This is a genomic window from Brevibacillus sp. FSL K6-0770 (assembly GCF_038000275.1).
Taxonomy (GTDB): Bacteria; Bacillota; Bacilli; order Brevibacillales; family Brevibacillaceae; genus Brevibacillus; species Brevibacillus parabrevis.
Window position 1 is genome coordinate 4269866 of the sequence record NZ_JBBOBQ010000001.1, and the last position, 57539, is coordinate 4327404.

55 protein-coding genes (2 of these 55 running past the window's edge) are annotated in these 57539 nt (G+C 53.2%); 20 read left to right on the top strand and 35 right to left on the bottom strand.

Features of this window, described 5'->3' with window-relative positions; genetic code table 11:
* The 7 genes from NST23_RS20320 to NST23_RS20350 all read right to left on the bottom strand — a co-directional run.
* Window positions 1–83: the 5' end (the start) of a glycosyl hydrolase family 18 protein gene (locus NST23_RS20320; RefSeq protein WP_173599137.1), read on the bottom strand. Its footprint begins 985 nt before the window's first position; 83 of the gene's 1068 nt are visible here — the first part of the coding sequence; its start codon is at window positions 81–83; its stop codon lies beyond the left edge, outside the window.
* A gap of 34 nt (window positions 84–117) precedes the next feature.
* Window positions 118–1881 carry a polysaccharide deacetylase gene (locus tag NST23_RS20325; RefSeq protein ID WP_340964459.1) on the bottom strand — a complete coding sequence of 588 codons (1764 nt, stop codon included), beginning with the start codon at window positions 1879–1881 and terminating at the stop codon, window positions 118–120.
* Window positions 1882–1926: 45 nt separating this feature from the next.
* Window positions 1927–3789: a glycosyltransferase gene (locus NST23_RS20330; protein WP_122963923.1), complete on the bottom strand. Its 1863-nt coding sequence runs from the start codon at window positions 3787–3789 to the stop codon at window positions 1927–1929.
* Between the two features lie 20 nt (window positions 3790–3809).
* Window positions 3810–5123: a nucleotide sugar dehydrogenase gene (locus NST23_RS20335; RefSeq protein ID WP_280648732.1), complete on the bottom strand. Its 1314-nt coding sequence runs from the start codon at window positions 5121–5123 to the stop codon at window positions 3810–3812.
* Window positions 5124–5149: 26 nt separating this feature from the next.
* Window positions 5150–6607, bottom strand: a complete 1458-nt coding sequence (locus tag NST23_RS20340; protein WP_122963921.1) for a polysaccharide deacetylase family protein — start codon at window positions 6605–6607, stop codon at window positions 5150–5152.
* 115 nt (window positions 6608–6722) lie between these two features.
* On the bottom strand, window positions 6723–8168 hold the full coding sequence (locus tag NST23_RS20345; RefSeq protein WP_370641107.1) for a polysaccharide deacetylase family protein: 1446 nt from the start codon (window positions 8166–8168) through the stop codon (window positions 6723–6725).
* 396 nt (window positions 8169–8564) lie between these two features.
* Complete coding sequence (locus NST23_RS20350; protein WP_122963919.1) at window positions 8565–9065, bottom strand: C40 family peptidase; 501 nt, start codon at window positions 9063–9065, stop codon at window positions 8565–8567.
* 453 nt (window positions 9066–9518) lie between these two features.
* Between NST23_RS20350 and trmB the strand changes: the two genes are divergently transcribed.
* Both trmB and NST23_RS20360 read left to right on the top strand, forming a co-directional pair.
* Entirely contained in the window at window positions 9519–10163 is a 645-nt protein-coding gene (gene trmB / locus NST23_RS20355) for a tRNA (guanosine(46)-N7)-methyltransferase TrmB (protein WP_122963918.1), read from the top strand.
* A 115-nt stretch (window positions 10164–10278) separates the two neighbouring features.
* Window positions 10279–11760, top strand: coding sequence for a sensor domain-containing diguanylate cyclase (locus tag NST23_RS20360; RefSeq protein ID WP_340964463.1), 1482 nt, complete (start codon window positions 10279–10281; stop codon window positions 11758–11760).
* A gap of 21 nt (window positions 11761–11781) precedes the next feature.
* Here NST23_RS20360 and NST23_RS20365 read toward each other — a convergent pair whose 3' ends face one another.
* From NST23_RS20365 to NST23_RS20375, 3 genes are all read right to left on the bottom strand, one after another.
* Entirely contained in the window at window positions 11782–12501 is a 720-nt protein-coding gene (locus tag NST23_RS20365) for a response regulator (RefSeq protein WP_280648773.1), read from the bottom strand.
* Window positions 12502–12539: 38 nt separating this feature from the next.
* Window positions 12540–14126, bottom strand: coding sequence for an ATP-binding protein (locus NST23_RS20370; RefSeq protein WP_281868143.1), 1587 nt, complete (start codon window positions 14124–14126; stop codon window positions 12540–12542).
* A gap of 100 nt (window positions 14127–14226) precedes the next feature.
* Window positions 14227–15537 (bottom strand): CitMHS family transporter, encoded by a 1311-nt coding sequence (locus NST23_RS20375; protein WP_340964466.1) that lies wholly within the window; start codon window positions 15535–15537, stop codon window positions 14227–14229.
* Between the two features lie 228 nt (window positions 15538–15765).
* Here NST23_RS20375 and NST23_RS20380 point away from each other — a divergent pair, with 228 nt between their 5' ends.
* Window positions 15766–15978, top strand: a complete 213-nt coding sequence (locus NST23_RS20380) for a hypothetical protein (RefSeq protein WP_340964469.1) — start codon at window positions 15766–15768, stop codon at window positions 15976–15978.
* Window positions 15979–16102: 124 nt separating this feature from the next.
* Here NST23_RS20380 and NST23_RS20385 read toward each other — a convergent pair whose 3' ends face one another.
* The 5 genes from NST23_RS20385 to NST23_RS20405 all read right to left on the bottom strand — a co-directional run bounded on the left by NST23_RS20385 (window position 16103) and on the right by NST23_RS20405 (window position 20552).
* A complete protein-coding gene (locus NST23_RS20385) occupies window positions 16103–16969 on the bottom strand; it encodes an ABC transporter permease (protein WP_063228018.1) in 867 nt (288 codons plus the stop codon).
* Window positions 16941–17903, bottom strand: coding sequence for an ABC transporter ATP-binding protein (locus NST23_RS20390; RefSeq protein WP_242774879.1), 963 nt, complete (start codon window positions 17901–17903; stop codon window positions 16941–16943). The genes NST23_RS20385 and NST23_RS20390 overlap by 29 nt, the downstream gene beginning before the upstream one ends.
* A 115-nt stretch (window positions 17904–18018) precedes the next feature.
* Window positions 18019–19197, bottom strand: coding sequence for an anti-sigma factor family protein (locus NST23_RS20395; protein ID WP_173596843.1), 1179 nt, complete (start codon window positions 19195–19197; stop codon window positions 18019–18021).
* Window positions 19194–19742 (bottom strand): RNA polymerase sigma factor SigX, encoded by a 549-nt coding sequence (locus tag NST23_RS20400; RefSeq protein WP_122963911.1) that lies wholly within the window; start codon window positions 19740–19742, stop codon window positions 19194–19196. Before NST23_RS20400 ends, NST23_RS20395 begins: the two co-directional genes overlap by 4 nt.
* A gap of 108 nt (window positions 19743–19850) precedes the next feature.
* Window positions 19851–20552, bottom strand: coding sequence for an AAA family ATPase (locus NST23_RS20405; protein ID WP_122963910.1), 702 nt, complete (start codon window positions 20550–20552; stop codon window positions 19851–19853).
* A gap of 67 nt (window positions 20553–20619) precedes the next feature.
* Between NST23_RS20405 and NST23_RS20410 the strand changes: the two genes are divergently transcribed.
* Window positions 20620–22044: a L,D-transpeptidase family protein gene (locus NST23_RS20410; protein ID WP_217022347.1), complete on the top strand. Its 1425-nt coding sequence runs from the start codon at window positions 20620–20622 to the stop codon at window positions 22042–22044.
* A 142-nt stretch (window positions 22045–22186) separates the two neighbouring features.
* Here NST23_RS20410 and NST23_RS20415 read toward each other — a convergent pair whose 3' ends face one another.
* From NST23_RS20415 to tkt, 3 genes are all read right to left on the bottom strand, one after another.
* Window positions 22187–22537 carry a hypothetical protein gene (locus NST23_RS20415; protein WP_122963908.1) on the bottom strand — a complete coding sequence of 117 codons (351 nt, stop codon included), beginning with the start codon at window positions 22535–22537 and terminating at the stop codon, window positions 22187–22189.
* A gap of 96 nt (window positions 22538–22633) precedes the next feature.
* Window positions 22634–25225, bottom strand: a complete 2592-nt coding sequence (locus NST23_RS20420; RefSeq protein WP_340964472.1) for a transglycosylase domain-containing protein — start codon at window positions 25223–25225, stop codon at window positions 22634–22636.
* A gap of 169 nt (window positions 25226–25394) precedes the next feature.
* Window positions 25395–27401, bottom strand: coding sequence for a transketolase (gene tkt / locus NST23_RS20425; RefSeq protein WP_122963906.1), 2007 nt, complete (start codon window positions 27399–27401; stop codon window positions 25395–25397).
* Between the two features lie 129 nt (window positions 27402–27530).
* Between tkt and NST23_RS20430 the strand changes: the two genes are divergently transcribed.
* Together NST23_RS20430 and NST23_RS20435 are read left to right on the top strand one after the other, a co-directional pair.
* Window positions 27531–27686, top strand: a complete 156-nt coding sequence (locus NST23_RS20430; protein WP_167470275.1) for a hypothetical protein — start codon at window positions 27531–27533, stop codon at window positions 27684–27686.
* Window positions 27687–27701: 15 nt separating this feature from the next.
* Complete coding sequence (locus NST23_RS20435; protein ID WP_173596840.1) at window positions 27702–28160, top strand: NUDIX hydrolase; 459 nt, start codon at window positions 27702–27704, stop codon at window positions 28158–28160.
* 33 nt (window positions 28161–28193) lie between these two features.
* Here the strand turns inward: NST23_RS20435 and NST23_RS20440 are convergent, their stop codons facing one another.
* The 3 genes from NST23_RS20440 to NST23_RS20450 all read right to left on the bottom strand — a co-directional run bounded on the left by NST23_RS20440 (window position 28194) and on the right by NST23_RS20450 (window position 29629).
* On the bottom strand, window positions 28194–28826 hold the full coding sequence (locus tag NST23_RS20440) for a DedA family protein (RefSeq protein WP_229049723.1): 633 nt from the start codon (window positions 28824–28826) through the stop codon (window positions 28194–28196).
* Between the two features lie 201 nt (window positions 28827–29027).
* Window positions 29028–29234 carry a YqgQ family protein gene (locus NST23_RS20445; protein WP_063228008.1) on the bottom strand — a complete coding sequence of 69 codons (207 nt, stop codon included), beginning with the start codon at window positions 29232–29234 and terminating at the stop codon, window positions 29028–29030.
* Window positions 29231–29629, bottom strand: a complete 399-nt coding sequence (locus NST23_RS20450; RefSeq protein ID WP_063228007.1) for a hypothetical protein — start codon at window positions 29627–29629, stop codon at window positions 29231–29233. The genes NST23_RS20445 and NST23_RS20450 overlap by 4 nt, the downstream gene beginning before the upstream one ends.
* Before the next feature lie 186 nt (window positions 29630–29815).
* On the opposite strand from NST23_RS20450, the gene NST23_RS20455 reads away from it, so the two are divergent.
* Window positions 29816–30991, top strand: a complete 1176-nt coding sequence (locus tag NST23_RS20455; RefSeq protein WP_122963903.1) for an MFS transporter — start codon at window positions 29816–29818, stop codon at window positions 30989–30991.
* Window positions 30992–31195: 204 nt separating this feature from the next.
* On the opposite strand, the gene abc-f is transcribed toward NST23_RS20455, so the two are convergent.
* The 4 genes from abc-f to NST23_RS20475 form a co-directional block, all read right to left on the bottom strand.
* On the bottom strand, window positions 31196–33166 hold the full coding sequence (gene abc-f / locus NST23_RS20460; protein ID WP_340964474.1) for a ribosomal protection-like ABC-F family protein: 1971 nt from the start codon (window positions 33164–33166) through the stop codon (window positions 31196–31198).
* A 457-nt stretch (window positions 33167–33623) separates the two neighbouring features.
* Window positions 33624–34415 (bottom strand): stalk domain-containing protein, encoded by a 792-nt coding sequence (locus NST23_RS20465; RefSeq protein ID WP_340964477.1) that lies wholly within the window; start codon window positions 34413–34415, stop codon window positions 33624–33626.
* A 149-nt stretch (window positions 34416–34564) separates the two neighbouring features.
* A complete protein-coding gene (locus NST23_RS20470) occupies window positions 34565–35503 on the bottom strand; it encodes an AEC family transporter (protein ID WP_122963900.1) in 939 nt (312 codons plus the stop codon).
* 15 nt (window positions 35504–35518) lie between these two features.
* Window positions 35519–35920: a hypothetical protein gene (locus NST23_RS20475; RefSeq protein ID WP_340964479.1), complete on the bottom strand. Its 402-nt coding sequence runs from the start codon at window positions 35918–35920 to the stop codon at window positions 35519–35521.
* Between the two features lie 322 nt (window positions 35921–36242).
* On the opposite strand from NST23_RS20475, the gene NST23_RS20480 reads away from it, so the two are divergent.
* The 5 genes from NST23_RS20480 to NST23_RS20500 all read left to right on the top strand — a co-directional run bounded on the left by NST23_RS20480 (window position 36243) and on the right by NST23_RS20500 (window position 40361).
* Entirely contained in the window at window positions 36243–37061 is an 819-nt protein-coding gene (locus NST23_RS20480) for an amino acid ABC transporter substrate-binding protein (RefSeq protein WP_122963898.1), read from the top strand.
* A gap of 78 nt (window positions 37062–37139) precedes the next feature.
* Window positions 37140–37976, top strand: coding sequence for an amino acid ABC transporter substrate-binding protein (locus NST23_RS20485; protein WP_173596836.1), 837 nt, complete (start codon window positions 37140–37142; stop codon window positions 37974–37976).
* Window positions 37963–38658 (top strand): amino acid ABC transporter permease, encoded by a 696-nt coding sequence (locus tag NST23_RS20490; protein WP_173596835.1) that lies wholly within the window; start codon window positions 37963–37965, stop codon window positions 38656–38658. The genes NST23_RS20485 and NST23_RS20490 overlap by 14 nt, the downstream gene beginning before the upstream one ends.
* A gap of 17 nt (window positions 38659–38675) precedes the next feature.
* The gene (locus NST23_RS20495; protein WP_122963895.1) at window positions 38676–39413 is read left to right on the top strand and encodes an amino acid ABC transporter ATP-binding protein; all 738 of its coding nucleotides are present in this window, start codon (window positions 38676–38678) and stop codon (window positions 39411–39413) included.
* Window positions 39414–39989: 576 nt separating this feature from the next.
* Window positions 39990–40361: a YybH family protein gene (locus NST23_RS20500; protein WP_122963894.1), complete on the top strand. Its 372-nt coding sequence runs from the start codon at window positions 39990–39992 to the stop codon at window positions 40359–40361.
* Window positions 40362–40397: 36 nt separating this feature from the next.
* Here NST23_RS20500 and NST23_RS20505 read toward each other — a convergent pair whose 3' ends face one another.
* Window positions 40398–41864, bottom strand: a complete 1467-nt coding sequence (locus NST23_RS20505) for an aminotransferase-like domain-containing protein (protein ID WP_173596834.1) — start codon at window positions 41862–41864, stop codon at window positions 40398–40400.
* A gap of 91 nt (window positions 41865–41955) precedes the next feature.
* Between NST23_RS20505 and NST23_RS20510 the strand changes: the two genes are divergently transcribed.
* Window positions 41956–43383: a pyridoxal phosphate-dependent decarboxylase family protein gene (locus tag NST23_RS20510; protein WP_340964482.1), complete on the top strand. Its 1428-nt coding sequence runs from the start codon at window positions 41956–41958 to the stop codon at window positions 43381–43383.
* Between the two features lie 83 nt (window positions 43384–43466).
* On the opposite strand, the gene NST23_RS20515 is transcribed toward NST23_RS20510, so the two are convergent.
* Both NST23_RS20515 and NST23_RS20520 read right to left on the bottom strand, forming a co-directional pair.
* Window positions 43467–44009: a nitroreductase family protein gene (locus NST23_RS20515; protein WP_122963892.1), complete on the bottom strand. Its 543-nt coding sequence runs from the start codon at window positions 44007–44009 to the stop codon at window positions 43467–43469.
* Window positions 44010–44171: 162 nt separating this feature from the next.
* Window positions 44172–44963: a SagB/ThcOx family dehydrogenase gene (locus NST23_RS20520; RefSeq protein ID WP_242774859.1), complete on the bottom strand. Its 792-nt coding sequence runs from the start codon at window positions 44961–44963 to the stop codon at window positions 44172–44174.
* Window positions 44964–45097: 134 nt separating this feature from the next.
* Here NST23_RS20520 and NST23_RS20525 point away from each other — a divergent pair, with 134 nt between their 5' ends.
* Entirely contained in the window at window positions 45098–46000 is a 903-nt protein-coding gene (locus NST23_RS20525; RefSeq protein WP_229049725.1) for a LysR family transcriptional regulator, read from the top strand.
* A gap of 538 nt (window positions 46001–46538) precedes the next feature.
* Here the strand turns inward: NST23_RS20525 and NST23_RS20530 are convergent.
* Complete coding sequence (locus tag NST23_RS20530; protein ID WP_340964483.1) at window positions 46539–47987, bottom strand: aminotransferase-like domain-containing protein; 1449 nt, start codon at window positions 47985–47987, stop codon at window positions 46539–46541.
* Between the two features lie 153 nt (window positions 47988–48140).
* Between NST23_RS20530 and NST23_RS20535 the strand changes: the two genes are divergently transcribed.
* The 3 genes from NST23_RS20535 to NST23_RS20545 all read left to right on the top strand — a co-directional run bounded on the left by NST23_RS20535 (window position 48141) and on the right by NST23_RS20545 (window position 50250).
* Window positions 48141–49049, top strand: coding sequence for a DMT family transporter (locus NST23_RS20535; RefSeq protein WP_340964485.1), 909 nt, complete (start codon window positions 48141–48143; stop codon window positions 49047–49049).
* Window positions 49050–49134: 85 nt separating this feature from the next.
* Window positions 49135–49311 (top strand): S-layer homology domain-containing protein, encoded by a 177-nt coding sequence (locus tag NST23_RS20540; RefSeq protein WP_340964488.1) that lies wholly within the window; start codon window positions 49135–49137, stop codon window positions 49309–49311.
* A gap of 30 nt (window positions 49312–49341) precedes the next feature.
* On the top strand, window positions 49342–50250 hold the full coding sequence (locus NST23_RS20545) for a hypothetical protein (protein WP_340964491.1): 909 nt from the start codon (window positions 49342–49344) through the stop codon (window positions 50248–50250).
* Window positions 50251–50300: 50 nt separating this feature from the next.
* Here NST23_RS20545 and NST23_RS20550 read toward each other — a convergent pair whose 3' ends face one another.
* The 4 genes from NST23_RS20550 to NST23_RS20565 form a co-directional block, all read right to left on the bottom strand.
* The gene (locus NST23_RS20550) at window positions 50301–51401 is read right to left on the bottom strand and encodes a glycoside hydrolase family 15 protein (protein WP_340964492.1); all 1101 of its coding nucleotides are present in this window, start codon (window positions 51399–51401) and stop codon (window positions 50301–50303) included.
* A 188-nt stretch (window positions 51402–51589) separates the two neighbouring features.
* On the bottom strand, window positions 51590–52408 hold the full coding sequence (locus NST23_RS20555; RefSeq protein ID WP_340964495.1) for an inositol monophosphatase family protein: 819 nt from the start codon (window positions 52406–52408) through the stop codon (window positions 51590–51592).
* Window positions 52409–52583: 175 nt separating this feature from the next.
* Window positions 52584–52796 (bottom strand): CstA-like transporter-associated (seleno)protein, encoded by a 213-nt coding sequence (locus NST23_RS20560; RefSeq protein WP_063227988.1) that lies wholly within the window; start codon window positions 52794–52796, stop codon window positions 52584–52586.
* Window positions 52793–54883: a carbon starvation CstA family protein gene (locus NST23_RS20565; RefSeq protein ID WP_122963884.1), complete on the bottom strand. Its 2091-nt coding sequence runs from the start codon at window positions 54881–54883 to the stop codon at window positions 52793–52795. The genes NST23_RS20560 and NST23_RS20565 overlap by 4 nt, the downstream gene beginning before the upstream one ends.
* 231 nt (window positions 54884–55114) lie before the next feature.
* Here NST23_RS20565 and NST23_RS20570 point away from each other — a divergent pair, with 231 nt between their 5' ends.
* From NST23_RS20570 to NST23_RS20580, 3 genes are all read left to right on the top strand, one after another.
* The gene (locus tag NST23_RS20570) at window positions 55115–55483 is read left to right on the top strand and encodes a hypothetical protein (RefSeq protein ID WP_141254201.1); all 369 of its coding nucleotides are present in this window, start codon (window positions 55115–55117) and stop codon (window positions 55481–55483) included.
* Window positions 55484–55511: 28 nt separating this feature from the next.
* Window positions 55512–55634 (top strand): hypothetical protein, encoded by a 123-nt coding sequence (locus tag NST23_RS20575; protein WP_255679119.1) that lies wholly within the window; start codon window positions 55512–55514, stop codon window positions 55632–55634.
* 153 nt (window positions 55635–55787) lie between these two features.
* On the top strand, window positions 55788–56273 hold the full coding sequence (locus NST23_RS20580) for an LPXTG cell wall anchor domain-containing protein (protein WP_122963882.1): 486 nt from the start codon (window positions 55788–55790) through the stop codon (window positions 56271–56273).
* A gap of 273 nt (window positions 56274–56546) precedes the next feature.
* Here the strand turns inward: NST23_RS20580 and NST23_RS20585 are convergent, their stop codons facing one another.
* Entirely contained in the window at window positions 56547–57329 is a 783-nt protein-coding gene (locus NST23_RS20585; RefSeq protein ID WP_122963881.1) for a LytR/AlgR family response regulator transcription factor, read from the bottom strand.
* Window positions 57304–57539: the end of a sensor histidine kinase gene (locus NST23_RS20590; protein ID WP_122963880.1), read on the bottom strand. The gene runs 1492 nt beyond the window's last position; the window shows 236 of its 1728 coding nt (coding positions 1493–1728); its start codon lies beyond the right edge, outside the window — the gene reads right to left on this strand; it ends in the stop codon at window positions 57304–57306. The genes NST23_RS20585 and NST23_RS20590 overlap by 26 nt, the downstream gene beginning before the upstream one ends.

The following is a 57539-nucleotide window of genomic DNA, read 5'->3' on the forward strand; positions in this document are numbered from 1 at the left end:
ATATCGCAGCCTCCGAGTAACGTCCCAATAGCACTGAGGCATACTGCGAGAACAATCGTCTGTTTTTTGAACCGCTTCTTCATCGTCACCTGACCTGGTTCCCCTTTTCCTTCTATGTTAGAACGTTTCGATGACCCAGTCGATGGCAGCATGGAACGCTTTCTCCGATACGTGCACCACTTCATCCCAGCCCGAATACGAATTTTTGAACAGGATAGCATCGCTCGCCTCGCCATTGGTCGGAACAAACACGCTCATGTCCGTAAAAATCGCATCGTAAATGTCATCTTTTTTGTTTTGCTTGCTGTACTGGGCTTCCAGTGCCAAGCCGCCTTTCTCCATGGTAGCATCTATTTGCTGTTTGTCTATCAGCAGCTGTTTGTCCACAGCCACAGATAACTGATTGTCCCGGAGAGTGATGTCAAGCAGCCTAGATTGTTGAATATTGATCGGGTATCCCTCGTCTTCCTTGGGAGCACCCGCTTCCGTCTGGGCCTTGCTGTAGACGGTCGCCTTGTCGTACGCCAAATCTTCCGGCTTCCATTGTACCTCGCCGAGCTTGGTCTTGGACAGCTCTTTTACAGCGCCGCCAGGCTTTTTCTCTTCGAGCTTGAGTTCATTGTTTTCCAAAGTCAGGCGAATGAACGCGTTTTTCTTGCGGTCATAGCGCAAATAAATCGCTTGCTTGCCGACGACGTTGCCTTCGAGCTTTGCTGTAAAGCCCACATCTTTGTAGTTTTCGCTGTCGCGCAAATAAATCTGGCCGTTCTCGCTCGGCGGGGAAGTCAAAATCAGTCGGTTGTCCTTAAATTCCTCCGCCCCGCTCATGCGCTCCCATTGTTTCGCCTGGTTCTCGTCTCCCAGCACGAATTTCATCTTTTGCTGCGTATCCTTCTGAATTTTCATCAGCAAATGATTGGTCGACCAATAAGGGGCAGGCTGCACGCGAGTCAAGTTGTACAAGCTCTCGTCACGCGAATTGTACACGTTGCCTTCCCGGTTGAAATGCATCGCGAACAGCTTGCGGATGTTCGCATCATTGACATCGGAAACGAGCCGATTCATCCCTTGATAGAGCGTATTGGCGTGCATGATCATGTACACGCGCGGGACAGACCCGAGCTGCTCGGTGTAAATATCTTTCATCAACTGATAGTCGTGGGTAATCCGTTCTTCCATCTGCGTCCGATTCTCCACCGGAATCATGTCCTGATCGCGGATGAAGTCCATCAAAAAATGGTTGTAATACTCCACGTGGTTTTTCGTAGGCAACTGGTTTTCGTCTCTCACGCCGATAAACGTGCCGTCCCGGTCAAAAATATTGATGTAGGTCAGCCGATAACCGTTTGTGCCCATTTCCCAGAAGCCTTTTTCCTGCATGCGCAGCAAATCTTTGGGCTGGAGAAACTTGTTGTCGCTGTTGCCCATCTTGTTGGCGTACGTCAGCGCAGTTGCCTTGTAGTTGTACTTTTCCAGAAGCGGCTGAGCAAACAAATGAGAGTCGTTTCGCCCATCTTCAAAAGCGAGAAACAAAGCTTTGTCTGGCAGCGGCTTGTTTTTTTGGTAAAAATCCAGAACATCTTGTTGCGAAATCGTCACGTAGCCTTGCTTGCGGAGCGCCTTCAGATGTTCATCCAGCAGCTCTTTGGCAATCAGCTTCGGTGTGCCGTTGCGCCCGACGCCAAAGTAGGAAAGGGCAATGAATCCTTTTTGATTTTGCCACTGTGTCGTATCTGCCTGCACGTATTGTTTCGTATCGAAAACAGCTTGATAGACAATCATGCCGACAAGCAGCAAAATCGCAAATTGCCAGACAGTGCGAATCTTTTTTCGGCGATCCTTCTTTTTGTAATCCAGGGCGGCACTACGCTTTCCTCTCATCTCATCCCCCCCTTGCTCTCGAAATCTCCCACGCAGCAACTGTGTTTAAAACGGCAAGCTGAATCCTTTTTTGCCTTTTTGTTTTCGGGCTTCTTTTTTCAATTTCGCCTCAATGTCTTGCGGTGTCTCCCGTGTGCCCCAGGTCGATTTCCAGAACGTCACCCAGGCGACAGGCATTTGCCAAAGCAAGACAAATTCGTAGAACACGCAAAAAACAAACCCGAACACCCACAGCTTGCTCCTGCGGAACAGCAAATGAGCCAGACTCATCAGCATCGCCATCAGCAAAAGCCCCATCAAAAACGTTCCGGGGAACACGTGATGGACGAGCGGAACGTATCCGAGGTTGTACAACACGATGACAGGTGCTGCAATCGGAACAATCAGGCCAATGTAAAAGAACAGCGCCATGAACGGCTCTTTTTTCCAGATGAACATGCTGGCCCGCAGCGATTCACGCAGCCACGAACGCTTCCAGCGCATTTGCTGCTTCAAGAACACGCTCATCTTCGACGGCACAATCGTCGAACAGATGGCCGAATCCTGGTAAGAGGTTCGATGTGTCTGCAAAATGTAGTTGGTCATGCTTCGGTCGTCGCCAAAAGTCGCAGGCTGACCGAGAAACTTCTGACTCAGCCAGGCATCGGAATGCTTGGTGATCAAATCTTTGCGATAGCACGACAGCGGCCCGGACAAGCACGTCACGCTGTCGAACCAGGCTTCTGCCGCTTTCATGATGCGAAAAGCGATATAGTACCGAACCGTTTGCAGCTTCGTAATCGAGTTCGTGTATTTGTTCTCCACGTCTGTCCGCCCGGCTACGCCGCCCATTTTCGGGTCCTGAAAAGGCTGAACCAGATGGCGGATCGCGGTCGGCTCCAGGAAGCTGTCCGAGTCCACAAACACGACCAGATCGTGCTTCGCCATCTCCACGCCTTTAACCAGAGCGACGCGCTTCCCGCCATTTTCGGGCAGGACATGCATGCGCACCCTTTCTCTCGTCATGAAGCGGTCGGCCTCGTTATGGATCATCTCGATGACTTTCTCGATCTGCTCCACCGAGCGGTCCGTCGAGCGATCATCGACCACGATTACTTCCAGTTTGTCGATCGGGTAGTTTTGATTGACACAACTCAAAATCGTGCGGTGAATCCATTCCTCTTCGTTAAAGCACGGGATGATGATCGAAACTCCCGGCGTAAAGTCCGGATTGATCGGCACATCCCGGTACAGGGCGCCAAAAAAGTAGCGGGTCAGCAAAAAAGCCGCCGCGATCAAGCTGTACATGTACAAAAGAATGTTGTACTGGAAGTAAATCACGCTCTCCGCGCGCATGAGCATGATGAAAATCGTCGAGAACAACAGCATGGCGCTGGAGCCGTAAATGGCGTAGCCCCATCGTTTTCTTTGCAGATATTCTGTCAGCGGCTTGGCAAATTCAAACGCCACCATCAGCTTCTCCTGCTCATCCTCGGTCTTCGTAAAGTTTCGGACGACCTTCGCCTCTAACTTGACGGATGATTCAAATCCTTCCGGCATCGTGCCTGGAGGAATATCGCAATGAATCGAAACCGTTTTTCCCACAAACAGCCGCTCTTGGGCAGCTGGCCCAAATTCGCACAAAAGACCTGTTGTGGAAATATCGACTGCGCGCCCCTTGAACGCGCTTTTTTTCTGTTTCTTGCGCGTGTAGACCACGACATCAAAATTGGCCATGTAACGCAGGCTCAGCATCCGCAACCTGTCCAGGTAAGCTGGATCATCCTGAGCCACATCCGCAGCCTGTCCTCTTCGATCTGCCTGTGTCCGAATATTTTCTGGGTCTGGAACATTGGAGAGGAGTCGCCGATCCGCTCGAGAAACCGTCAGCACTTCATCTGTATTTTTCTTTTTCTTTTTGAATATCACTGTCGCTTCTCCACTCCCTCTTACAAGCTCCAGTAATGGTAACCCTTATTCACAAAATCGGCTTTTTGATAAACTCCTTTGATATCGAAAATCATTTTTGTCTGACCGCTTCCGTACATGGCATCGAAGTCGTCCACGCTCATGCTGGCAAAAAAGGCGTGCGGAACCGCTACGATCACCACGTCCAATTCTTTCAGCGCATCCGGGTGGGAAAGCTCGATCCGGTATTCCTCGTACGCCAGTCTGGGATCAGCCAGCGGATCGACGACAAGCGGCACAATCCCGTACTCGTGAAGCTCGGAAACAATGTCCACTACTTTCGAGTTGCGAATATCCGGGCAGTTTTCCTTGTAGGCCAAGCCCATGATGCCGATTTTCACGTTTTTGACGTCCAGCTTCATCCGTACAACCGACTTGATGATTTGTTCCGCGATGTATTTGCCCATCCCGTCATTGATGTGGCGACCCGCCAAAATGATTTTGGAATGGTACCCGCTGTCTTCTGCCTTGTAGGTCAAGTAATACGGATCGATGCCGATACAGTGCCCTCCTACCAGACCGGGTGTGAACGGCAAAAAGTTCCACTTCGTCCGGGCAGCCTGCAGCACAGCCTTCGTATCGATGCCCATCTGATGAAACAGCATCGCAAGCTCATTCATGAACGCAATATTGATGTCGCGCTGGGCATTTTCAATGACCTTGGCTGCTTCGGCGACCTTGATGCTCTCCGCCCGATACACGCCCGCCTCCACAACCAGCCCGTACACCCGCGCCACCGTATCCAATGTTTGTTCGTCCATGCCTGATACAATCTTCACGATCGATTCAAAACGGTGCACGTCATCGCCCGGATTGATGCGCTCCGGCGAATAGCCGACTGTGAAATCCTCTCCACAGCGCATGTTCGATTCGCTTTCCAGTATCGGGATGCATATTTCCTCGGTCACTCCCGGATACACGGTCGATTCGAAGACGACAACCGATCCTTTTGGCATATGTTTCGCTACCGTCCGCGTCGCCGCCTGTACGTAGTGCAGATCTGGCACATTGCCGCTCTTGATCGGCGTCGGCACGGCGACGATGAAAAACCGCGCTTCCGACAGTCTTGTTTCATCTGACGTAAAGTCAATCGTACTGGCTCGCAGCCGCTCCTCGTCCATGCTTCCATCCGGGCATAGCCCGTTTTGGTAATTGTCCACTTTGACGCGATTGACATCAAAACCGATTACAGACACTTTTTCTGCCAACGCAACTGCTACTGGTAACCCTACATATCCGAGTCCGACGACAGCAATTTTTTCCCGGCGCTCTACAATTGCGTCAAACAGATCCATGATGTTTCTTCCTCTCTCATTGTCGATTACGAACCAAACATTTCTGACATTTTCACAAACGTATAGCCTTTCTCTTGCAGCTTCTCAATGATGGTTGGCAACGCGTCTACGGTTTTTATGTCATCGAGCATGTGCAGCAGGATCACACTGCCATTTTTTGTTTTCTCGATGACGATGTTTGCAATTTCGTCCGCCGTCTTTGTTTTCATGTAATCGGAAGGATCTACATCAAAGTTCGTAATGGTATGGTAACCAGTCGCTGAAATAGCTTTTAATGTATTGTCATTAATGGCTCCGGTCGGTGGTCGGAAGTACATGGTCGGCTTTTGCTGAATCGCGCCTGTAATGATCTGATGCGCTTTGACGATTTCTTCCTGCATCTGAGCCACTGTGATTTTGGTCAAAACGGGATGAGAGTACGTGTGGTTCGCCACATCGTGTCCTGCTTCATATATCGCTCTGGCGAGGTTCGGATTTTTTGCCACCCCGTCGGCCCGCAAGAAGAACGAAGCTTTAATCTGGTACTTGTCCAATGTGTCCAAAATTTTTGTGACAGTAGCATCGCTTCCCCAGTCGTCAAAAGACAGGGCGATCTGCGGCTTGTCTGACTCGTCTCTTTGTACATATCGATAAGTAACATTTTGAACATCCAAATTGATTTTCGCAGCGTCATAGCCTTCAATTTGCTCAGCTGGCTTTCTCTCTTGGCTGCCTGCAATCAAGTCTTTCAAAGGAACAAAGCGATATCCGGCATCGTTTGCTGCCCGCGCCAAAAGAGCAACATTCTCGGCGAGTTGCTTGCTCTCAACGGTGTCCATGGTTATGATCCCGCCACGATTGATGTATTTTCTGACGTAGCGCATTTTTTGTTCTTCTGTCTCTTTTTCCCAGTTATGCAAAAACAGGCTGGTGGAGATAACAGCTTCATGGCCTGCGCCCGCTGCGGCCAACAAAATGTCATCGGTATAGGTCGCCGATTTTGTTCGCACGTAACGTGTTTTAATCCCTGCCTTCTTCTCAATGACATCTTTGGCCAGCTTGATCTCGGAGCTGATCTTGTCATAGGGAAGCTTGCTCAGATCGAGCAGATTCAGTGTATTGTTCTCGACCTCATGGCCGCGGGCAGCGATTTCTTTTGCCAGATTCGGCTCCTCGGCTACACGCATGCCAGGCAAAAAGAAAGTCGCCTTGATCTGCTGCTTGTCCAGTGCATCGAGCAGTTGTTTCATCTTCTTGCTGTCAGCCATCCCGTTAAAGGTAAGAGCCAGTTCTCGCTTGGTCGTATAGACGAAAGGAATGCCCTTGCTTTTTTCTCCTGTATAGCGAATGATCTTTTGAGTCGTTTTGGTTTTTTGCGCAGCGTAGCCAAATGGCTGGCCCCGATCGTGCAGCGGAGCGCATCCTGCTAACACGGCAATCGCAAGCATCGCCATGGCTATGGAAAACAAGAATGATTTTTGGTTTCTTCCTATCTTTTTGGGCATGTCTTTTCTCCTTTTCTCCCGATATACGCAAAGAAAATTCCTCGACTACAGTCCTTCATACTACTCCTTATGAAAGAAAACAGCTATAGTCAATTCCAGGCAGTTTTCCCGCGTTTTACTTTGGAACCATGTCAGCCATTTTGACGAATTTGAAGCCTTTCTGTTTCAGCTTTTCCAAGGCAACAGGCAGCGCTTCAACTGTATGTATGTTGTCGAGCATATGAAGCAAAATGACGCTGCCGTTTTTCGTCTTGGTCATGATTCCGTTGACGATATCATCGGCGCTGTGTCTGGCATCCCAGTCCAGCATCGTCACGTCGTACATCGCGATGTTTTTGTATCCGACTGCCGAGATCAATCGGGCTGTCTCGTCGTTAACGACTCCTGTCGGTGGACGAAACAGCATCACAGGCTGCTGCTGAATCGCATCTGTAATGACACGGTGCGCTTTCACCAAGTCTTCTTGCAACTCCTGCGGCGAAATCGTCGTGACGACCGGATGGCTGTAACTGTGGTTCGCCACGTCGTGCCCGCCTTCCACCATCGCCCGCGCCAGGTTGGGGTTGTCCTCTACCCCTTTTGCCCGCAGGAAAAAGGTCGCGACGACATCGTGCTCTTCCAAAATATCGAGAATCTTCGTAACCGTCTTGTCGCTGCCCCAGTCGTCAAAAGTCAGGGCAATTTTCGGTTCGTTCGTCTCCATCTGATAGATGAGGTGATAGGTGGCATTTTTCGTGTCGGGATTAATTTTTGCCGCATCATAGCCAGGAATTTGTTCCAGCGGCTTGCGCTCTCCTCCGTTTTTCACAAGCTCCCCCAGCGGAACGAGCTTGTAGCCGATGTCATTGGCCGCTTTCGCAATATAGGAGATGGCGGGAATCACTTCGGGATTGATGTCTGTATTCATCGTAATAATCCCGCCCCTGGTCATGAACCTCTCCACGTACTCGCCAATCGCCTTTGCATCCTTTTTCATGTCCCGGTCTTTCGGATTGATGCTGTAGCTGACTACGCCTTTCATTCCCAACGCAGCCGCAGCCAGACGGACATTATCGGTAACATCCCCCGATTTGGTGCGCACATAGCTTGGAGTGACTCCGGTCTGCTTTTTGATTACGTCGTTGCCAAGCTGAATCTCTTTGTAGATTTGCTCATAGCTGAGTTGGGCATCGTCCAAGTGATTCAGCGTGTTGTTCTCGATTTCATGCCCTCGCTTGAGGATTTCCTTGGCGATCTCCGGCTCTTCCGCAACCCGCATCCCCGGGAGAAAAAAGGTCGCTTTGATCTGGTACTTGTCCAGCTCGTCCAGCAGCTTCTTCATGGTTGCGTCATCCCCCATCCCGTTGAAGGTCAGGGTCAGTTCTTTCTTTGCTGTATATACAAAAGGAATGACTTTGCTCTTCTCACCGTTGCTCGCGGGAATCGTTTGAGTCGTATTCGCTTTCGGAACGTTGTTTGCTTCTTCAACCCCAAACTGGCAGCCGACAAGCAAAGAGCTTGCAATCATCCATGCACTCCACGGCAGAACCCGCCGTTTGCGTGGCGTACGCGTAGTAACCATCAAGTTTCCTTTCCCCTTGTCATAAAATATGTACAAGAATGACAATATAGGTAATTTTACCTATGAAAAAAGTTCCAGAAAAGCAGTTTTCTTTCTAATTTCGCACTATACACTACTTTTAAAGAGGTAGTAAAGCCCTAAATTCCACACTTTCCCTGCGTATGCCTGTGTTCATTTTACATAAACGGCTTATGAATGAACAACATACATATTGTAGTTTACCATAAACATTATCAGTCACTTTTCTACCATTTTCGCACGTATACAAAAAGAACGATCCACAAAGGATCGTTCCGAGAAGCATTGCGGCTTGTTCTTTTCCAAAATTTGCTTGCGCTTTTCTCGCAACAATCTGCGCTGCGAGACGTATTACTAAGTAAGAGAACAAAGAATCAGCTACAGAACACGTCGCGCAGAAACGAAGCGCTTCTCCCAGGACGTTCCTTTAAATGCGGTAAAGGTCACACCCGGTTGCCCGTAGGTATGTAGAATCTTGTTGTTTCCCGCATAAATAGCAACGTGAGTAATCCGCTTGGACTTCGTCGTCGTGCTCGCCTTGAAAAATACCAAATCCCCTTTTTTCAGGTTGGCCTTGGACACACTCACGCCTTTTTTCGCCTGGTCACGCGAGGTACGTGGCAAGCTTTTGCCTACTGCTACACGGAATACGCGCTGCGTGAAAGAAGAGCAGTCAAAAACAGCTGTTGTCGAGCTCTTTGCACCAAATTTATAGGGGGTCCCCAGATATTTTTTACCTGTGCTGATGACTTTGTCTGCCTTCGCTTGCGTCCAGGCTGCGTGAGCTACATTTTGCTCTCCTGGCATTGGCAGTGCAATCGCTGTTACTCCTAAAGTCAATCCCATTACGATTCCGATGAGGGTTTTTCGCAATTTCATGTTGTTCATCCTCCCTTTTGACAGAACGCGCTTCTACGAGATGGTTTCGGTAGAAGCTTTATTTATGCAAAGTTTGGGTGACCTCTCACTTGTTCTCTACTTTACCAAAGCTGTCGCGCTGTGAAATTACCAAAAACTTGGCAGAAACCGATTGAACAAATGGATGTGATTTCCGCTTGACGCCCTCAAGCCCGCTGTAACAGGCATTCCTTAAATTTTCAGTTTATTTTCATGCCAAAATGTTCCTCCGGTTTTGTCCAATTGTATCCAGTGCGATTCGCCGATTGTCCGCATCATATGCGACTTATGACCTATACCCACTTGCAAAAAATCCCTTTTCGCGCTATTTTCACGCGGGCAAAAATGGTTTCTTCCTTCTCTCTCTTCTCTATGCTTGCAACCTGTTGAGAGTCATCGTAAAGTAGATAGGAGTTCGTTTTGAAGGAGGAACATATGCGACTGCGTAACATCCCAGGCGCCGAAGCGGCCCTGCGTGAATATCCGACATTTGTAGACAGCCCGCTTTCCTATAAAGGAAGATGGAAGGAACGCTTCGGAAATGACCATCCGATCCACGTGGAGATCGGCTGTGGAAAGGGACGCTTCATTAATACACTGGCAAAGCGTCACCCTGATACGAATTTCATTGCGGTTGAACTGAAAGCAGAGGTTGTTTTGCGGGCCTTGCAGCGAACCGAGTACGAGACGATTCCGAATCTGGCATTTATCCAGTTCGACGCCTCCAAGATCAGTGAACTGTTCGCCGATCATGAAATTGCCCGGATTTATTTGAATTTCAGCGATCCGTGGCCAAAAGCGCGCCATGCCAAGCGCCGCCTCACCTACGCCAGCTTCCTGAACAACTATCGCCAGGTGCTCACCCAAGACGGCGAAATTCATATGAAGACCGACAACGAAAAGCTGTTTGAGTTCTCCCTCAATCAATTCGCTGCCGAGCGCTTTCAGATGAAGAACATCACCTTTGATCTTCACCAATCGAAACTCGCAGAAGAAAACGTGATGACCGAGTACGAAGAGCGCTTTTCTTCCAGAGGACAGCGGATCTACCGGGTAGAAGCCAGCTGCTTGATAAAGTAAGCGAAGCGCAACGCTTTTACAAGTAAATGACTCCCACGCGAACACGCTATGGATACAGCTCGTGCTTGCGTGGGGTTTTTTCGATCTTTCAAGCAAAGGATTGGGAGAAAAGCATATGAATCGCTACGATGATGCCTTTCACGAATGGAATAACAGCCTTTTGTTCGCGCGGTTACGGATGACCTCGATATTCTTGCTTTTGTGCTATCCCGTCTTTCTGTACGTCGATCTCGTCCTGCTTAAAGACGTCGGCAATCCGCTGTTTCTTTACACGCTTACTTCTATACATACATCAGGCTTTATCGCCTCCTTGATTCTCGTCTTCATCTATCAAAAGTTTCAGAAGAGCGAAAGCTTCATGCGCTCCTCCTGGCCGCACTCTCTGATCATTTTGTTCGTGGCGGGCTACGTCCTAGCAAGCGCTCTGTCGTCTTTGAACAGCCACAGACTCTCGGGAAATATTGACGCCTACGTCGTCGTGCTCATCGGGGTTGCAGCCGTCTTTCCGCTGCGCCCGCGGTACTTCGCCTATATTCTTGTGCCTTGTCACTTGCTGTTTCTGTATGTGTTGGCGCAAATTCCCCAGGATGATTTCTCGCTTCACGCCAAACAGATCAATACGAGCATGACGGTGTGCATCTCCTTTTTCATCGTGCTTGCTTTCCATTCTTATAGAAAAAAAGAGTTCAACTACAAACGTGAGCAAAAGGAATCAGCGGAAAATTTGCGCAAATTGTTTGACATCAATCCGTACCCGCTGCTTCTCTCCCGTCTCTCTGACGGGCGCATTTTGCTGATGAACGAGCGCGCCCAAAAAGAATGGCCCTGCACAGCAGGTGACGAAGAACGTTACGACACGAGCTATGTTTTTCAGGACGCAGCAGATCGCCAGGAAGTCGTCGAGCAACTGCGCAAAACAGGCAGCATCAAAAACCACGTGCTCCAGCAAAAAAGCGCGCCGGGCTTTACCCGTTGGGCCATGGTTCACTATGAAGTGATCGAGTACGACAATATCCCGTGCATTTTATCCGGGATGACAGACATCACCGAGTTGAAAAAAGTAGAAAGCGAGCTGGCAAAGCACGCTTCGATCGACTTGCTGACTGGTCAGTTGAATCGCCGGAGCGGGATCGAAGCCCTGCAACAGCTCGTCGCTGAATCCCGCAGCTCCTGGATTTCATGCACGATTTGCTTCGTCGACATCAACAATCTCAAGCAAGTAAACGACCAGTACGGACACCGGGAGGGCGACGCGCTGATCACGACGGTGTGCGATGTGATCAGAGGCGTCATCTGCGCTGACGACATTTTGTTTCGCTACGGCGGTGACGAGTTCATCATCCTCTTTACCGGCAAGTCGCAAGAAGCAGTCGATGCGCTTTGGGACGTCATCTGGCAGCAGTTTTTGGCGATCAATGCCGCCCAGAAAAAGCCGTATCTCATTACGGCGAGCCACGGACTGTTTTATTTCTGCTCTGGTATGGATGTAACGATCGAGGACATGATCGAGCAAGCTGATGCAGCCATGTACAAAGAAAAAACCAGACGGAAAAAGGAGCTGTCCGACATGGTCGGCGGCGCTCATCCGCTGGTTTAATCCTGAAAAGCCGCTAGTTGTTCAGTTGCCGTCTTTTCGCCTGCTCACCATTCTGTACACACGTTCTGGCCGTCCAACCACGCCGTAGGAAAGGTCAGCGACGGCTTCGCCAATAGCAACCAGATACTCCAAATAGCGACGGGCCGTTGAACGGCTGATGCCCGTTTCTTTGCTGACCAGCTCGGTAGTAGCTTCTTGTGTTTGCATCAGATAACCGGATATTTTGTCCAGTGTAATCTGATCAATCCCTTTGACGGCTCTTCCTTCCGCTGGTTTTTTGCTGCTTGTCCGGGAAATCAGCTCATCAATCTGGGCCTGGCTGATTTGTTCCCTGTCCTGTTTCCACTCCCGCACTTTTTGCCTGAACTCCTGGTAGCTCTGCAAAGTCTGTTGCAGGCGGGCAAAAATCAGCGGCTTGGTGATGAAATCAAAGACGCCGTAGCGTATCGCTTCTACGACGGTATCCACCTCTTTGGCTGCTGTTAGCATGATGCAGTCGCACGCGGGAAACTGCTCCTTGATCACAGACAAGAAATCCAGTCCGTCCATGTCCGGAAAATAAATGTCCAACAGCACCAAATCGGGCTGAAGCAGCTCCAGCTGATCCCTGGCTTCCTGGGCATTGGTCGCAATGCCGACAACCTCGTACCCTTCCACCTTTTCCACAAAGCGACGATTTACTTCGGCAATCCTCAAATCGTCCTCTACAATCAAAACCCGTATTGCGCTTTTTCCCGCCATGCTCTTCAATACAGCTCTCCCTCCTTCATCTGCGACGTTCAAACCTCTTTCGGCAGCGTCACCGTAAAAATAGTTCCGCCCGCCGGATTACCTGTATGCGTAATATTGCCATGCAGCTTGGAAACCGCTTGTTGCACCAGATGCAGGCCGTACCCGTGATTCGGCTGCTGCTTGGTAGAAAAGCCAAGCTCGAATACCCGCTCGGCATGTTCCCGCGAGATGCCTGGGCCGCGATCTTCTACTTCGATCAACAGCACCTCTTCCATATCGAGCAAAAAGATCGTGATCTCCTGGGCAAAAGCGCCCGGTGCCCAGACGGCATCCATCGCATTATCGAGCAAATTTCCCAAAATGACAATCAGTTGGGCGCGATCAATAGCCGCTGGAATTTCGCGGAAGTTGCTTTCCGGATCGATTTTCAGCTCAATTTTGCGCTCATTGGCCTGATTCAGCTTGCCGAGCAAAAGTCCGGCGATCAGCGGGTCTGGCACCTCTTGCAAAATGAATCGCGTATGGCTGACGTGTGCATCCAGCTCGGACGAGATAAACTGGATCGCTTCCTGATACGACTCCAGCTGGATCAAACCGGAGATCAGGTGCAGCTTGTTGGAATACTCGTGCGTTTGCGAGCGGAGCACTTCAGCATATTCCTTTACCCTGGACAGCTCCTGTGTCACCTCGAACAATTCCGAACGGTTGCGGAAGCTGGCGACAGCGCCCGTGATCTGGTTGTTCGCATCCTTGATCGGCACGCGGTTGACAATCAGCACCTGCTCGTTCACCAGCGCTTCGCGGTCAAACTCGGCTTCCCCCGTCTCGATTACCTCCGTGAGACCAAGCGCGTGCACCAGGTCGTCCTGCTTCTCTGTCAAACAATCGCGCTCCTTTTCCTGCTTTTGGCCGAGCAGTCGTTGCGCCGTCTGATTGGCAAGCGTGATCGCCCCTGTCTCGTTGACCGCCACAATGCCTTCGCGAATCGATTCAAGCACAGCCTGGTTCTCCTGATACAACCGTCCGATGCTCGCTGGCTCCAAGCCGAAAATCGCTTTTTTGACATTCCGGGCAAGCAGCATCGTGCACACGACGCCCAAAAGCAGCGTGATGATCCCGACAAGCACAATCCGGTCGCGGTACGCTTCAATCGTCTCATTAATATCCGCAAACAAAAATCCGACAGATACGACTCCTATCACTTGCCCTGCTTCATTATAGATCGGCGTTTTTCCCCTGAGGCCAGGCCCCAGCGATCCGACCGTTTCCGAGATGATCGAGTTTCCTTCGAACACCGTTTCGTTATCGCCCCCGACCATCGGCTTGCCGATTTCATCCGGGTCTGGATGGGAGTAGCGAATCCCTTGCAAATTGCCAACTGTAATAAAAGCGGCGTTCGTGCTTACCCGGATTTTTTCCGCAATCGGATTGATGATTTTGGCCGGGTCCTCTGTGTAAAACGCCTGCTTGATTTCCTCCATTTGCGCCACGGTTTTCGCCGTGTCCAACGCCCGTCTGCCAATCTCTTTTTCCAGGGCATCCGCGAGCATCAGCTCAAACGTAATCCCCAAAATCACGATGACACCTAGCAGGAGCGAACAGATGATCAACATCAGCTTGCTGTGAAAACGCACGTTCCTCCCCCCTTCTTCTCATTGTAACCCAATTTTGCGTCCAACTGAAAAAGAGGCCCTTCGCCCGGCCTCTTTTTCCCGCAAGTTCGCAAGTTCTCTGCTACAACGTGAGCACTCCCGTAAGCAACGCGACAACGATCATGACAAGCGAAGTGCCGAATGCCCATTTCATGATAAAGCGCTGCGTCTGCGCGTAGTCCACGCCAACCATCCCCAGCAGCAAATATTGAGCGGCAAACAGCGGACTCAAAACGTGCAAGGGCTGGCCGAGAATCGACGCCCGCCCGATCTCTGCCGGATCGACTCCATACGCTGCTGCCGCATTTGCCAAAATCGGCACCACGCCGAAATAATAGGCGTCGTTGGACATGAAATACGTAAAAGGCATGCTGGTCAAAGCGACCAATACAGGCATGTGCGAGCCAAGCGAGTCCGGCAGCCAGGAGACAACCGTATTCGACATGGCGTCAATCATTTTTGTCTCGGTCAAAATGCCTGTAAAAATTCCGGCAGCGAAGACCATCGAGACAGTCGCGAGAGCGTTGCCCGCGTGCGCTGCGATCCGCTCCTTCTGGTCTTCCATTTTGGGATAGTTGATCAACAGCGCGATGGCAAACGCGATCATGAACAAGATGGGCAAAGGCAAAAAGCTGGTGATAAGTCCGAGCATCAGCGCAACGGTCAGCAGCAGATTAAACCAGAGCAGCTGTGGACGCTTGCTCGCAGTTGCTTCATGAGCCGCCGCCAACTCGGCTTGTGCTGGCGACGATGCGCGAGATGCACCGCCAAGCTCGATAATCCCCAGCCGTTTCCGTTCTGCTTTGCCCAATATACAGGCGACGAAAATGACCCAAGCGATCCCGGCAGCCATGGCAGGAATGAGCGGGGTAAACAGCTCGGATGCGTCCAGTCCCAACACACTCATCGCTCTCGCAGTCGGACCGCCCCACGGCGCCATGTTCATGACGCCCAGCGCAAGCATCGGAATGACCGCCAAAATCATCGGTTTGATCCCCATTCGTTGATACAGCGGCAACATGGCCGTGACCGTAATCATGTAAGTCGTCGTACCGTCTCCGTCCAATGCGACCAGACTGGCCAGAATCGCCGTACCGACGACGATTTTCAGCGGATCGCCCTTGACGATCTGCAATATTTTCGCAATCAGCGGATCAAACAAGCCAGCATCCATCATGATTCCGAAGTACAGGATGGCAAACAGCAGCATGATTCCCGTAGGCGCAATCTGCTTGATACCGGCAAGCATCATCGTGCCAAGCTGATCCGCAAAGCCGCCAAGCAAAGCAAACACAACAGGAACCATAATAAGTGCAACCAAAGCCGAAAGTCGCTTCGACATGATCAAATACATGAAAACGGCTACCATTAAAAAGCCAAGCCATGACAGCATACCTTTTTCCTCCTTGGGAGAATGCGCTTACAACAACGTGTACGAATGCGCTTTCATTTGCTGCTGTCATTATAGCAATGTTCGTAAAAATCCGAATACAATTCGCGCATAAACAGTTTTACCCGCATTTTTGTCATAAACGTCATAAAATTCACGATACGCCTGTCTGCTTATTCGTTTAAATGGTACAATAGTTGACAACCTATATTTTTCCAAGCGGAGGTTTGCATGCTCGATTTCGGAATCGCATCCATCCCACTGTTCATCATGCTTTTGTTTTACGGCCTGATCATTTATTTGCTCATTAGCCTGATCCGGTTCATGAACAACAAAATTGCCCTCGACCAAGAACGAAATGAAAAGCTGGACCAATTGATCCAGCTTCTACAAAAAAGCGAACAAAAAGAACCAGCCGTTCCCCCGCAGTCCGACCAACCCTAACATACGCTAACCAAACGGTCATGACCGTCCTGTTGACGGCAAGCAACCACATCCCATTTCATGAAAAAAGCCCGAGTCCGTCTCTTCACGGCTCGGGCTGCTATTATTTTCATCTTTGTGCGATCTACACATCCCGCTTTCCAAACAACCGGACAGCCAGCGCCAGCGTCGCCGCGCCGTAAAACAGCGTGTAGAAAAACATCAACTGGCTTGGCGGAGACGTGGTGCCAAATATCCCCTGGGAAGCAAACGAAATCGGGTCCTCCGCTGCCTCGAAAAGCGCGACCGTCGATTGTCTGAACAGCGAATCGGTAGGAAACAACAAGCTGGATATAATCCCGATGTTGATCAGTGCGTTCTCCCCCAAAATCGACCCGATCTGCTCGACAAACCCGCCGATGAAGCTGATTCCGTACAAAATGATCAGGATGATGCCGCCTGTTACCGTCGTCGTGATGCTGCTGAGCAGCAAGGAGACACAGACGAGAATCACTGGCATCAGGATAAAATACCCGAGCGAAGTCCCTATTTGCTGCGCACTCACGTCAACCGCCAGCATGCCTCCGCCAACCCATTGATTGATCCCGAGAATGCCGAGAAACATCAGGAGCGCATAGAGGACAAGCATGCTCGTCAATCCGCCGAACTTCCCCAGGACGTATCGGTGGCGCGGCAACGCCCGGGCCAGCCACGTATCAATCTGATGGCTCTCGACTTCGTGGGCAATACTGCCGACACTGCTCAGGATCGCGAGCAGCGCCGTAATGAACGAACCAAAGTACAGGCCCATGCCGAGCAGTTGCGTGGAGAAAAAGTTTTTTTGCAGCAGCATGTCACTTGCCCTGCCACCCCATGACTCGTTCATTTCCCGCGCCGCATACCAGGTCGCTACGCCAAACAGCAACAGGAAAGCCAGCGACATCAATATCGTAATCGTAAAAATCCGCTTGGAGATCATCTCCCTATACGTGATTTTCATGATCGGCCACATGTGCTTCCCCCTCCTTCTTTTGCACCCAGTACAAAAATACTTCCTCCAGCGATTGCTGCTTTTGCACAACCTCATGTACCGCCGCGCCTCGGCCAACCAGCGCCTGCAAAAGAGCCGGAACCCGGTTGTCCTGATCCAGAGTCAAAAGCCACGTGGCACGAGAAGCAGCTTCCCTGAGCAATCTGCTCTCTGTCACGAATGCCGGAAGCTCCTCCCCCGCCGAAAAACTCGCCGCTTCCACCGTAAGCTCCACCTGCGGGGCAACGCTGCTCAGCTTGCGCCAATCTCCATGCACGACCAGCTCGCTGCGGTGAATAATCCCTACATAGTTGCAGACGCTCTCCATCTCGCTCAGCAAATGGCTGTTGAGAAAAATCGTTTTTCCTTGATCGCGGAGCCTGGTAATCAACTCGCGCACTTCTTTTCGTCCAATCGGGTCCAGCGCCGAGGTCGGCTCATCCAAAAAAATCAGCTCGGGATCGGACAAGAGCGCACAAGCGATTCCGATGCGCTGCTGCATACCTTTGGAATAGCCGCGAATGCGCTCGCGCTCACGCCCTGCCATCCCTACCTGCTCCAGTACATCCCGGATGACCGCTCTGCCCTGGGAACGGGACAATCCGCACAGCTGGGCGTGGTGCTCCAGGAGCTGTTGGCCCGTCAGCCAATCGGGGTAGCGAAACAGCTCCGGCAAATACCCGACCTTTTGCCGCGATTCCACCGTGCCGATCGGATGCCCAAGCATGACGGCCTTGCCCGCTGTCGGGTGCAGCAGACCGAGCATCGTTCTGACAAACGTGCTTTTCCCCGCGCCATTTTGCCCGAGAAATCCAAACACACTGCCACGCGGCACTTGCAAAGTGATGTTTTTGCAGCCCGCCTTGCCGTTGTACTGCTTGGACAAATCCCAGGTCTCGATTACGTAATTGGACATCTCATGCCTCCTAAAACTTGAAACTTGAAACTTTAGCGGAAAACGGGACAAAGCAGAGCCTCCCCTACAGGAAAACTCTGCCATTCCGCTTTATATTTCGCTTTATGCTGCTTCTTTAGTTCAGCTGTTTTGCCAAAGCCAGAAGTTCTTCTCCACGCTTTTCGCTGCCATCCAAAATGTGGATTTTCCCGTCTTTTTGCCAAACGAGATGCGTATTGTACTCGCTTGTGAGCAGCATGCCCTCTTCGCCGTTCACTTTGACTTCTTTCATGTCGCTTTTGCCGTCCGCCATGTACGGAACAGGAATCGTATGTTTCCAGTCTTTGATGTCAAGCATTTGCTTTTTCACTTGCTCCGGGATGAACGGCAGAGCCAGCATCGTCTCGCGCAGCTTTTCCAGATCTACGCCATCGGGAGCTTTCAGCTCAGGCGCGTCCACAATCGTGTAGGAATAGCTCTCTTTTCCGGTGCCGATATATGTTGTTTGCATTTTCGGCACTTCCAGCGAGATGCGCTTGCCATTCAGCTCGTCGTCGAAGCGAGCATCGATTTGCAGTTGGGCAAGCAGCTTGTTTGCCCGCTCGGTGTCGATTTCGAGATGCATGCGATACGGCGAGGTAACTTCTACCCCTTCCACAGCCATGTCGGCAGGCACTGACGGCAGCTTGACTCCCGCTTTTTCCGCAGCTTCCCGGTTGTTGTAGTAGTGGTTACGGCTTTCCTGTTTGTTGTCATCCATTCCGTCGATTTCGATCTTTCCGATTCCTTTCAGATCGATCTCCCCGGCTTTGCCGCTTGCCATCCAGTTTTCCACTTCTTGCAAGTCTTCTTGCGTCACTTTGACAAATTCGACTTTGCTCATGCGAAACATGGACAAAAAGTCATTAGCCGCCGCCTGTACTTGCGGAAAAGACAGAGACACGGCGACCACAGCTGCTGCCGATGCCGCTGTTACCCAGCGTTTCGTCGATTTGTTCATTTCGTTCCAGCTCCTTTTTGCTTTGCGCTCTTTGTGGTGATTCCACTCACGCAACTGATTGCTCTTGTTTGCCTTTCCTACTGTTTGCGAAAACCGCTGCCAAGCTGCGTCCGTGTTCACTTTCGCCTGATCGGCACGGGCGAATACGTCTGCTTCGATCTGTTCCCGCGACCAGACGTCCAAAGCCATCAGCTCATCCAGGCGAGCGCGGCATTGCTCGCACTCCGTCAGGTGACTGCGGAACTGCTCGCTCTCCCGGGCTTCGCACTCTCCATCCAGAAAAGCCTGGATAAAGCCCGTATCTGCACATTTCATCCCTCTTCCCCCCTGATCCGCTCGTATAGCCTGCGAAATTTGTTTTTCGCTCGCGCCAAAATCGTTCCGACAGATTGAACCGGAGTTCCAGTCGCTTTTGCCAGCTCGGCGTAGGGAAAGCCGGAGTATTTCATGACCAGCAAAGTACGCTCACGCTCATCCAGCTCGTCCAGCACCTCTTGCACGTGGCTGATCGCTTCTTTTTCCAGCCATGCTTCCTCGGATGACGGCGTGGTGTGCGCCTGATCCGCAGTAGTGCGCTCCTGCCTATCCTGCCTGCGCTTCTCTGATCGCAAATAGTTGCAGGCTGCATAGAGTGCCGCTTTGGATAGCCAAGCCGGGATATTCTCTACAGTGGAGCGATCTGTATCGTAAAAGGAGAGAAACACTTCCTGAGCGACATCTTCTGCTGCTTGCTGCTCGCGGACAATCCGCATCGCCTGCCGGACAACGAACGGGTAGTAAGCGGTAAACAGATCGTGAAACGAGTCTGCATCGTCTTGCACCCGCGTCTGGTTCATCGCCAGTTTTGCCTGCACCTCCATCACGTCTCCTCCTTCCTGCAAAGGCCGCTGACTCAGCTTCTATCGCGTTCTACACCTTATAGAAACCGCCGGGACCTTTTTTGTGACAGGATATTTTTAAAAAAATCGTTATTCGTCTAAAAAAGCAGCCGGCTTCTCCAAAAACCGCCGGGTCAGTTGGTAGTGCTCCGTCTCCTGATACCGCACTTCCTGCACAGGCGATTCGTCAAAGCTGAAGATTTTCGCTCCGGGAAAGCCCATCAAAATCGGGGAATGAGTCGCGATCACAAACTGCGCGCCCTCTGCCACCAGTTCGCGCATCAAAAACAAGAAGGCCAGTTGACGTTTGGGCGACAGGGCCGCCTCAGGTTCGTCCAGCAAGTAAATGCCTTTGCTGTTGAAGCGGTTGGTGAACAGCGACATGAACGCTTCCCCGTGCGATTGCGCGTGCAGCGACCTCCCGCCGTAACTGCCGCTGCCGCCGATCGAGTCGATGTGGCTGGCAAACTGGTAAAAGCTCTCGGCCCGCAAGAAAAAACCGTTCGTCTGCTTCGGAAGCCAGGAAAGCCGGATATAGTCGCCCAGACTCGCTTCGGACTTGTGGACGTCATAATAATTGTTGCGCGATCCGCCAGCCGTATGAAAGCCGCACTGATACGCGACGGCTTCGAGCATCGTCGACTTGCCCGAACCGTTTTCCCCGACCAAAAAAGTCACGCTCGTGTCCAGCTCGATCGCCTCCAAATTTCGCAGCGACGGCAGGTCAAACGGATACCGCCCCGCCTCGGGAAACTTCTCGCGTAACAGCTTGATCGTCCGTAAATAAACCATTATTTTCCCCTCCACACTCACTTTTTTGCCGAGCCACGCCGATACAACCATATAGGGGGGAGTATCGGTGGACAAGGTTTCCTTTCTTCAGGAAAAAAGCGCCTTTCATATGAAATATCCAGAGCAAAGCGACCTCTCCTTCTACCGGTGGTTTACCCAGCAACACCCGGATGAAGCGATTGGCTGGTACCATCTTGGCCAAGCAAAAGAAGCGCAAGGCGACACGCAGCAGGCGCTCGCCGCTTACAGACAAAGTCTTTTTGCCAAACAAGGCCCTTATTTTAACGAGGCGCGAGACGCCTATCAAAAATTGCTTCGCGAGCAAAAACGCCAGAACTGGCGCAACCAGGCACGCTTGCTTCTGGCGGCACTCGCCTTTTTGTACGCCCAGTTTGTGTTCTCACCCGGGCCTTTGCAAGATGCCGCTCCTGCTGCCCGCACACAGACAGCGGAAAAGCCTGTCGGCACTCCTGCTGGATCGCAGCCTCATGTCGAGGTGATTGCGGTTCCTGCGGCACTTGACCCGAAACAATTGCAGAGCCAGGTTCGCCGTTATGTAGAGGGGCGTCGTCCGGCGCTGACACAGCCGTATACAGTCATCGTCGTTCCGGAAGTGCCCGGATCGCCGCTGTTTACGCCACTGTTGTTTTATCAGCCCAAACAGGTAAAAGGGATTGTGCAATACAATCCCGCCAGCCGGAGTGTCATCAGCCAGCGCTGGTTTGCAGCACCAGCCAGCTTCGCTCAGGAGGCGGCGCTTGCAACAGCGCGCACAGACCTCGCAACCGAGCAGCAAACACTCCAGCACGTGCTGACATTGCGCAATGCCCTCTATCGCTACTATCAGCAAAAAGGGACCCTTCCAACCAGGCTGGCGGATTTGGCAGCAAGCTACCCCGGCAACTATTTGCCGCAAATCCCTGTTCCGCCAAAACGTCTCTTGCTGGAAAGCTATCCGTATCACCCCGCTGCTTTTCAGAGCGGAGCGGCATGGGCAAGCTTGCGCGATGTCCTGCCGCTTCCCGGCTATCCTGAGCCGCTGTCGCCTTTGGAACCGCTGCAAGTTCGCCTTGCACAAAAGTCGCACACGCTCCAGCTTTTGAGCGGCACGCATCTCGTGCGCAGCTATCCGGCGGGCATCGGCAAAAACGACTCGACGCCAGAGGGGTACTATACGATCTTGCAAAAAATCAACAAACCGCGCGGCCATGACAACATATACGGCACACGAGGGATGGTTTTTCAAGGAAACGGCTATGCGATCCACGGCACCAACCATCCGGAGAGCATCGGAACCTCCGTGTCTCTCGGCTGTGTGCGCTTGCTCAATGCCGCTGTGGAGGAACTGTACTCCTTCGTCTCACTGGGCACCGAATTTATCATCTCGGATGCCCCTGCTCCCGCAAGCCCGTGGAGCAATCCGCCTTTGTTCGTCCTTCCGGCGGGACCGGAAGAAGAAACGCCACAAGTCATTTACACCTGGCTGCATTAATGTGCAGCCTTTTTCCTTTGAAAAGACGAATCAGCCCTTCGTCTGGTTACGTGGAGATTCCATCCAAGCCAGTCGCCGCCCCCGCATCCGCTGACGAAAAAAGCGCGCTCCCCAAGCGGGAACGCGCTACTTGTATTTGGTCTTATTTTTCTTCTTCCAACTGACTGATCGTTTCTTCCTGTTCTTCTTCCGGATTCCAGTAGTCGAGCACTTTGCCTTGCAGAACCTTGCCTTTGATAAACTCCACCTGCTGCTCACTGAAATCTTCTGTCCATTCGACGCCTAATTCCTCCGCCAACCGCACGACAGTCAACAGCTCTGACCAAGCGACGTAGCGTTTGTACCAGAAAAACTGTGGCTGCTCGTTCATATATGGGTACAGGTCGTCAAAATCGGTATGTTTACAGTCGAGAGCTCGCTCAAAATTCACTTTGGCTCGGCTAAGTTGTTCCTTGAAAAAAGTGGGCAAATCTCTTTGTGCGAAGTCAGACATGGACTGTCCCCCCTGTCTCCCGATTTACTGGTATTGTACCACGCGAAAGAAGATGTGCAAATAGCTGAATCTGTCGAGTTGTCTATCCTATGCCGCTCAGCCGCCGTTTGTTCCATTTGCTGGCGGCTGCTGTTGGCCGCCGTCTACAGGCTGTACTGGCTGCTGGCTGCCGTCAGAAACTCCCCCCGGCTGGTTTGCTCCCGGATTGGCGATATCAGGCGGAATCTCTCCAGGATTTCCCGGGTTGCCCGTATTGCCCTGGCCCGGATTCGGATTCTGACCGTTCGGCTGTCCGCCGTTGTTGCCGTTGTTGCCGTTGTTGCTGTTGTTGCCCTGGTTGTCGCCGCCGCCGAAATTCGGCGGAATCGTCACAGAGCCGTCGCCGTCGCCGTTATTGTTTTCATCCGGATTTTGTCCCTGATTGTTGCCGTCCTCGTGGTGCTCTTCTCCGTCGTTAATCAGGTTCTCCAGATTTTGCATGTTAATCTTGGTGATCGGGGAAGGAGTCTGCTCCTCGCCCTGGGCGTTGCGCGGAACCACCACATAGCGATACTGGTTCGGATCATCCAGCACATCGACATAAGTCGTATCCTTCAAGCCGGAAGCGATCAGCACGCGCTCGTCATTTTGCTTGACGCGGTAGACGTCATACGTGTAATCAGGAGAACCGCCAATCCAGCTCAAGACTACTTTCATCTGGTTGTTTTCCATAGTCAGGTCTGCTGCCAGTTGCAGCGGCTGCACTGTCTCTTCTTCCGGCTGTTCTTCGACGGCACCTGCTGGCGGTTGGAAATCTGTCGCCTTCACGCCCTTCAGACCTGCTGCGAGCACTTTGGAAAACATTTGCGCCGTCAAGCTGCTTCCCTGACGCATCAGATGCTGTTTGTCCTCGGGATCGAAGCCCATCCAGACCGCTCCGACGTATTCTGGCGTATAGCCGACAAACCAGGCGTCTTTGTTCACACCGCTGTCTCCGGCAATCGATTGGGTCGTCCCGGTTTTTCCGGCTACATGACGGCCAGAGATTCGGGCAGCTTTCCCCGTCCCTTCCTGAACCGCCCGCTCCAGCATCGTGTGAACCGTCCACGCCGCCTGCGGCTTAAGCACTTGCGTTTGCTTGTCTTCGTATTCACGAACGACGCCTTCGCTCTTGTTCTCGATTTTGGCAATCGTGTGCGCTTCCGACATAACCCCGCCGTTGACAAAAGTCGTGTACGCCTGCGCCATTTTCAACGGAGACGTCCCTTGGCTAAGACCGCCGAGGGCGATGGCCAGGTTGCGGTCCTCCGGCGCCAGGTCGACGCCGAATTTTTTCAGGTAATCCAGCCCGTTATTGACTCCGATTTCATTTAACAGCCAAACAGCAGGCACGTTGAGCGAGTCGATCAGGGCGCGGTTCATGCTCACCGTTTCGCTGTATTTGTTGTTGTAGTTGCGCGGCTCATAGCCGTTGAAGCTTTGCTTTTTGTTGCTGAGGGAAGAGTTCGGCCCCCATTTTCTGCCGTCCATATCAACCGCAGGCGCGTACACCGCCAGCGGCTTGAAGCTGGAACCTGGCTGACGCTTCATGTCGGTCGCGTAGTTAAAGCCTTTTGCGGCGTAGTTGCGGCCGCCCATCATTCCGGCAATCCCGCCGTTTTTCGCATCCACGACAATCATCGCGGACTCGACGCCGCGTTTTGCGCCGTCTTTCGGGAAGTTTTTCGCGTTGGCGTACTCCGCGATCATCGCATCCTGTACTTTCGGATCGAAGGTCGTATAGACGTGCCAGCCGCCACGGTACAACTCTTCCTCCGTCACGCCGTAATTTGCTTCCGCTTCGTCCACCATATGGTCGAAGAAAGCGCGGTAGCCTTTTTTCAGGCTCGCTCCAGCCGTCTCTGTCGGCTCGGTAGGCAATGCCTCCGCCTGCGCTTCATTTTTTTGTGCCTCGGTAATAATGCCTTGCTCGTACATCAGGCGAATGACCGTATCGCGCCGCAGCTTCGCCTTCTCTGGGTTGTTGAACGGCGAGTACGTCGTCGGCGCTTTCGGAATTGCTGCGAGCATCGCTGCTTTGGCAACCGTAAATTTATCAGAGCTGACGGACATTCCGAAGTAGTAGTTCGAAGCGTCCTCGATCCCGAACTCCCCTTCACCCAAGTACACGCGGTTGAGATACATTTCCAAAATCTGATCCTTGGAATAACGGCGCTCCAGTCCGATCGCAATGCTCATCTCTTTGGTCTTGCGCCAAAACGTTTGGTCCAGGTTGAGGAAAACGTTTCTGGCAAGCTGCTGGGTGATCGTGCTTCCCCCTTCAGCCAATGAACCTTTTTTAATGTCATTGATGATAGCTCCGCCGATCCGTACCATATCGACGCCTTTGTGCTCGTAAAACCGTTTGTCCTCGACAGCAAGGAATGCGTCAATCAACACTTTGGGCACTTCGTTGATCGGTTTGTATTCACGGTTTTTTTGACGAATCAGACTCGTCATCTCTTCACCGTTTTTGTCATATATGACCGTTGGTTCTGCTTTCAAGTCTTTCAGCTTCTGTTCGTTTTCCGCAATCATCCGGTCTCCCGCGTACAACAGGGAAAAGTATCCCCCGATGACGCTCAAGATGAGAAAGACGGCGAATCCTACGGCAATCATCAGCAAGTTGTTCTTTTTCTTCCTGACTTTCTTCTTGGCCTTTGTTGCCATTTCTTACCTCCTGGTTTTCTCTCTCCCCCGCATCTTATATAGACGGATGCTTTTGAAAAAAGTTTCTCCCTTTTGGCACGTGTCTATCATTCCACACTGTTTCGGTTTTGTCACTGGAAAAGCCTATCTCCTTGTGAGAGATAGGCTTTTCTTATGAAGCAAAGGCAATTTATTTGAGCAGCCCTTCTGCTGTAGCCACTACATTTTCTACGGTGAAGCCGTATTCGCGCATGATGCGGTCGCCAGGTGCGGAGGCGCCGAACTGGTTGATCGCGATCACTTTTCCGCCATCTCCAGCATAACGTTCCCAGCCCATAGGAGAGCCCATCTCTACTGCTACACGCGCTTTTACTGTCGGAGGAATGACCGCATCGCGGTACTCTTGCGGCTGACGCTCGAACAGGTTCCAGCTTGGCATGGACACGACGCGTGCCTCGATTCCGCGGGAGAGCAGCTCTTCACGCGCTTGCATCACCAAGGATACTTCGGAGCCGGTAGCGAGCAAGATCAGTTGCGGATTGCCGCTTGGAGCGTCTGCGAGCACATATGCCCCTTTGCTCACGCCTGCTTCCGCTTTCTCGATGGTCTCTGGCAAGACTGGCAAGTTTTGGCGAGTCAAAACAAGTACGACTGGCTCGTCTGTGCGGGAAACAGCGTATTTCCAAGCTTCGTTTGTCTCTACGGCATCAGCCGGACGCATAATGGTCAGTCCTGGCATCGCGCGCAAGGACGCCAATTGTTCGATCGGCTCGTGAGTCGGGCCGTCTTCCCCTACAGCGATGGAGTCGTGCGTGAACACGTACACAACCGGCTGTTTCATCAGAGCAGACAGGCGGATAGCCGGACGCACGTAGTCAGAGAAGACGAAGAACGTACCGCCGTATACTTTTACCCCACCGTGCAGAGCCATACCGTTGAGTGCTGCCCCCATGGCGAACTCGCGAACACCAAACCAGATGTTGCGGCCATCGTAGGAGCCTGGCAGGAAGTTGCCCGCTTCTTTGATCACCGTGTTGTTGGAGTGAGCCAGGTCTGCGGAACCGCCGAGGAAAAACGGCACGGATGTTGCCAGTGCATTGATTGCGTTTCCGGAAGCGACGCGGGTTGCCAGCTTCGCCCCTGCTTCGTATACCGGCATGTTGGCATCCCAGCCTGCTGGCAGGTGGCCTTCCTGTGCTGTCGTGAATTGCGCAGCCAGGTCTGGATATGCTTTGGCGTACTCGGCAAACAGGTCACGCCATGCCGCTTCCGCTTTTTCGCCCGCTTCTGCCAGTCCTGCGTAGAAGTCAGCCACTTCCGCAGGAACGTGGAACTCTTGGTCATGCGACCACTCGTAGTTTGCTTTTGTCAGCTTCACTTCATCTTTGCCGAGCGGTGCGCCGTGGGAAGCGCTGGAGCCGCCTTTGTTCGGGCTGCCGTAGCCGATGACGGTTTTGACTTCGATCAGCGTAGGACGATCCAGATCTTTTTTCGCTTCAGCGATAGCGGCATCAATCGCTGCCAGATCGTTTCCGTCTTCTACGCGCAAATATTGCCAGCCGTACGCTTGGTAGCGTCCTGCCACATTTTCCGAGAACGACCGGGACAGTTCGCCGTCCAGCGAGATATCGTTCGAATCGTACAGCACGATCATTTTGCCCAGTTTCAGGTGAGCAGCCAGGGAAGAAGCCTCGCTGGATACGCCCTCCATCAGGTCGCCGTCGCCGCAGATGACATACGTGTAGTGGTTCACGATGTCAAACTTGTCGCGGTTGTAGACAGCTGCCATATGTTTTTCCGCCATGGCCATACCGACCGCCATCGCGATCCCTTGTCCCAGCGGTCCAGTCGTTGCGTCAACACCAGCCGTATGTCCGAACTCCGGATGGCCAGGCGTTTTGCTGCCCCACTGGCGGAAGTTATGTAGGTCTTCCAGAGAAACATCGTATTTCATCAAATGCAACATCGAGTATAATAGCATAGAGCCATGTCCCGCAGACAAGACAAAACGGTCGCGGTCGATCCATTGCGGATTGCTTGGATTTACTTTCATGAAACGGCTCCACAGAACATGAGCCATTGGGGCAGCGCCCATCGGCATTCCCGGGTGGCCGGAATTTGCTTTTTCGATGGCATCAATAGCCAGCGTGCGGATGGTGTTAATGGATAGCTGATCGACAGACGTATGCTGAGTCATCTCGCGAAATCCTCCCTGTGCTTTTCTATAAAATCATACCTAGTATCGGGTAAAACACACTGTGCCATTATAGCACAGTTCAAAGTCAGATTCATGCTTGCTTTCATAGAATAAGGAGGTCTTTTTCGAATGTCTTCTACGCTCTACCTCATCATTGGAATTGTTTTGGCCATCGCCGGTTTCGGCATGCTGTTCGCAGCGATGAGCAGTTCCCCTGCCCTGAAGAAAAACCGGGAAAAACTGCGCAGAAAAGCGGCCGAAAATCATCGTCCCGAAGAGCATTGAGAAAGGAACCTCGTCATGCGAAACTACTTTACGATGCCAGTTGCCGTGCACCTGTTTTTGCTGCGCGGACAGGAAATTTTATTGCTTCGCCGTTACAATACCGGATATGAAGACGGAAACTACAGCGTTCCGGCCGGACATCTGGACGGCAATGAAGAAGTCAAGGCAGCAGCCATTCGCGAGGCCAAGGAAGAGTGCGGGATCGACCTCGCACCAGCGGACCTTTCGCTTGCAGGAGTCATGCACAGACGGTCTTTTGACGAGCGCATCGACTTTTTCGTCGCCGCGCGTAACTGGCAGGGCGAGATCGTCAACGCCGAGCCTGACAAGTGCGACGAACTGATTTGGGTCGACCTCGACAAGCTGCCCGACAATATGATTCCCTATGTGAGACAAGCCATCTCCAATTACAGAAGGAATGAGTGGTTTGACAGCTTCGGCTGGGAAGCTTCCTCTGCACACGCCGCCAATTGAAAAAGGAGCCAACTGTACCTGCAAGCTCTTCGCTCAGGCAGTCGGCTCCTTTTTCAATTGTTGAGAGCAATCCCCGCTTTCCTGCGAGTCGGCAGGAAGCATAAAGCAACGCAGTCGTATGTACTGGCGAATCACCATGTAGACAGCGGCTGCCAGCGCTACCGTCGTCAACGTAATTTTGCTGTAGGAAGACACGCCTGCAAGCATCACATCCAGCTCAGCGGCAAACCAGTAGCCCATGAGAAAATAATGCAGCGTCCAGACAAACGTGCTCGGTAAAAAGAAAGCTACAAACTGTCTGAGCGGCATCCGATACAAGCCCGCGACGATTGGCACGATATGGCGAATCACCGGAATAAACATGCTGATTGCCAGCACCCAGCCCATGTATTCTTGCTCCCAGTCCATGAGCCTGACGTGCTTGTGCCAACGCTTGCCTGCCCATTTTGCCAATACGGGCGCTCCCAGCCAGGCACTCACCAGATAGCCAGCCCCCACTCCCGCGCTCACAGCCGCAAACACCGCTGCATACACAACCAAAAACCCGGTGTCCACATGCGCCATTCGTGCGCCAAAGCCGATCACTGACATCTCATCGGGTAAAAGCTGCCAAAAAAATTGTTTCCATAACGAATGAAACATGATTGCAAAACTCGCCTGCTCCACAGCCGCTCCCCCTCTCCGATTCCCTGCTTCTATCGTAGCGGGTAAACCTTTCTAAAAGAGAGAGAATGCCTTAAGTTTTCTAAAAGGAATCCTGAAGAATTTCTTAAGAGAGCGGCACGGGTGTGAACAGGCGCACAAAACAAAAAACGCGCTTATCATCGCCGCGTCGCAAAACGGCAGATAAACACGCCTGTCCCTGGTTTATCGGGCTTCCATCGCTTTGCGCTTGCTGTGCACAGCTGACATGGCCTCCATAAACTCTTCTTTTTCAATCACATTCAGTTCGTACAACTCGCGAATTTCGTCTTCTATCAGCAACAGATCCCCCACCGGGTCCCCCGTGTAGATGAACAAGCCGAAGCGGTGCAGAAACGCCTTTAAATCGAAATCATTGGGGTTGGCTTTCAATAGGCTCCCTCCAGATCGATTTCCATCCTCGCGAGGACGGCATCGTAGTCAAACTCGACAGCAAAGCCGGTAATAACGATGATCTTCGCATACGGATACGCCTCTTTCCACGCCTCCTCCTCATCCGGTTTCAATCCGACAAGATAGAGCGGATCTTTGGAAAGCTCCGGGTGCTCCTGGCACAGACGCAAAAATTCGCGGCATCTGTCCTGCTCCTGTGCCGCATTCAGAACGAGTACCGCGCGTTCCACTTCCTTTGACTCCCGTTGTCCGGCAATCAGTTCAAACGTTTTTGCAGTAGGCACCATCGCGTTCACTTCCGGAAAACGGTCGAGAACCTCATCCAGCCAATCATCTTCATGCCAGGCCAGGTAGTACAGCATTGCAGTAGACATGATCACAAACACCTCATGGATATATACTAGACAACTTGCCAAACGATTCTTCTTTCTTTTCCATTATAGCACGAGAAGTGCACGGCTGCCCACGCCGCTCGCTTGACTTCGACAGTTCGTTCACGTAAGGTGGAAAATGCAAGCAACTGATAGTGATGATTTTTGTGTGAAACGAGGTAATTTGTTGTGAAGAAGAAGCATCTTGCCCTCTTGTTCTTCGTCGCATTTTTGACCATGCTCGGATTCGGTATTATCATTCCCATCCTTCCCTTTTTTGCAGAAAAACTGGGTGCGACCTCTTTTCAGATCGGCGTTCTGTTCGCCAGCTACAATATTATGCAGCTGTTGTTTGCACCCGTTTGGGGAACTCTGTCGGACCGGATCGGGCGCAAGCCGCTCGTTTCTTTCGGGCTACTCGGCTTTGCCGTGACGTTTATCCTGTTCGGAATGGCGGAAAGCTATACGGAAATGCTCGTTTACCGCATTCTGGGCGGAATCGTCTCTGCTGCCGCGTTGCCGACTGTAACGGCGATGGTTGCCGATTTGCTCCCAACCGAAGAGCGAGCAAAAGGGATGGGGGTCGTCGGCGCGGGCATCGGGCTCAGCTTTGTATTCGGCCCTGTCATAGGCGGCCTGCTCAGCGGCTACGGCTTTGCCGTTCCGTTTTACGCTTCGGGGCTTGTCGCGCTGCTGACGTTTTTCTTCATTCTTTATGCGTTGCCGGAAAGCTTGCCGAAGGAAAAGCGGACGAGCCTGCGAAAAGAAGCCAGTCAAAACCCGCTGGTCTCGCTCTTTGGCTCCCTGTCTCTTTTGTACGGCATTTTGTTCGTCGTGTCGTTTGCCTTTTCCGGTCTGGAAACGACTTTTGCCCTGTACATCCATGACTTGTACGGCTTCACATCCAAAGACCTCGGCTACATGTTCCTCGTCATGGGCATCATTGCAGCCTGTGTGCAGGGCGGCTTGATCGGCCGCCTGGTCAAGCAGTTCGGGGAAGCGGCCATTCTCACCGTGGGGATGATTTTTTACGGGATCGGCTTTTTCGCCATTCCGCTGTCGGGAAACTTTTGGGTACTCGCTTTGATTCTGTCTTTGTTCGGCGCGGGCCAAGGCATGATTCGCGCAACTGCCACCGCGATGATTACGCAGCGAACAACGGAAGGCCAGGGGATCACAAGCGGAGCGATCAGCTCGATGGACAGCCTTGGTCGCATTCTCGGCCCGCTGGCTGGCGGCGCCGTCTACACCTTTTCGCACAGCGGCCCGTTTTTCCTCGGCGGCGTCCTGATGGTGCTGATTCTGCTCTGGTTCCAGTTGAGCCATCGGCGGTTGCCGGACCCGGAGCCGACGGTGCAAGCTTAGAGCCATAGGCAAGAGCTGGAACAGCAGCCGAAAGTTCGATCTTGAGGCGTCGGTGAGGACTGCTGAACCCGGAGCCAATCATTCAAGCCTAGTCACATCGCCAGGCAAAAAGCGAGGCAGCAACAGTCTTATTGACGACTGTTGCTGCCTTTTTTATGAACATAGTCTCTAACCTTTTCCAAATCGACGCACTTGCCGCCTGCCTTACACTTCCTGCATGCTCACCCAGGCGACGTAGCAGTCATCGATTTCTTGCTGGACGTGCTCGATTTCTGTTTGCCAAGCAGCCAGTTGCTGATAGTCCGTCTCTGCTTGGGAAAGCAGCCCGGTCAAGCTCGCCTTTTTCTCTTCCAGCTTGGCAATTCGCTGTTCCAGCTCAGACAGCTTGTAAGTGTTCGGGCGTTTTGGCGCTGCTTCTGTGGCTACCACTTCCCGCTTAGGCTCTGGCGGCTTTGGCTTTGGCTTTGGCTTTGGCTTTGGCTTTGGCTTTGCTGCTGGCTTGGCTTTTGCTTCCCCCGCAAGTCTGTCCGCCCTCTTCTGCGAACGTTCCTTTTGCTTGGTTCTCGCCTCTTCATACGTGCCTACGTCATGCACGATCCGCTTGTCTTCCACCCAGAAAACGCCGTCTACCATTTTTTGCAGGAAATAGCGGTCGTGGGAAACAATGAACAGCGAGCCGTGGAAATCGGCGAGCGCTTCCTCCAGCGTTTCCCGCGCTTCAATATCGAGATGGTTCGTCGGTTCGTCGAGAATGAGCAGGTTGATGTCCTGATGCATCAACTGGGCCAGGCGCAAACGCATTCGCTCGCCACCGCTCAGCTGGCTGACCTTTTTGAACACATGCTCGCCGTAAAACAGAAACTTCGCCAGCAAATGTCTCGCCTCTGCTTCCGTCACTTTCGCGACATCGCGGAACGCTTCGATCAGCCGCTGGTTTTGATCTCCTTCCAACGCTTGCTGCGAGAGATATCCGACTTTGACGCTGCTGCCGATTGCGAGCCTGCCTGCATCCGGCTCTGTCTCTCCCAAAAGCATGCGGATCAACGTGGACTTCCCGCAGCCGTTTGGCCCGAGCAGTGCTTTGCGCTCCCCGAAACGAAGCAGCAAGCTGGCGTCTGCAAACAGCTGCTTTCCGCCGTACGTCTTGTGCACGTCTGTTACGATCAGCACGTCCTGGCCGCTGCGGTCTGTCTTTTTGAATTGCAGCCCCATCCGGTCCGCTTCCATTTTTGGCCGCTCGATGCGTTCGATCCGGGCCAGCGCTTTTTCCATGCTTTTCGCCCGACGGTGAAACGCCTCGTTTGGCGGGTTGGAGCGATTGCCCCACTCTTTTAGCCGCTTGATCGTCTCTTTCATTTTTTTGATCTTTTTCTGCTGCTCCTGGTAGGCGGCAAACTGCCGCAGCAAACGCTCCTCCCGCTCGGTGGCAAAGGCGCTGTAGTTTCCGATGTAAAACTCCGCTTCCCCGCCGTCCACATGGTAGACAGAAGTAACGACTGCATCCAGGAAATAGCGGTCGTGGGAAATAATCAGCACCGTTCCCGAATAGCTCTGCAAAAATTGCTCCAGCCACTCCATCGACTCCACGTCCAGATGGTTCGTCGGCTCATCCAGCAGCAGAACATCGCTCTTTTGGCACAAAAGCTTGGCAAGCCCCGCCTTCGTTTTCTCCCCTCCGCTCAGTTGGGCAAACGGCGTAGCGAGCAGCTCTTCGCTTACTCCCAATCCTTGCACGACCTGAGTCATACGCGTCTCCCACTGGTAGCCATCCTGCTGCTCAAATTCGTCTTGCAACTTCTGGTAACGCTGCATCAGCCGATTCAACGCCGCTTCGTCCTCGTAGAGCAGCGCCATCTGGCTTTCCAGCTCGCGCATCTGCTCCTGAATGTGGCGAACTTCAGCAAAAGCGCTCGCCACCACATCTCGCCCCGTCCACTCCTGCGGATACTGCGGGGATTGCGGCAAATACGCCCACACCGTTCCTTTTGCCCGGTACAGCTCGCCTGAGTCCGGACTTTCGATGCCTGCCAGCAGTTTGAACAAGGTCGTCTTGCCCGCACCGTTTGGGCCGACGATTCCTACCCGCTCGCCCGCTTTTATTTCCAACGTAATATCTTGCAAAACCGGATCGGCTCCGTACGATTTTTGTAATTGGGTAGTTGCGACGATAATCATGATTTTTTCCTCCCTGGTATGTGGTACGGTTCAACATAATGGTCTTTCCTGGCCGGCCCCGGCGATTTTTGCCCCCATATGCCATCTGTCTGCCAAAAGGCAAAAATGGACGCAAAAAAGCCGCAGGCCATTACCTGCGGCATCGCGAGGGGAAGATATCGTCAGCCAAAAATGCTGCCCGAATCAGTCACCCATTATTGACAAGAACAAACCGTCCCTGGTCGATGCATGGTACGCCTATGGAAACTTCGTTCAGTTGTATGCGCAAAAATGGGCAGACTGGTCCCGTTGAAAGAAAAATCATGCGTCATACTGGAAGTTTCTACCACAAACCACGCCTGAACGGTTCCGAACACGTACACACACCTCCATTCCCAAGGATTAGGTAAATCTTATCCACCATCATAGTACAGCTGCGAGCGAAAAACAAGGGGCAGTCAGCAAAAGAAACGGCTGCTTATTGGTTGCTTTGCGTCCCTTCAAACAATGGTTTGTTCGTATCGGCATCGATGAACACAATCGTGTTGTACGGCGGGAGCTTCACTTTTGCCGTCAAGTACGGATAGGTGATCACTTGCGGATACATCATCCCTGGAACTGGCTCTGTCAATTTCACGTAGACCAAAAGCTGCTCCCAGCTCTGCTGCACCTTCGTGACTTGCAGGCCGTAACCGGGGTGAGGAGATTGGCCGCGCGCGATCACGTACAAGTCTCCCTGTTGGTGAATGCCTTGCTTGCCTTTGACGGACTCGACGAACTCCTGCTCTGCTTCGGTCAACTGCTTTTCATCCACGAGGACGAACGAATCATTTTGTCCGGATGACACAATCTCCACCGCCCTTTTCTCGGCATTCCAGGCAATCTTTTGGCCTGCCTGCTCCACTAGCCACCTCAGCGGCACATACACGTCTTTGCCGCGAAGCAGCGCTGCTTCGCCACCTTGAACCGCCTTGCCGTCAACCGTCACCGCTCCGGAATCCAGCTGGTAGGCGATCGTATGGTTGCCGACTTTCATCTGCCCTGTTTGTCCTTGCAGCGTCCACTTCGCTTTCAGGATGCTCGCTGCATCTTGGGCCAGTACGTACGTTTTTTGCTGATGCAAAACGGCCTGTTTTTGCAAAGCCGCCGCTTTTCCATCTACGGAAATCGTTGCCGTCTGTGCCTGGCTCCCGCTTGTCGCTGCCGCCACCGAGTAGACGGACACAAGCTGGAGGCTGAGGGCTGCAATCAGCCATGCTTTTTTGTTCATCTTCGTTCCTCCATTCCTTTTTGCCGGGATTCATTCTATCTTCTATCTTGTTAGACTTACCTCAGGTCTTATTCGTTTCAGTGCTCTTGCCACGAAAAGAACAACCGGCCTGACCAGGAAGCAGACCGGTTGTCCATGGAAAAAACAAATTAGTGCAACAGCCAGTTGCTCATCAGCACAACAGCCGGAATCGTCAAAAGCGCCAGCAACGTCGAAAAGACGGTCGTCATCGCGCCCATTTCCTCATCTGCCTTGTAGCGTCCAAACAAAATCGAGGCGAGCGTCAAAGTCGGCATGGCCACCTGTACCAATGTCACACTGACGATATCGCTGTCCAGCGAAAACACGGAGAGCAGCAGCGCCGTCAAAAGCGGAAAGACAAACAGCTTGAAAGCAAGCGGCATGCCAAGCAGCGGCAATGATACTTGCGGCTTGCTGCGCAAAAACAGCGGGAGCAGCATCCCGATATACATCATGGCGAGCGGCGAAGCCAGTTTGGCCAGCGTGCCAAACAGGTGCTTGACTGGCTCAGGCGGGGCAAAGCCGATCAGCGCGGAACCAAGCCCGAACACGATGGCAATCATCGGGATGTTGATCAGCGTTTTCAGCCCTTTGAGCGAAAACGAGCCTTTTTCCTGGAGCATCATGACCCCGACTGTCCACAGCACGACGTCGACGCCAGCGTCAAAAATGGCAGCCAGGAGCGCACCTTTTGGCCCGAACAGCGCTGCGCACAGCGGCAGACCGATAAAGCCCGTGTTGCCGAGGCCAGACAAGATCGCGATTTCCCTGCGCTTTTTGGCAGGCAACGGCAATGTCCTCGCTCCTGCCCAGCCGAGCAGGATGCCCAAACAGTTCAACACAATCGAAATGACGAATATTGCAAAAATTTGCACCAAAAGCTGGTTATCGATCTGGGTTTGAAAAATCCCGTCCAAAATGATGCAGGGCATCGCCACGTTGATAATGATCGTAATGACGAGCTGCCGCGAATCGGCCGTCAACGGCTGTCGGTAACCGATCAGGCTACCAATGCCGATGATGACGGCCATGATGAGTACGGATTGCTGCAACGTCTGAAATTCCATCGCACCGTCCCCCGCTTACATTTCGATCGGGAGCCATTGCAAATTTGCCGGCTCGCCTTTATCGCATGTCCGCAAAACATCCCCGCAAAGCGGAACAGCTTGTTCGAGCGGAACGCACCAGGAGAGCGGGAACACCGCTTCGCTGCCTTCAATCACGAGCGATGCCATCACCGCGTTCTGCTCGCCATTCGTCAGCACAAAATGCTGCTCGCCTAGCTCGTGCTCTTTCCACTGGACAAGCACTTTGCCGTTGTTGCCGCCAGCCACCACCAAATCCACGTGGTCACCGTATGCGGCATGCACCAGCGTGCGATTCTCGCCATTCAACTGCGCGATTTCCTTCAATACTTCGTGCCAGGCTACATGCTTCTGCTCCGTTCCACTGCCATCGGTATACATACGCCAGTCGTTTAACATGCTGATTGACTCCTTTTATCCATTCATGGTTGTCTTTGTCCCAAAGCATCAAGATGTTTCGTCCGAAAAAATGGGCAAACGCCCAAGGTCGTACTTATTGTACGCTATCTGCCCCCACAACCTCAACCACTACTTGCAAGCCCTCTGACGCTCCTGCACATAGCGATAGGGCAATTGGAGAATCCTGAGAAAGGAACCGTTTGCAGACCAAGAAATTCATAGTAAACAAATCGGAATAAATATTTTTATGATTGACAAAGATCGATGAGGCTACTACTATGAATCCATGAAATTCGATCAGCATAAAGGGGATTTAATCATCATGAAAAAAGTCGTTTTCTCTACTTTGCTCTCTTGTCTGTTGGTAGGAATCGTTGGTTGCAGCAGCTCTGGCGCCCCTTCCCAAACCGATAGCGCTACACCGCCAGCTGCTTCGCAAAGCTTGCTGGAAAAAGTAAAAGCGGAGAAAAAGCTCGTCATCGGGACAGAAGGCACTTACTCGCCGTTTACATACCACGATCAGTCCGGCAAACTGACCGGATACGACGTGGAGGTCGTAAGCGAGGTTGCCAAACGGCTCGGTGTAGAGCCTGTTTTCCAGGAAACGCAATGGGACGCCATGTTTGCGGGTCTGGATTCCAAGCGCTTTGACGTGGTTGCCAACCAGGTAGGGATACGCCCTGACCGTCAGGAAAAATACGATTTTTCCCAGCCGTACACGATCTCGCGCGCTGTTCTCGTCGCGCACAAAGACAATACGACGCTAAAAAGTTTTGCAGACATCAAAGGCTTGAAAGCCGGGCAGTCCATGACCAGCAACTACGCAGACCTCGCCCGCTCGAACGGGGCAGAGATCGTCGCTGTCGACAACTTTAACCAGGCGATTGACCTGATCGCGCAAAAACGCGTCGATGTCGCTATCAACGACAACTTGTCCGTGCTCGACTTTTTGAAGCAAAAACCGGATACGCCAATCCAAATCGTCACTAAAAACGACAAAGGCCAGCCAACCGCCTTCCTGTTCCGCAAAGGCAGCACAGAACTGGTCGCCGAGATTGACAAGGTGCTGGATGAGATGAAAAAAGACGGCACGTTGAAGGCGATTTCGGAAAAATGGTTCAGCGAAGATATCACGAAGTAAACATTCATTGACAAAATTGTCTGTCCCTTTTAGTATGTTCCTAACAAAAATCATATCGGTTTAGTGGGGGTTTCATTTATGAAAAAACTATTGTTTTCCGTTCTCACATCTGCTTTGCTGGTCGCCTTGGCCGGTTGCGGCTCCTCTTCCTCTCAGGCGCCACAAAACAACGCTTCGCCTGCTCCAGCTGCCAGCGAAGAGAAAAAAGAGCAAAACTTGCTGGAAAAAGTCAAAGCGGACGGAAAAATTTTGATTGGTACCGAGGGTACTTACTCCCCCTTCACCTTTCACGATCAATCCGGCAAGCTGACCGGATATGACGTCGAAGTCGTAACCGAAGTCGCCAAGCGCCTTGGCGTTGAGCCAGTGTTCCAGGAGACACAGTGGGACGCCATGTTCGCGGGACTGGATTCCAAGCGCTTTGACGTCGTAGCGAATCAGGTCGGAATCCGCCCTGACCGCCAGGAAAAATACGACTTCTCCAATCCGTATACCGTATCGACAGCAGTGCTCGTCACTCACAAGGACAACACGACGGTAAAAGGCTTTGAAGATATTAAAGGCTTGAAAGCAGCGCAAACGCTGACGAGCAACCTCACCGACATCGCGAAGAAAAACGGAGCGGAAATCGTCGGAGTAGAGGGTTTCAACCAGGCGATCGACCTTTTGACTTCCAAGCGCGTCGACATTACGATCAACGACGGTCTTTCCTTGCTGGACTTCCTGAAGCAAAAGCCTGATACGCCAATCAAGATCGTCGCCAAAGATCCGAATGTAGCGACAAACGGGTTCCTCTTCCGCAAAGGCAGCACAGAGCTGGTTGAAGCGTTCAACAAAGCGCTGGATGACATGACGAAAGACGGTACACTCGCAAAAATTTCCGAGAAATGGTTTGGTGCAGATGTTTCTAAGTAACTTCTTTGACAACCCGGAACGCCTGAACCGATGGATCGATATCGCGCAAAGCTCCTTTCTGCCTCTGCTGAAAGGAGCCTTGCTCTATTCTTTGACGCTTGCCATCGTTTCCTTTTTCTTTGGCCTGATTATCGCTGTTTTGACCGCATTGGCCCGCCTGTCCGGCATCAAGCCGCTGGTTGGCCTTGCCCGTTTTTATGTATCGCTCATCCGTGGAACGCCGCTGTTGGTGCAGCTTTTCATCATTTTCTTCGGTTTGCCGAGCGTAGGAATCATGATCGATCCGTTTCCTTCGGCCGTCATCGGCTTCTCGCTCAGCGTCGGCGCCTATTCCTCCGAGGTCGTGCGCGCCGCGATTCTGTCCATTCACAAAGGACAGTGGGAAGCCGCCTACTCTCTCGGGATGACGTACTGGCAAGCGTTGCGCCGGGTCGTGTTGCCGCAGGCAGCGCGCGTTTCGGTTCCCCCTCTGTCCAATTCGTTTATCAGTCTGGTCAAGGATACGTCGCTCGCCGCGGCCATTCTCGTTCCCGAGATGTTTCGCAAAGCACAGGAAATCGTCGCCTCGACCTATGAGCCGTTGCTTGTCTACTCGGAAGCCGCGCTCATCTACTGGATGATTTGCTTTGTCCTTTCCTTTATTCAAGACCGGATCGAAAACAAGCTGGACCGCTACGTCTAAAAAGCAGGTGAACGCAGATGATTACCATCACGGATTTGCATAAACAGTTTCACAACTTGCAAGTGTTAAAAGGAATTTCGCTGACGGTGGAAAAAGGCAAGGTCGTCGTCATCATCGGCCCTTCCGGCTCCGGGAAAACGACGCTGCTGCGCTGCCTGAACGCACTGGAAGTACCGACCAGCGGCAGCGTGCAAATCGGCGAAGTCAAGCTCGACTTTTCGCAAAAGGTTGATCGTTCAAGCATCCCGCGACTGCGCAAACAGACAGGCATGGTGTTTCAAAGCTACAATTTGTTCCCGCATATGACCGCGCTGGAAAACGTCATGGAAGGTCCCGTGACTGTCAAAAAGGCAGACAAGGACAGCGCGCGGGCGAAAGCAGCCAAGCTGTTGTCCAAAGTAGGTCTCGGAGACAAGCTGGATCATTACCCGGCGCAGCTCTCCGGCGGCCAGCAGCAGCGCGTGGGAATCGCCCGCGCCCTGGCGATGGACCCGCAAGTCATGCTGTTCGACGAGCCGACTTCCGCCCTCGATCCCGAGCTGGTCGGCGAAGTATTGAAGGTCATGAAGGAGCTGGCCCAGGAAGGCATGACGATGGTCGTCGTCACGCATGAGATGGGATTTGCCCGCGAGGTGGCGGACGAAGTCATTTTCATGGATCAGGGCGTAATCGTGGAGCGCGACACTCCTGCCAAGCTGTTCGCCCAGCCGCGCGAGGAGCGCACTCGCCAGTTTTTGCAGCACCTGAAAGCGTAAAGCAAAAGACTCTGCCGACGCAGTAAAGCGGGCAGAGTCTTTTTTGCTAACGTCTATCCGTGCTTAGTCATCCCAGAAAGAAGTGACCAGAAGAATGATGAGGATGATCCAAAAAAACCCGCCACCTCCGAAGCCGAAACCACCACCGCGCCTGCATCCCATGGCTTTTCTCTCCTCTCTTCTCACGTCATCAAGCAAAACTGACCTCGTAAACTCGCAAAGAAGCCAGCGCTTCCTTTCAGCTTATGACAACCTAACTCTGTCCGCATGGATGCCTGTCTAGTTGACTCGCAAAATAAAAAAAACGGGTGCTTGCCCTTCTCGCCCGCTTTTCGCCTAAAATTAACAAATGCTTCATGCTGGCTCTACTCTCCCTTAACATGTCCGGTCTATGATGGTATTGTCAGACCCTACGATGGACATTACGTCCTCCATTACCGCCCGAATAGCCCCCTTCTAGATCGGGCGGGCTTTTTTTCGTGGCTTTTTCGCGGGCTGGTGCCCCTTTCCCAAATCCGCTACAATACATAATAGTTGAACAATTCCCTGAATTTTGTTGTGGAGGTCATTTTCGCCATGGGTTATCAAAAAGCGCTTGAACAGTACATCGCCGCTACGAACACACACGACTTTTCCCAGGTGGAAAAAGTCTTGCACCCACATGCCGTCTACTGGTTCTCGGACAAGACCTGCACATCGCTTGAAGAAATCGGCCGTTACTTCGAGAATGCCTGGAATGTGATCAAGGAAGAAGTGTATTCCGCTGTCGATGTGCAATGGATCGCGGTAGACCAGCATTGTGCGACCTGTCTGTACACGTACCAGTACGAGGGCTACTACAACGGCCAGTTCGTCACCGGAAGCGGCCGCGCCACCAACGTGTTTACGAAGACAGCAGACGGCGACTGGAAGCTGATTCACGAGCATCTGAGCAATCAGCCTAAATAAAAGACCGGAGAGAGGAACTGCCAGGAGCAGGATGGTTTATGACAACACATCCGGTTCGTACAGTTCCTTTCCTTGTTTTTCGATCAGTCTGCACAAAAGCGCAATGCCTTCCTCCAGCTTGTCGTCCGGGACCGAGCCGAAGCCGATCCGGATATGCCCGCCTCCTGACAAATCGGTAAAACAGGCTGCCCCCGGCAAAAAAGACAGACCGTGCGGCTTGGCGAGAAGCGACAGCGCCTCTGTATTCGCACTCGTTTGCAGCCAAAAATTAGGGCCAGCCTGCGGCGCTTCCCATGTGAGCGAGGCTCCGCCATGCTGCCGCAAAAGCTTGTCCACCCGCTCTTTTTTTCGCTTCATCTTGGCGCGAACCGACTCGAAGTAACGCTCGTCTGATACAGTTTGCAACAAATGATAGAAGCTGCGCTGATTGAACAGCGGCGTCGCCAAATCCGCGATCGCTTTGACATTAGCCAGCCGCAAAAAGACAGACCCTCTGGCAACCAGACAGCCGATGCGCAAGCCAGGCGCAATCACTTTGCTGTAGCCTTTCAAATAGATGACATGCCCGTTTTGATCCATGCTGCAAATGCTTGGCGGTATGGTTGCCGTGTTATGCAGCTCTGACCACGGATCATCCTCGACGATCAGGCAGTGAAAACTTTCAGCCAGCGCAAGCAAACTTCTCCGCGTCTGCTCGCTCATGATTTTTCCGGTTGGATTTTGCCCGGTCGGAATCACGTAGATCAGCTTGGGCGGCCGCTGGTCGAACATCCGTGTCAGCAGATCGATGCGGATTCCGCTGCTGTCGCAAGGAATCGGCAAAATCGTCGCCCCGCGCGAGCGAAACGCATCCAAAGCAGCAGGGTACGTCGGAGATTCCACCATGACGATGTCGCCCGGCCCTGCGAAGGTGCGAGCCACGAGGTCAATCCCTTGCTGGCAGCCCGTCGTCACCATCAGCTCGCTTTCCGTAACGCGTATGCCTCTTTGCTGAAAAGCATGCGCCAAATGCTCGCGCAGCGGCAGATCGCAGAGTGGAGAGGAATATTCGGCAAAAGTATGCGGATCACGCGCTGCCAAAGCGGTTGCCTTTTGCAGCGCTTCGAGCGGAAGGTGCTCTTCTTTTGACAAGGTCGCAGAGTGAAAAGGAAAAAGCAGACGGCTCCCGCGCGGCGTCTGCTGCCCGAAAATCGACCTTCCCACGTAATCGTAATACGACTCTTGCCACTCGTAGTCGTGACTGGCAGCGGGTGGAGCCGCTTTTTCCAGCCGCCTGACGTATGTTCCCTTGCCATGCAGCGTCACGGCATAGCCTTTTTCCTCGACGATTTTATAGGCGCGAATGACCGTCAACACGCTGACCCCGATTTCTTTTGCCAGCTTGCGCACAGACGGCAACAGCTCGCCCGCCTCGTACATCCCAGAGCTGATCCGTTCGATCACGGCTTGGGCGATTTGGACGGTCAACGATTCTTTCCCGGTTTTGTCCAATGAAATATGCATCCGTTCCCCCTCTTTCTTACCAACTGTTTTACCACAAGCTGTACTGTTATAACAACGGTTTGCTTTACTGGAAGAAAAGATGAGGGAGTGGATGGCAATGGTCAGCAAAATGCAAGCAGATCAGCAGGATTTGGCGGCCCTTTTGAATCGGGTGGTGCAGGAATCGCTCCAGTTTTTTGCCGGACTGGAAGAGCGGCCAGTCGCTGCGCAAGCGAAAACGGAAGCGGTGGAGTCGTTGCCGTCAGATGGCCGCGGGGGCTTGCAGGCATTGGAACGGTTTCAGCAGCTGTATGCGAAAAAGTTGAGCGCAAGCGCCGGGCCGCGTTACCTCGGATTCGTCACAGGCGGGGCGACCCCGGCTTCCATCGCGGGCGACTGGCTCGTCAGCGTTTACGACCAGAACCTGTCCGGGATTTCCGATTCGATCGCAGGTTACGTGGAGCTGGAGACGATCGCCATGCTCAGAGAGCTGTTCCTGCTCCCGGACGATTTCAGCGGAGCATTTGTCAGCGGCGCGACGATGGCGAATTTCGTTGGTCTGGCCCAAGCCAGGCAGTGGGCTGCCCGCAAGCAAGGGGTGGACGTGGCAAACGATGGCCTGTACCAGTTGCCTCCGCTCAAAATCGCCAGTGGCGCTCCGCATTCCAGCATCTATAAATCTCTCTCCATGCTCGGCATCGGCAGAAAAAGCATGCACTTGATCCCGTGCCAGCCGAACCGGGAAGCAATCGACATCGCTGCGCTGCGCGCTTTTTTGGAGGAACATCGCAACGAGCCGTGCGTGGTCGTAGCCAATGCCGGAACCGTCAACACGGTCGACTACGACGATCTTGCGGCCATCGCCCGGCTGAAAAGCGACTATGCTTTCTGGCTGCATGTCGACGCTGCTTTTGGCGGGTTCGCGGCATGCTCCCCTCGCTTCAGCCATCTCGTAAACGGCTTGGAGCACGCTGACTCCATCACCATCGACGCGCACAAATGGCTCAATGTCCCGTACGACTCCGCCATGCAGTTCACGCGGCACAAGTCGCTCCAGGTAGACGTTTTCCAAAATAACGCCGCGTATTTGGGCAGCGCAATCGCCCAACCCGAATTTGCTCATCTCACTCCGGAAAACTCCCGACGTTTCCGCGCCCTCCCCGCCTGGTTCAGCTTGCAGGCTTACGGACGCGCTGGGTACAAAGAAATCGTGGAATCAAACGCCGAGGTAGCCCGGCTGTTGGGCGAAAAAATCGCGGGCAGCGACAGCTTCGAACTGCTCGCGCCCGTCAGGCTGAATGTCGTGTGCTTTTCGTTGAAAAGGAAAACGCGTGCGGAAGAACCACTGACTATGAATGACATCACTCGGTTTCTCGACCAGCTCAGTCGGGATGGGCGTGTGTTCATGACCCCGACGAACTATCAAGGAAGCCCGGCAATTCGAGCCGCCTTCAGCAACTGGCGAACAGTGGGCCAAGATGTGGACGTGATCTGGCAAGCGTTGTGCGATAGTTTTGCCGGATATTCGCGGGAAGGGTGACTGCTTCGTCAGCATGCAAAAAAGCGAGACCCTGTGTGGGCCTCGCTTTGCACGTCTTTTGCTGAACAGGAAGATAGCTGCTGCTATTCAAATCTTGTAAACTTTTCTTCTGCTCTCGTCCGCGGACGAGCTTCCGGCACGTCTTCCTGGTCGAAAAAGCCCAGGTGCAAAAAGCCGACGATTTTCTCGCCTGGCGCAACGCCCAGCAGCTGGTGAGCCTTCGGGTCCCAGTTGTGCGCGTTCGTTTTCCAGACAACGCCCAAATCGCGCTCCCAGGCCAACAGCTGAAAGTTTTGAATCAACGCGCAAACGGCGCTGAAATCTTCCTCCCACTGTTTTTGGCGCGGGTCTTCCTTCATAATGACGATCAGGTAAGCAGCCGGCTGGTTGTACATTTCTCTGCGCGCCTCGTGCGATTCGGCCGGATAGGCTGTAATCAGTTTCTCTACAAAAGCGGCCTTGTTCTCCGTCGGCACAAACAAGAAGCGCCATGGCTCGCGCAAACCGTGATTCGGTGCGTACACAGCATCATTCAACAGTTCCAGTACGAGTTGTTCGGGTACGGCATCCGGTTTATAAGCCTTTTTAATCGAGCGGCGCTCGCGAATGACTTTGGCAATGGACACATCGTTCACCTTCTTTGGACGGACATAATTATATCCTGATAATGGTTATCAGTATCATATGTTATCGTTTGGCTGGGAGAAAAGCAAGGGGAAAAGCATGTTGGCTGCACTTTGCTTCTGCATAAAAAAGGATGGCCTCCTCAGCCATCCCGCTTTCCGCCATCACTTCGGCCGCCGCTCCTCCAGCCAATGCCCTCCGGCGATTTTGCCGACGGACGCCATCAATACGGACAAATGCTCCTTGCCATCGATTCCCAAAAATTCGTTCATATCGTGATCCATCCAGTGGCCGACCGTGCTGACTCCAAGTCCCAAAGCGTTTGCTGCCAGATGCAGGTTCTGCGCGGTGTGGCCGGAGTCCCACCAAATGTAGCGGTAAGCCCGTTCGTTGTATTTATGCCGCACCCGATCCACTTTGGCCGTCCAGACAAAATTGACGGCTGCGCGCCGCGTCATCTCCTGCTCCTCTGTAAGCTGATAGGCTACTTCAGACACGTCTTGTTTTTTCAGGCCTTCCAGGCACCATTTTTCCACGTCGAGATGATACAAGCCTTTTTCCAAACCTTCGACATGGTTGATCAGCAAAAACGTCTCGATCGGATACAAAGCGCCTGCCGAAGGAGTCGTGCGCAGCTGGTAGTCTCCCATGTCTGCCGTGATGCCTTGCGTGCCCCAGAGCAGCAAGTTCAGCTCGTTCAGGCTGAGCGGCTGGGGCAAAAAGTTGCGTTTGGAGCGGCGATTTTGCAGAAGCTCCCACAAATCAGCCGAATCACCGGAGCTTGGAAAGTCGGGCTCGCCCAAAGGAATGCGCACAAACGCCTCTTCATACTGTAAATAGGTCGGCGGCCGTTTGGAAAAGTCGTAGCGGGCAGCCCAGCCCTTTTCCAGATCACCCAGCCGATACGATGTAGCCTGGATAAATTCATTCGCAATTCGTTGCCATTCAGGATGCATGCCAAAATCCTCCCCGTTTTTCAAATCGTTGTTGGTCTTGCTACGTCTTTTACTATACGGGGAGGTTTTCTATCAGTAAAACAATGCTTTATAATACATTCCATAAGATTTTACTAATGGAAAAGGAATGAGCCATGATGACGCTCACTCAGCTTCAGGTACTGGTCGCCGCAGCCAAGGCAGGCAGCTTTACTCGCGCTGCGGAAGAAATCGGTTTTACGCAATCGGCTGTGTCGCAAATGATTCAGGCGTTGGAAAAAGAACTCGGCGTCTGCCTGTTTCTGCGCAGTCGCAGCGGCATCACTCCGACGAGCATCGGCGAACGGATGCTGCAGCATGCCCGCGACATTTTGACGATTACCGCTTGCATGACGGAAGAGGCCAATCTGGCGAGGGGGCTTGCGTCCGGTACTTTGCGCATCGCCTCAATTCCGAGCGTCGCTTCGCGCTTTTTGCCGGGACTTCTCGGGAGCTTTCGCAAACGGTTCCCGGCGGTGGAGATCATGCTGCTCGAAGGCGACAGCGACGAGATCGACAAATGGATGAGCAGCTCGGTGGTGGACATCGCTTTTACCGCGATTCCGGGCCGCGAGCTGCAAACGATGCCGCTGCTGTTGGACGAAATGATGGTGATTTTGCCTGATACGCATCCGCTGAAAGATCGGGCGACTTTGCGCTTCGACGAGATTGCCGATCGCTGTTTTATCATGCCAAAAGACGGGTGTATCAAAAAGATGTTGCAGGAAAACGCGATTACGCCCGCGATTACGTTTGAAGTCCGGGAAGTGTACACGATTTTGACCATGGTTCAGGAGTACATCGGCGTCACGATCATGCCGGAGCTGTATATGCCCGCTGTTCTGCCCAAGGTCGTCGCCATTCCGCTCGACCCGCCGATCCGGCGCGAGGTCGTTCTCGCGGTGCGCGACTGGCAGACGATCTCCCCCTTGACCGCCGAATTTGCCGTGCACAGTCAAAAGTACGTGCAGGCAATGGAGCCGTTTTTGCCTGACCGCAAAGCTGTTGGGGAGGTTTAGTTCGTTGTCGTCAGGGGGCGGCGAATCTGGTGCCGCCATTACAGGAACAAGAGCGGCTTCTGTTTGACTGCAAAGCTGCTGGCGGGGCTTAGAGGCGTGGGCAGGCTTGCGACAGCAAAATTGATTGCCGACGTTACAGGCAATCGAGCTGTTACTGTCTGACCGCAAAGCTGCTGGCGAGGCATGGGAACGTGGGCAGGCTTGCGAATTAATTGCCAGCGTTACAAGCAATGGAGCCGCTTTTCCCTGATCGAAAAGCTGTTGGGGAGGTTTAGTGACGTGGGCAGGTTAGCAGATTAATGACACCGTTACAAACAATGGAACCTTTTCTCCCTGCACAAAAAGCTGCTGGCGCGACATTATAGCCACTGGCAGGCGAGCAAACCAGCGCCGCTGTTACAAGCAATGAAGCCGCTTCTCCTTGACCACAAACCTGCCAACGAGACACAGCCCGTTGTCACCAAGCCAAGCGAGCGAACCCGTTTCCGCCGTTACCGGAACAGGAGCTACTCTACTCCCCCGCCCCGCTCGCCCTCCTTTATTTCTGCAAAAGCGCAGCGACAATCTTGCCGAGACGCTCGATCCCGGTGTGCAGCTCTGCCACCGAAGCGTAGGCATAGGACAGGCGCACGTACCCTCCTTGCGTCTCGCCGTATATATAGCCCGGATTAATCAGCAACCCTTGGCGCTGCGCTGCGGTAAACAGCTCTGTCATGGACAGCTTGCCATTGATTTTCAGCCAGATAAAAAAGCCGCCCGCGGGCACTTCCCAGCTTGCCAGCCCGTTCATGTGCATGTTCAGCGCGTGGACGGCTGCCTCCTGGCGCATGAGCAGCTGCCAGCGAACCTCGTTCATCTGCTGCTCGTACATGCCGCTTGCCAGCCACTCCGCTGCCACCCGTTGCGACAGCGAGCTTGCCCCGTAATCTGTCTGCATTTTCAGATCGGCGAGCCTGGCAATCACAGGCTCCGGGCCAACTACCCAACCGATGCGCAAACCAGGCGTCAGCGACTTGGACAGGCTGCCGAGGTACAGGACGTGTCCGTGGCGATCGCTGGCCTTGAGCGGCGGTGGCGGCGGTTCTGTCGTCCACAGCTCGCGGTATATATCATCCTCGATGACTGGCAACCGTTCTTGCTCGCACACCCGCAGCAACTCGCGGCGGCGGCGTTCTGTCATCAGGATGCCTGTCGGGTTGTGAAAGCACGGATTCGTGTAGAGAATCGCCCCGCTCCCTTGCCTATTCCCCGGTGCAAGCCCGTCTGGAACAAGCCCTTCATGATCCAGTGGCAGACCGGACAGCTTCATGCCCGCCGATTGAAACACGTGCAAAGAGTTCAAATAGGAAGGCTGCTCCAGATAGACCGTCGAGCCGCGATGCAACAACCCGACAGATATTAACTGGAGCGCCTGCAAAGCTCCCGAGACGATCAAAATAGACGAGGCGGACGCCTGGATGCCCAACCTTTTCACGTATTCGCTCACCGCTTCGCGCAGCGGCAAATACCCTCTCGGCTCCTCGTAGCCAAAGCGTGACAGCCGCTGCGTCACCCGCTCCATCACCTGCTTCATCCCTTCCAGCGGGAAAATCTCCGGCGACAGCTCCCCTTTGCTGAGTTGAATCAGTTCGCTGTTAAATTCATCCTCGTTGATCTGATGCACAGCGGTCTGGCTCGGCTTGTGCAAGCCCGCCTTGACGTACTGATCCCAATCCGGCGGAGGCGTCGTGGCGAGCAGTGTCCACGTATTGTTGACGACCACCGTTCCCATCCCCAGCCTGCCCTCGATCAAGCCGTCCGCAGCAAGCTCCTCCAGCGCCGTGATGACCGTGCTGCGATTGACCCCAAAAGTAGCTGCCAGGACGCGCTGGCTGGGAATTTTGCTGCCGATGGGCCATTCCCCTGACGAGATTTTGCTTTTGATGTAAGCGATAATCTGCTTGTATTTTGGCGTTGCCTTGGCGCCGTTTGGCCCTTCGCTGCTCACTTGTCCCGCTCCCCTCGCCTTTTTCTTTTTGAGCAAAAGTGGTTGGTTTTTTTGTTGCCCGAGTGGTTGCAGCTATTTTACCACTTCTTGATTACCATGGAAAAAGCAACTCAACTGGTTGGGTTCATTTTATAGCGAGGGGATGTTGTACACGTGTCGGCTTATTCCAATTCCAAAGGACGAGTGTTGGCCGCTCACGGCGTCAGCCTGGTGCTGTGGGCATCTGCTTTTGCAGGCATTCGCGTCGGATTGCAAGGGTATTCGCCGGAGCATCTGTCGTTGCTGCGGTTTTTGATCGGTTCTGCGTTTTTGCTGGTGCTTGCTCCTTTCCTTCGCCTGCCGCTTCCCGCGAAAAAAGACATTCCCGCTTTCTTTCTGCTCGGAGGGCTTGGCTTTTCCGTTTACCATACGGCACTCAATATCGGCGAGTTGACGGTCAGCGCCGGAGTTGCCAGCCTGTTTGTGACGACTACCCCGATTTTTTCTGCCCTGTTTGCCTTTCTGTTCTTCCGGGAACGCTGTGGGGCGCGAGGCTGGATTGGGGCGCTGATCGCTTTTACGGGAGTCGTTGTTTGTTCGCTAGGAACCGACAGCTCCTTGTCTTTTAATAACGGAATATTCTTGATTTTGTTGGCAGCAGTGAGTGAGAGCATCTACTTTGCCTTTCAGCGAAACTATGTAGAAAAATACGGCGTCTTCGCGTTTACCGCCTATACGCTCTGGGCAGGCACGCTGTTCATGCTCGTTTTTTTGCCGGGGCTTGGGAGCGCTATTTTGTCCGCCCCGTGGGCTGTCACGCAAAGTGTCCTGTACTTGGGCATCTTTCCGAGCGTCGTCGCCTATTTGGCTCTGGCTTACGTCACTTCGGCTGTCGGCACGAAGGAAGCGACCAGCTCCCTTTACTTGACGCCTGCCCTGTCCTTTTTGATCGCCTGGGGCTGGTTGGGCGAGGTTCCTTCCTGGCTGTCCATCGCGGGCGGTGTTGTGACACTTGCAGGCGTGCTGCTTGCCGTGAACAAAAAGCATCCTCAACAGCAAATAAAAGCGGATGCTCCATTGTAACTTTCTACCAGTCAAGTGCGTATAATGAACGGGCTTGTCCCCTTTTCCACTAACGCTTGCAAACAGCAAAGGAAGTGACTGAAAAATGAAACCTTATTTGCTGGCAATCATGGCTGTCTTGTTTGCCACGCTGTCCGTTTTGCCTGCCAGGGCGGCAACTTTTACCGACGTGCCTGAACAACACTGGGCCAAAGATACGATTGCACGCGCCGTCGAGCAAGGCATTGTGCAAGGCTATCCGGGAAATCGCTTTGCCCCGTAGGAGCACGTTACCGTCGCCGCTTTTTTCACCATGCTGGCCCGGACTTATCGCATCCAGATTCCGCCAAGCCAAAAGCAAGCCCTCCACTGGGCCGATCCCATTTATGACGCTTTGGCGCCTTATCACTACCCTTACTCAACTTTGCAGCAACAATACTTGTCCCGCTTCGAGCGCAACCAGTATTTGTACCGGGATCGACCGATTACCCGATACGAGGTAGCCGAAATCATCGCAGGTGCCGATGGCGAGAACTATCATGGCGATTTTGCCGTTCACTACCTGCTTGCCAAAGGCTATGCCAGCGGAAAAGCAGCGGGGCAGGCCAGCATCCAGTCTTACCAGGGCCAAAGCTATTTGACACGGGCAGAAGCCGTCGCCTTTTTGGAGAAGCTCAAAAGCAGTGGCTTGAAACAATTAAAGGTTCGTCCCCAACAACCTAGCGATCCGCAAAAATTGCCTGCGCTCTCTGGCCAGCAATTCGCCGATCCAAAAGAAGAGAAACTGTACACGGTGCTTTTTCAACACCCGGGCTATTTTGTGGAACGATACCAGCCGGGAGTAAACAGCATGTTCCGAACCATTCAACGCGAAATCACGCCAACCGAACAGGATGGAGACGACACGCAGGCCGTCCTCTATGTTCATTTTGACGATACTTCCGAATTGGGCCCCGATTTCCACGGCTTCAAAAACGAACAAGACCAGCGTCTGGCCGGGCTGACCAAAATTGACATTAACGACGTCCAAAACCAGACTGCGGTGCAAATCGCCATGGATGTGCTCCGCCAGTTCGGAATCGAGCCTCCTCCCCAGCTTCCGGCTACCATCAGCGAGATGAAGCAAGGCCCGGAGGACAAGGTGCTTTCTCACAACAAGGTGCGCTTTGTCATCACGTACAGACAACACAACTCGCTGTCGATTGCCTGGCAAAAAGAATAAAGCAAGCCTCCGCAAACAAAACGCGGCCTCCCGCCCAGGAGTGCCGCGTTTTACGTTCCAGACTCAAGCAGGCCAAGCTCAGCAGCAAGAACGAGAAACATCGCGTGCGACCACAACAGGGGAACCGCAGGCTGACCAGCCCTCTCTATCCATGCCGCATACTGCTCAGGCGCCAGCAAATGCTCCTGCACCTGTTCAGGCAGTCCCTCCGCTGCTTGCTTGGCGACAATCCAGTCCAAAATCTCTTGTGCCCTGTCCGTTTTGCCTGCACGCACATAGTACCAGCCAAGCCAGGCAGACAAAAGCGGCCACTGTCCTCCTCCGTAGTACGTATCCGCCGCATACCGATGCACGCCGCAGCCGAACAGCAACTCTTGCTCGATCGCCTCTACCGTTTTCACCATGAACGGGTCTGTCACCTCGACCAGGCCGTACGGCAATGCCAACCACAAAAGACTGGCGTCTACCGCGTGATTGCCGACAGATTTGAGGAATTTTCCGTTTGCCGTCCCATGCTCAAGCACGTACTGACGAATCCGGTCCGCCAAAAGCGCAAGCTCGGATGCGCGCTCGGGCAGATGCCGCTCCATCGCTTTGACTCCGGCAAAAACGGCTGCGAGTGTGACAGGGTGAATCCGTTCGCCCCATTCCTCCCAGCAGTCGAAATTGGGCAGTAGCCAGCAGGCAGACAAGTAGTCCAAAGTCAGCTCAATCGCCGGGGCGAGCCTGTCGATGATCGCTTGCTCCCCGCTCATCCGGACATGCTCGGACACCCCCCACAGCCATGTCCCATAGCCATCGAGTTGAAAGCTGCCCCACTCGCCCGCCACTTCTTTGCCATCCACGGTGTAGCGCGTGTGCAAAAACAGCTCGTTGCCTGCTTTGCCATCCCACTTGCCTGACTGTACGGCCAAAATGGCTGCTCTGGCCTTTTGTTCATGCCTGACGATGACATCTCCGCACCATTCATAAAAGCGGGAAGCGCTGTCATGTTGCCCTGCGCGATTCATCGCATACGCCGTGAACGTCCCGTCGCGCAGCCAGGCGTATTGATAGTGGAGAAAGCCAGGTGACGCGAGATACGCTCCACTCGCCGCTTGGTGCTGCAAGATCAACCGTACACTGTCAGCCATCAAGGTTTTGGCAGCCACACTCTTTCCCCCTTTTATGAGACAAGCCTTCTCCATGGAAAGCCTGACGATTTGTGCTCTCTTGTGCTCTGCTCGCTTTTTTGTAGCATATGCATCAAGCCCCGCGAAAGGCACCTTTTGCGGCGCTCGCCTAGACAAAACCCACTGGCAGCCTGTGTCCAGTGGGTTTTGTCCGATGTGTTGCTCCCCTAATCGGTTTGCGTATTTTCTGCCACATGCAGGTATTGCTGCAATTCTTCGTAAAAAGTCGGGTTGCAGGCCATTACGCTGCTTTTTTCGTTGTAAGGAAGCGGCGTGCCCGTCATTGTCGTGACCCGGCCTCCTGCCTCTTCCACCAGGATTCGCCCCGCGCCAAAATCCCAGGCATTGAGCGAAAGGCTCACATAGCCGTCCAGCCTGCCTGCCGCCACGTAAGCCATCTCCAGGGCCGCGCTGCCGAGCAGGCGCATCCCGCGCACTTTTCCCGCGAGCTTTTTGACGATCAAGTCAATGCCCATCTGTTCGGCGCGCTTGTTCCAGAACACGCTCGTGCACAAAAGCGCCTCTTCCAGACTGACGATGCGGTCCAAATGAAGCGGACGGTCGTTCAAGTACGCCCCTTCACCCTTCACCGCGTAAAACAGCTCGTCGCGGGAAGGATCGTAAACCACTCCAACCAGGCCCTCTCCCTTATGATAAACGGCAATGGAAACGGAAAAATTGATTTGCTGGTGCACGTAATTGGTCGTTCCATCAATGGGATCGATGACCCAAAGTGTCTCGAACTTTGCGGGGTCTTGCGCAAAAGTGCTCTCTTCCCCCAAAATCCCGTGATCGGGAAAGCGTTTCAAAATCATGCTGATGACATGCTTCTCCACTTCTTTATCTACTGCTGTGACAAGATCGGAGGCAGACGTCTTATATTCGACGGTAAAAGGCTCTTTCATTCGCTTCAGACTCAGCTCACCCGCTGAACGGGCGCATTGCAGAGCCAGCTCTTTTAGCGCCGCCAGAGTTGATGCTTGCACGCATATCGCCACCTAAAACTTGACTTTCTTTTTAGTGTACCATACTTTACCTGTTGATACACCACACGCAAAATCTGCGCTCACACTTGAATTTGCGTCTTGTTCACCGCGTACAAAAGGTGCCCACCCGCCATCTGCTGATGACAGGGGCACCTTTTGTTACAGACGTTGCAAATTAGCAGCAGCGCGTTACCCCGCCTTTTTCAAAGCGCTCTTGCAGGGCGTACATGTAGTATTCTCGCTCGGTCATCGGGAAAATGCCCGGCGCGCCGTGCGTCTCGTACCAATGCTTGAGGTAGCGGTCGTAGTCCGGCATGCCGAAAATCGTTTTGATCGCAGAGCTGACCCGCCGCAATGCCTTGCGCATCTCCCTCCACTTTCGCCTCATGCGACATGATGTCCTTTGCCGTCAATCACAACGCCTTTGGACTCGATGTACGGCGACTCGTGCAGCGGATACTTCTTGCCGCGCAGGATGTTGATCCACACCCGCGCTCCATCGAGAATAATCCCCGCGGTGATGACCATGAAAATCGCGCACACCGCTGCGTCGATATGGTCGTTCATGATCATTTTTTGCGCGGCCTCGATCGTCTTTACCCCGTTTGGCAGCGTTCCGGAATCCAACGCCTTCTGGAAAGCGTCTGCGTGAGCGAGGAAGCCGATTTTCGGATCGGCATGGAACAGCTTTTGCCAGCCTGCGGTCAAGGTAGCAGTCGTCAACCACGCCATAGGCACAAGCGTGACCCACGAATAAGCGGCCTTGCCCATTTTGAAAATCAGCGTCGTGCCGACTGTAAAGGCGATCGCGGCGAGCATCTGGTTGGCGATACCGAACAGCGGCCACAGCGTGTAGATGCCACCGAGCGGGTCCATGACGCCCTGGAGCAGGAAGTAGCCCCAGCCGAATGTAATGATCGCCGAGCCGATCAGGTTCCCCGGCAGCCAGTTGACTTGCTTCATTTTCGGGATCACGTTGCCGAGCATATCCTGAACCATGAAGCGGCCCACCCGGGTTCCCGCATCAATCGTCGTCAAAATGAACACCGCTTCAAACAAAATCGCGAAGTGGTACCAAAACGCCATCAGTGCTTTTCCGCCCAAAATGCCGGAGAAGATCGTCGCCATGCCGATAGCCAGAGACGGTGCTCCGCCTGTCCGGGACAAAATGGTTTTTTCCTGAATGTCGTTGGCAAGCGTCGTCAAATGGTCGGGCGACACGGTAAAGCCCCAACCTGTAATCGTCTGCGCGGCGGCCGCAGCATCGACGCCGATGACGGCAGCAGGCGAGTTGATGGCGAAGTAAACGCCGGGAGTCAAGACGCAAGCGGCAATCATCGCCATGATCGCCACGCCGGATTCCATCAGCATGCCGCCGTAGCCAATCAGCGGAGCATGCGATTCTTTGGCGATCATCTTCGGTGTCGTACCGGATGAGACCAAGGCGTGGAACCCGGACACCGCCCCGCACGCAATCGTAATGAACAAGAACGGGAACAGATTGCCTGCAAAAACCGGGCCCGTTCCATCGATAAACTTGGTGAGAGCTGGCATGTGCAGCGGCGGCAGCGTCAACACGATGCCTACCGCGAGCACAGCGATGGTGCCGACCTTCAAAAACGAGCTGAGGTAATCACGCGGCGCCAACAGCAGCCAGACTGGCAAGACGGAAGCGATAAAGCCGTAAATGATGATCATCCAGGCGAGCTGGACTTTGCTGAACGTAAAAGCTGGCCCCCACGTTGGCGATGCAGCGACAAGCTGGCCCAGCCAGAGGGAGAAAAACAGCAGCGCCAAACCGATGAGCGAGCCTTCCATGACTCGTCCGGGGCGAATGTAGCGCATGTACAGGCCCATCAAAATCGCGATAGGCAATGTCATGAAAATCGTGAAAGTAGCCCACGGAGATTCCGCGAGAGCGTTTACAACAACCATCGCCAAAACGGCAATCAAAATGACCATAATTGCAATAATTCCTACCAAGGCGAGGACGCCGCCGACCGGACCGATCTCCTCCTTGGCAATCTGCCCCAACGTTTTCCCGTTGCGACGCATGGAACCGAATAAAATGACAAAGTCTTGTACTGCCCCGCCGATGACGACCCCGACAATGATCCAGATCGTCCCTGGCAAATACCCCATCTGTGCCGCCAAAGTCGGACCTACCAGCGGCCCGGCTCCGGCAATCGCGGCGAAGTGGTGCCCAAACAAGATCCACTTGTTCGTCGGCACAAAATCTTTGCCGTCGTTGTTCACCTCGGCAGGTGTCGCCCGCTTGTCGTCCAGCCCCATGATTTTTCGCGCAATAAATCGGCTGTAAAAGCGATAAGCAACCGCGTACGTACAAAATGCAGCGGTCAGCAACCAGAAGGAATTGACTGATTCTCCACGGCTGAGCGCGATAATCCCGAAGCCAACCGCACCCAAAGCGGCAATCCCGCCCCAAATCAGGAGAGAGAGAAGCCATTTTTTCATTCGAGTCGCCCCTTTCCATTTATCCAAAATTCAGGCAATTCACCTTGGTACAAGGTATCACGAAGGGGTTTCCTCACAGAACAAAAAATGGCTGAACCGTACAAAACCATGCACGAGATGCAACATATCCGTTTGAGCGAAAACGCATACATTTTCTTTCCCATACCGAAACCTTTTCCCGCCTCGTTCGTAAACGTAAGGAATTGGATGATGCAAAAACGGAGGTACCCCATGCTGGCGCATTCTTCCGCTCTGGTCCGCACATGGCTGGCAGCTCTTTTGCTTGCCTGCGTGTGCCTGTTGCCCACGGGCTCGCTGACAACCGAATGGACATCCGCAGATGACTCTGCTACATATACCCCCGCCCATCAGGGGATTTTTCATTGGGCTGGCTACCGTCCGCCTGCACCGATCGCTTCCTGCGACCTCAGACTCTCTCGGGCGATCCTGGTTGAACCGCCAGCGACGGTTCTGTTTTTGCTAGTTTTCCTGCTCGAACTGTTGCTGTTCCTCGTGCAAAAAAGACTGCACTGGCTCAAGCTGATGCCGCTCAAATTCGGGTCGCGTTTTTTGGACAACGCTCTTTTTCGGACCATGTAACTATCCGGAAAAGGAGCGTCGTCTAACTATGAAATATAGCAAAAAAGAAATGGAAATGATTCAGGGCACGGTCAAGAGCATCAAGATTTTTGCCGTCAGCCTGATCTTTGTCGTGATCGGTCTGTTTGCGTTGAAGTATTATATCGGATAAATCGATTCAGAACTGGCAGCCTCTCTCGCAATCTCCGGCGAAAGAGGCTGCTGCAGTCTGAGACACCCTCCGTCCCAAGGCCGATCCACGCTCCCGCCAATCGTGTTACACTTAGACATAATTGCCATTCCCACCCAAAAGGAGAACACGTTCATGCGACAAATCGGAGGCTATTTGCTGATTGGAATCGGCGCCATTTTTGTACTGACGACCTACCTCGGCATCCCCCTGGCCATTGACAAGCTGTGGCCTGCCTTTCTGCTCATCCCTGCTATCGGCTTTCATCTGTTTTTCTTCATGGACCCCAAGCCTCATCGTGCCGGGCTGCTCGTTCCCGGCGGCATTTTGCTCGTCTATGCCCCGCTGTTCTTTTTCAGCGCGGTGTTTGCGGACGGAGACATGAGCCATACGTGGCCTTTCTTCTTGCTCGGGCCGGCGCTGGGACTGTTCGAGCTGTACGTGTTTGGCGGCCGCAGGGCAGCGCTGCTCATTCCCATCGCCATCCTGACGATTGTTGCGATCGTGTTTTTGATGGCCAACTTCCTGTCGACGCAAATCGGAGGAACTATCGGACTTTTGCTGATTCTCGTCGGCGGCTTCCTGCTGACGAAAAAGAAGCAGGATCAACAACCGTTCTAAACAAGCATTTCCGCTTGCCAAAAAGCCCCTTCTGCCCGACACGTTTTTCCGTGCGGGAGAGGGGGCTTTTTTTGCAAGCTCCGGCTGTCACTTCGCCCGAACGACAGTCCAGGCGCCAGCCGACTTGAGCAGTATACGGACGATTGTCGCCAGTTCCTCGCGTCTTGCGATGGAGTGCTTTGTGGCACGTACCTGACGACAGGTAGATAGCGGCACCATCTTGCGCTCACCCGATTGTATGGCGCATGATCGCTACGCCCTCTGCTCGCCGCGTCAAAACCCCAACCGCTTCTTCAACTCCTTCACGACATTGCGGCTGACGGGCACCTCTGTTTTGCGGCTGTCCTGCATGACCAGATGAATCGAGCCTTTGAACCACGGAACCAGCTCGGCCGTCTTGGCCAAATTGACGATGAACGCCCGATGCGTCCGAAAAAACTGCTGGCGCGACAGCCTGCTCTCCAATTCTTGCAAAGTAAAGCTGGTGGCGTATTGCTCGCAATGGGTGTAAATGCTCGCATACCTGCCTTCCAGTGTGGCAAAGACGATCTCGTTCGGATCGATCAGCATGATTTTCCCGTTCTTCTCGACGGGAACACGGCGGGGCTGCTGATCAGCCAGCACGGTTTGCAGCAGGCTTTGCAATTGCTCCTCGGAAAAGCGGACCGCCTCGGCAGGCGCTTCCATCGTCCGCAGCATTTTCCGGACGCGGTTCACCGTCTTTTCCAATCTCGCCTCGCTGAACGGCTTGACGATGTAATCGACCGCTTCTGTTTCAAACGCGCGAACGGCATGAATCTCGTACGCACTGGCAAAAATGATCACGGGCGGCCTCACCATCGACTCCAACAGCTCCTGTCCTACGTCGACGCCATCGCGATCCTGCAAGTGAATGTCCAAAAAGACGGCATCCGGTTCCAGCTGCATGACTGACTCGATCGCTTCCTCGCCGCTGGCAGCCTCGCCAATCACCGACACCTCAAAAAATTGCTCCAGCAAATAGCGCAACTCTTCTCGCGCAGGTGCCTCGTCATCCACGATGAACACTTTTAGCACTACTACTCACTCCTATTGGCAATTGTATCGTACACGTCGTCCCGCTCCCTGCACTGCTCTGGATGACGATTCCGTATGGCTCGCCGTATATGGAGGCAAGCCGGCTTTTCACATTCGCCAAACCGATTCCCGACAGACGCCGCCGCTCCCTGTTTGGCGTCTTCGCCTGTAAAAACGGGTCGGTATCCATCCCTACTCCGTCATCCGCCA

Coding starts and splice junctions, on each gene's coding strand:
- NST23_RS20350 (WP_122963919.1), bottom strand. CDS start 9,065: ATGAAATTGCGAAAAACCCTCATCGGAATCGTAATGGGATTGACTTTA.
- NST23_RS20480 (WP_122963898.1), top strand. CDS start 36,243: ATGAAAAAAGTCGTTTTCTCTACTTTGCTCTCTTGTCTGTTGGTAGGA.
- NST23_RS20540 (WP_340964488.1), top strand. CDS start 49,135: ATGAAACCTTATTTGCTGGCAATCATGGCTGTCTTGTTTGCCACGCTG.
- NST23_RS20465 (WP_340964477.1), bottom strand. CDS start 34,415: ATGAACAAAAAAGCATGGCTGATTGCAGCCCTCAGCCTCCAGCTTGTG.
- NST23_RS20360 (WP_340964463.1), top strand. CDS start 10,279: ATGAATCGCTACGATGATGCCTTTCACGAATGGAATAACAGCCTTTTG.
- NST23_RS20475 (WP_340964479.1), bottom strand. CDS start 35,920: ATGTTAAACGACTGGCGTATGTATACCGATGGCAGTGGAACGGAGCAG.
- NST23_RS20580 (WP_122963882.1), top strand. CDS start 55,788: ATGCGACAAATCGGAGGCTATTTGCTGATTGGAATCGGCGCCATTTTT.
- NST23_RS20545 (WP_340964491.1), top strand. CDS start 49,342: ATGCTGGCCCGGACTTATCGCATCCAGATTCCGCCAAGCCAAAAGCAA.
- NST23_RS20405 (WP_122963910.1), bottom strand. CDS start 20,552: ATGGTTTATTTACGGACGATCAAGCTGTTACGCGAGAAGTTTCCCGAG.
- NST23_RS20430 (WP_167470275.1), top strand. CDS start 27,531: ATGTCTTCTACGCTCTACCTCATCATTGGAATTGTTTTGGCCATCGCC.
- NST23_RS20495 (WP_122963895.1), top strand. CDS start 38,676: ATGATTACCATCACGGATTTGCATAAACAGTTTCACAACTTGCAAGTG.
- NST23_RS20385 (WP_063228018.1), bottom strand. CDS start 16,969: ATGTGGCCGATCATGAAAATCACGTATAGGGAGATGATCTCCAAGCGG.
- tkt (WP_122963906.1), bottom strand. CDS start 27,401: ATGACTCAGCATACGTCTGTCGATCAGCTATCCATTAACACCATCCGC.
- abc-f (WP_340964474.1), bottom strand. CDS start 33,166: ATGATTATCGTCGCAACTACCCAATTACAAAAATCGTACGGAGCCGAT.
- NST23_RS20520 (WP_242774859.1), bottom strand. CDS start 44,963: ATGCATCCTGAATGGCAACGAATTGCGAATGAATTTATCCAGGCTACA.
- NST23_RS20345 (WP_370641107.1), bottom strand. CDS start 8,168: ATGGTTACTACGCGTACGCCACGCAAACGGCGGGTTCTGCCGTGGAGT.
- NST23_RS20390 (WP_242774879.1), bottom strand. CDS start 17,903: ATGTCCAATTACGTAATCGAGACCTGGGATTTGTCCAAGCAGTACAAC.
- NST23_RS20400 (WP_122963911.1), bottom strand. CDS start 19,742: ATGGAGGTGCAGGCAAAACTGGCGATGAACCAGACGCGGGTGCAAGAC.
- NST23_RS20505 (WP_173596834.1), bottom strand. CDS start 41,864: ATGCATATTTCATTGGACAAAACCGGGAAAGAATCGTTGACCGTCCAA.
- NST23_RS20335 (WP_280648732.1), bottom strand. CDS start 5,123: ATGGATCTGTTTGACGCAATTGTAGAGCGCCGGGAAAAAATTGCTGTC.
- NST23_RS20415 (WP_122963908.1), bottom strand. CDS start 22,537: ATGTCTGACTTCGCACAAAGAGATTTGCCCACTTTTTTCAAGGAACAA.
- NST23_RS20325 (WP_340964459.1), bottom strand. CDS start 1,881: ATGAGAGGAAAGCGTAGTGCCGCCCTGGATTACAAAAAGAAGGATCGC.
- NST23_RS20420 (WP_340964472.1), bottom strand. CDS start 25,225: ATGGCAACAAAGGCCAAGAAGAAAGTCAGGAAGAAAAAGAACAACTTG.
- NST23_RS20490 (WP_173596835.1), top strand. CDS start 37,963: ATGTTTCTAAGTAACTTCTTTGACAACCCGGAACGCCTGAACCGATGG.
- NST23_RS20570 (WP_141254201.1), top strand. CDS start 55,115: ATGCTGGCGCATTCTTCCGCTCTGGTCCGCACATGGCTGGCAGCTCTT.
- NST23_RS20380 (WP_340964469.1), top strand. CDS start 15,766: ATGCTCGATTTCGGAATCGCATCCATCCCACTGTTCATCATGCTTTTG.
- NST23_RS20510 (WP_340964482.1), top strand. CDS start 41,956: ATGGCAATGGTCAGCAAAATGCAAGCAGATCAGCAGGATTTGGCGGCC.
- NST23_RS20365 (WP_280648773.1), bottom strand. CDS start 12,501: ATGGCGGGAAAAAGCGCAATACGGGTTTTGATTGTAGAGGACGATTTG.
- NST23_RS20485 (WP_173596836.1), top strand. CDS start 37,140: ATGAAAAAACTATTGTTTTCCGTTCTCACATCTGCTTTGCTGGTCGCC.
- NST23_RS20470 (WP_122963900.1), bottom strand. CDS start 35,503: ATGGAATTTCAGACGTTGCAGCAATCCGTACTCATCATGGCCGTCATC.
- NST23_RS20340 (WP_122963921.1), bottom strand. CDS start 6,607: ATGCCCAAAAAGATAGGAAGAAACCAAAAATCATTCTTGTTTTCCATA.
- NST23_RS20575 (WP_255679119.1), top strand. CDS start 55,512: ATGAAATATAGCAAAAAAGAAATGGAAATGATTCAGGGCACGGTCAAG.
- NST23_RS20500 (WP_122963894.1), top strand. CDS start 39,990: ATGGGTTATCAAAAAGCGCTTGAACAGTACATCGCCGCTACGAACACA.
- NST23_RS20375 (WP_340964466.1), bottom strand. CDS start 15,537: ATGCTGTCATGGCTTGGCTTTTTAATGGTAGCCGTTTTCATGTATTTG.
- NST23_RS20395 (WP_173596843.1), bottom strand. CDS start 19,197: ATGAAATGTGCAGATACGGGCTTTATCCAGGCTTTTCTGGATGGAGAG.
- NST23_RS20435 (WP_173596840.1), top strand. CDS start 27,702: ATGCGAAACTACTTTACGATGCCAGTTGCCGTGCACCTGTTTTTGCTG.
- NST23_RS20450 (WP_063228007.1), bottom strand. CDS start 29,629: ATGTCTACTGCAATGCTGTACTACCTGGCCTGGCATGAAGATGATTGG.
- NST23_RS20560 (WP_063227988.1), bottom strand. CDS start 52,796: ATGAGGCGAAAGTGGAGGGAGATGCGCAAGGCATTGCGGCGGGTCAGC.
- NST23_RS20565 (WP_122963884.1), bottom strand. CDS start 54,883: ATGAAAAAATGGCTTCTCTCTCTCCTGATTTGGGGCGGGATTGCCGCT.
- trmB (WP_122963918.1), top strand. CDS start 9,519: ATGCGACTGCGTAACATCCCAGGCGCCGAAGCGGCCCTGCGTGAATAT.
- NST23_RS20525 (WP_229049725.1), top strand. CDS start 45,098: ATGATGACGCTCACTCAGCTTCAGGTACTGGTCGCCGCAGCCAAGGCA.